Annotated in this window: 35 protein-coding genes (1 of these 35 only partly in view); 14 read left to right on the forward strand and 21 right to left on the reverse strand. The window is 43.2% G+C overall.

The window, feature by feature from the left end; genetic code table 11:
- The 9 genes from L0B18_RS00635 to egtB all read right to left on the reverse strand — a co-directional run.
- Positions 1–146, reverse strand: the beginning of a protein-coding gene (locus L0B18_RS00635) for a hypothetical protein (RefSeq protein ID WP_234567166.1). 187 nt of this gene lie to the left of the window's left edge; the window shows 146 of its 333 coding nt (coding positions 1–146); the start codon lies at positions 144–146; its stop codon lies off the left edge, out of view.
- A complete protein-coding gene (locus tag L0B18_RS00640) occupies positions 133–591 on the reverse strand; it encodes a MerC domain-containing protein (protein WP_234567167.1) in 459 nt (152 codons plus the stop codon). The genes L0B18_RS00635 and L0B18_RS00640 overlap by 14 nt, the downstream gene beginning before the upstream one ends.
- A 103-nt stretch (positions 592–694) precedes the next feature.
- Positions 695–1,066, reverse strand: coding sequence for a hypothetical protein (locus tag L0B18_RS00645; protein ID WP_234567168.1), 372 nt, complete (start codon positions 1,064–1,066; stop codon positions 695–697).
- Positions 1,067–1,107: 41 nt separating this feature from the next.
- A complete protein-coding gene (scpB, locus tag L0B18_RS00650; RefSeq protein WP_234567169.1) occupies positions 1,108–1,815 on the reverse strand; it encodes an SMC-Scp complex subunit ScpB in 708 nt (235 codons plus the stop codon).
- A 38-nt stretch (positions 1,816–1,853) separates the two neighbouring features.
- Positions 1,854–3,011, reverse strand: coding sequence for a succinylglutamate desuccinylase/aspartoacylase family protein (locus L0B18_RS00655; protein WP_234567170.1), 1,158 nt, complete (start codon positions 3,009–3,011; stop codon positions 1,854–1,856).
- Complete coding sequence (locus tag L0B18_RS00660) at positions 2,998–4,899, reverse strand: CBS domain-containing protein (protein WP_234567171.1); 1,902 nt, start codon at positions 4,897–4,899, stop codon at positions 2,998–3,000. The genes L0B18_RS00655 and L0B18_RS00660 overlap by 14 nt, the downstream gene beginning before the upstream one ends.
- Positions 4,900–4,915: 16 nt before the next feature.
- Positions 4,916–6,868: a CBS domain-containing protein gene (locus L0B18_RS00665; RefSeq protein ID WP_234567172.1), complete on the reverse strand. Its 1,953-nt coding sequence runs from the start codon at positions 6,866–6,868 to the stop codon at positions 4,916–4,918.
- Between the two features lie 134 nt (positions 6,869–7,002).
- Positions 7,003–7,938 (reverse strand): L-histidine N(alpha)-methyltransferase, encoded by a 936-nt coding sequence (gene egtD / locus L0B18_RS00670; protein WP_234567173.1) that lies wholly within the window; start codon positions 7,936–7,938, stop codon positions 7,003–7,005.
- Positions 7,939–7,984: 46 nt separating this feature from the next.
- Complete coding sequence (gene egtB, locus L0B18_RS00675) at positions 7,985–9,289, reverse strand: ergothioneine biosynthesis protein EgtB (RefSeq protein ID WP_234567175.1); 1,305 nt, start codon at positions 9,287–9,289, stop codon at positions 7,985–7,987.
- Positions 9,290–9,570: 281 nt separating this feature from the next.
- On the opposite strand from egtB, the gene L0B18_RS00680 reads away from it, so the two are divergent.
- Positions 9,571–10,428: a transglutaminase-like domain-containing protein gene (locus L0B18_RS00680; protein ID WP_234567176.1), complete on the forward strand. Its 858-nt coding sequence runs from the start codon at positions 9,571–9,573 to the stop codon at positions 10,426–10,428.
- A gap of 24 nt (positions 10,429–10,452) precedes the next feature.
- On the opposite strand, the gene ggt is transcribed toward L0B18_RS00680, so the two are convergent.
- On the reverse strand, positions 10,453–11,994 hold the full coding sequence (gene ggt, locus L0B18_RS00685; protein ID WP_234567177.1) for a gamma-glutamyltransferase: 1,542 nt from the start codon (positions 11,992–11,994) through the stop codon (positions 10,453–10,455).
- 26 nt (positions 11,995–12,020) lie between these two features.
- Positions 12,021–13,244 carry a DUF6051 family protein gene (locus tag L0B18_RS00690; RefSeq protein ID WP_234567178.1) on the reverse strand — a complete coding sequence of 408 codons (1,224 nt, stop codon included), beginning with the start codon at positions 13,242–13,244 and terminating at the stop codon, positions 12,021–12,023.
- Between the two features lie 312 nt (positions 13,245–13,556).
- Here L0B18_RS00690 and L0B18_RS00695 point away from each other — a divergent pair, with 312 nt between their 5' ends.
- On the forward strand, positions 13,557–14,969 hold the full coding sequence (locus L0B18_RS00695; RefSeq protein ID WP_234567179.1) for a Gfo/Idh/MocA family protein: 1,413 nt from the start codon (positions 13,557–13,559) through the stop codon (positions 14,967–14,969).
- Positions 14,970–15,095: 126 nt separating this feature from the next.
- Here the strand turns inward: L0B18_RS00695 and L0B18_RS00700 are convergent, their stop codons facing one another.
- Positions 15,096–22,130: a lamin tail domain-containing protein gene (locus L0B18_RS00700; RefSeq protein ID WP_234567180.1), complete on the reverse strand. Its 7,035-nt coding sequence runs from the start codon at positions 22,128–22,130 to the stop codon at positions 15,096–15,098.
- A gap of 423 nt (positions 22,131–22,553) precedes the next feature.
- Between L0B18_RS00700 and L0B18_RS00705 the strand changes: the two genes are divergently transcribed.
- Positions 22,554–22,934, forward strand: a complete 381-nt coding sequence (locus L0B18_RS00705) for a hypothetical protein (protein ID WP_234567181.1) — start codon at positions 22,554–22,556, stop codon at positions 22,932–22,934.
- A gap of 108 nt (positions 22,935–23,042) precedes the next feature.
- On the opposite strand, the gene asd is transcribed toward L0B18_RS00705, so the two are convergent.
- Positions 23,043–24,098, reverse strand: a complete 1,056-nt coding sequence (gene asd / locus L0B18_RS00710; protein ID WP_234567182.1) for an aspartate-semialdehyde dehydrogenase — start codon at positions 24,096–24,098, stop codon at positions 23,043–23,045.
- A gap of 201 nt (positions 24,099–24,299) precedes the next feature.
- On the opposite strand from asd, the gene L0B18_RS00715 reads away from it, so the two are divergent.
- The gene (locus tag L0B18_RS00715; RefSeq protein WP_234567183.1) at positions 24,300–25,769 is read left to right on the forward strand and encodes a glycine--tRNA ligase; all 1,470 of its coding nucleotides are present in this window, start codon (positions 24,300–24,302) and stop codon (positions 25,767–25,769) included.
- A 69-nt stretch (positions 25,770–25,838) separates the two neighbouring features.
- Here the strand turns inward: L0B18_RS00715 and L0B18_RS00720 are convergent, their stop codons facing one another.
- Positions 25,839–26,843 carry a porin gene (locus tag L0B18_RS00720; RefSeq protein ID WP_234567184.1) on the reverse strand — a complete coding sequence of 335 codons (1,005 nt, stop codon included), beginning with the start codon at positions 26,841–26,843 and terminating at the stop codon, positions 25,839–25,841.
- Positions 26,844–27,222: 379 nt separating this feature from the next.
- Between L0B18_RS00720 and L0B18_RS00725 the strand changes: the two genes are divergently transcribed.
- The 4 genes from L0B18_RS00725 to L0B18_RS00740 all read left to right on the forward strand — a co-directional run bounded on the left by L0B18_RS00725 (position 27,223) and on the right by L0B18_RS00740 (position 30,282).
- The gene (locus L0B18_RS00725) at positions 27,223–27,756 is read left to right on the forward strand and encodes a hypothetical protein (RefSeq protein ID WP_370647515.1); all 534 of its coding nucleotides are present in this window, start codon (positions 27,223–27,225) and stop codon (positions 27,754–27,756) included.
- Between the two features lie 108 nt (positions 27,757–27,864).
- Positions 27,865–28,203 (forward strand): FixH family protein, encoded by a 339-nt coding sequence (locus L0B18_RS00730; protein ID WP_234567186.1) that lies wholly within the window; start codon positions 27,865–27,867, stop codon positions 28,201–28,203.
- A gap of 22 nt (positions 28,204–28,225) precedes the next feature.
- On the forward strand, positions 28,226–29,683 hold the full coding sequence (locus L0B18_RS00735; RefSeq protein ID WP_234567187.1) for a 4Fe-4S binding protein: 1,458 nt from the start codon (positions 28,226–28,228) through the stop codon (positions 29,681–29,683).
- 29 nt (positions 29,684–29,712) lie between these two features.
- Positions 29,713–30,282: a hypothetical protein gene (locus tag L0B18_RS00740; protein ID WP_234567188.1), complete on the forward strand. Its 570-nt coding sequence runs from the start codon at positions 29,713–29,715 to the stop codon at positions 30,280–30,282.
- Positions 30,283–30,317: 35 nt separating this feature from the next.
- Here L0B18_RS00740 and L0B18_RS00745 read toward each other — a convergent pair whose 3' ends face one another.
- From L0B18_RS00745 to L0B18_RS00760, 4 genes are all read right to left on the reverse strand, one after another.
- A complete protein-coding gene (locus tag L0B18_RS00745) occupies positions 30,318–31,739 on the reverse strand; it encodes an alpha/beta hydrolase (RefSeq protein ID WP_234567189.1) in 1,422 nt (473 codons plus the stop codon).
- Between the two features lie 117 nt (positions 31,740–31,856).
- Entirely contained in the window at positions 31,857–32,465 is a 609-nt protein-coding gene (locus L0B18_RS00750; RefSeq protein WP_234567190.1) for a superoxide dismutase family protein, read from the reverse strand.
- 109 nt (positions 32,466–32,574) lie between these two features.
- Positions 32,575–33,315 carry a copper homeostasis protein CutC gene (locus tag L0B18_RS00755; RefSeq protein WP_234567192.1) on the reverse strand — a complete coding sequence of 247 codons (741 nt, stop codon included), beginning with the start codon at positions 33,313–33,315 and terminating at the stop codon, positions 32,575–32,577.
- Between the two features lie 28 nt (positions 33,316–33,343).
- Complete coding sequence (locus L0B18_RS00760; protein ID WP_234567193.1) at positions 33,344–34,345, reverse strand: isoaspartyl peptidase/L-asparaginase family protein; 1,002 nt, start codon at positions 34,343–34,345, stop codon at positions 33,344–33,346.
- Between the two features lie 379 nt (positions 34,346–34,724).
- On the opposite strand from L0B18_RS00760, the gene L0B18_RS00765 reads away from it, so the two are divergent.
- From L0B18_RS00765 to L0B18_RS00785, 5 genes are all read left to right on the forward strand, one after another.
- Positions 34,725–37,211 carry a zinc-dependent metalloprotease gene (locus L0B18_RS00765; protein WP_234567195.1) on the forward strand — a complete coding sequence of 829 codons (2,487 nt, stop codon included), beginning with the start codon at positions 34,725–34,727 and terminating at the stop codon, positions 37,209–37,211.
- A 326-nt stretch (positions 37,212–37,537) separates the two neighbouring features.
- Positions 37,538–38,101, forward strand: coding sequence for an RNA polymerase sigma factor (locus L0B18_RS00770; protein ID WP_234567196.1), 564 nt, complete (start codon positions 37,538–37,540; stop codon positions 38,099–38,101).
- 5 nt (positions 38,102–38,106) lie between these two features.
- Positions 38,107–39,063 carry a FecR family protein gene (locus tag L0B18_RS00775; RefSeq protein WP_234567197.1) on the forward strand — a complete coding sequence of 319 codons (957 nt, stop codon included), beginning with the start codon at positions 38,107–38,109 and terminating at the stop codon, positions 39,061–39,063.
- Positions 39,064–39,072: 9 nt separating this feature from the next.
- The gene (locus L0B18_RS00780; protein WP_234567198.1) at positions 39,073–41,859 is read left to right on the forward strand and encodes a TonB-dependent receptor; all 2,787 of its coding nucleotides are present in this window, start codon (positions 39,073–39,075) and stop codon (positions 41,857–41,859) included.
- A 308-nt stretch (positions 41,860–42,167) separates the two neighbouring features.
- Positions 42,168–42,659, forward strand: a complete 492-nt coding sequence (locus L0B18_RS00785; protein ID WP_234567199.1) for a hypothetical protein — start codon at positions 42,168–42,170, stop codon at positions 42,657–42,659.
- Between the two features lie 43 nt (positions 42,660–42,702).
- On the opposite strand, the gene L0B18_RS00790 is transcribed toward L0B18_RS00785, so the two are convergent.
- Positions 42,703–43,356: a protein-L-isoaspartate(D-aspartate) O-methyltransferase gene (locus L0B18_RS00790; RefSeq protein WP_234567200.1), complete on the reverse strand. Its 654-nt coding sequence runs from the start codon at positions 43,354–43,356 to the stop codon at positions 42,703–42,705.
- A gap of 90 nt (positions 43,357–43,446) precedes the next feature.
- On the opposite strand from L0B18_RS00790, the gene L0B18_RS00795 reads away from it, so the two are divergent.
- The gene (locus tag L0B18_RS00795; protein ID WP_234567201.1) at positions 43,447–44,127 is read left to right on the forward strand and encodes a WbqC family protein; all 681 of its coding nucleotides are present in this window, start codon (positions 43,447–43,449) and stop codon (positions 44,125–44,127) included.
- 3 nt (positions 44,128–44,130) lie between these two features.
- On the opposite strand, the gene L0B18_RS00800 is transcribed toward L0B18_RS00795, so the two are convergent.
- Together L0B18_RS00800 and amaB are read right to left on the reverse strand one after the other, a co-directional pair.
- Complete coding sequence (locus tag L0B18_RS00800) at positions 44,131–45,492, reverse strand: serine hydrolase domain-containing protein (protein ID WP_234567202.1); 1,362 nt, start codon at positions 45,490–45,492, stop codon at positions 44,131–44,133.
- 68 nt (positions 45,493–45,560) lie between these two features.
- A complete protein-coding gene (gene amaB / locus L0B18_RS00805; protein WP_234571402.1) occupies positions 45,561–47,081 on the reverse strand; it encodes an L-piperidine-6-carboxylate dehydrogenase in 1,521 nt (506 codons plus the stop codon).
- Positions 47,082–47,158: the final 77 nt, after the last annotated feature.

Below are 47,158 nucleotides of genomic sequence, written 5' to 3' on the forward strand. Positions count from 1 at the left end.
ACCCAGCCATCGTGCCCCTGGTGCGAAGCCAGGCTTTCCAACGCAGCTCTGACTGTCTGTGATTTGTTCCCGCTGTAAAATTTATCCGCAAGCTCCTGCAGCAGATCAACAGTAGAATTGTCGAGTGTAAAATTAAGACGCTTCATGATAATGATGTTTTTCTTCCTCAATATCGGAAATATCGGGATGATGATTATGCTTTTCTATATCACATAATTGATGATGTCGGTAATTAAACCAATGTCCGGTGATTAAAACGGCGCTCCCCAAAACGGTAAGTGTTGTCTCAAACCAAAGTCCGATCCAGAAATGGCCGGCCACCCAACCGATCAAAATTAAAAGAAATCCTGAAGTAAGAGTGCCCGTAATTTTCCGGTCAAAGTGGCTTCGTTTGGATGCAAAATAGATGGTTGGTGCAATTAAAAGGATGAAAATCGGGTGAAGCCAATCGTGCAGTATCGATGCAAATCCCCATAAAGGAAGTACAGCGACAATTACAGGCAGCAATAAACAATGAATGGCACAAGCGCCGGAAATACCTATTCCAAGCTTATCCCAAAACAAGGAGGCAGTTAAACGTTTATCTGACAAAATATTCTCTTCAGTTTCATTTTATAGTGTGTATAAAAATACACACTATTTACACACTATTCAAGAGGCGTAAAATGACAGATTTATAAATCGGCTGGGCTACTTATTCTTCCCTTGTAGCAGAAAATGGCAGCGAACCTTCCGGTGTTCTTACAGATCCGTTCAATTCATTCCCTTCCAGGGTACAAACTGTAGTAACCAGGCCGCCATCAACGTAAGCTTTAAAGGTTACGGTATCTGCTTCTACTTCTACCGAGTTCATGGTAATGGTTCTGCCAGTTTCAAAAACAATCTTGCCGGTAAAACCGTCGTCTTCAGATTCTTCAAATACAAGTTTTCCCTGGCTGTACTCCGGCATGGTCTGTTCTACATTAAAAACCCATGATCCTGCCAGACCGTCAATCATCGAAATGCTTGCCGTTAGAACAACCGATAACAGGAGTGTTGTGATCAAAAGAATATGATTCTGTTTCATATTATTAAGAATTAGGTTCATGTTTATGGTAGGTTTAAAAATTATGTATCGGAGGAATCCGTATTCTCCTCATTGCCTTCCTCTCTGTCTTCAACAAATCCTTCAAAAATTTCCCTGGCCTCTTCATCCTCGAGTTCCATTTGCCGCTCCATAAGCAAACGACGATGTTCAGCCATATCATCATCTTTCAAAATTTCGTCAATCTCTCGTGGTTTTGGAAGCTCGTCAACCGAATTAATGCCAAAATGCTTCAGAAAATAGGTAGTGGTTTTATAAAGCAACGGTTTACCCGGAGAATCGGCACGGCCTGAAACCTTGATCAACATTTTTTCAAGCAGTTGCCGCAGGATATACCCGGAATCCACACCACGAATGCTGTCTACTTCCGGTTTTGTAATCGGCTGCCTATACGCAACAATCGCCAGTGTTTCGATGGCGGGCTGCGAAAGTTTCCGGTAGGCATTTTCATGCTGAAAGATACTCAGCCACGGATGATATCTCGGCTGCGTTACGAATGTGTAACCACCTCCGGTTTCTTCAATCCGAAAGGAAAGGTCGTTCTCCTCAAACCGGGTATTGAGCTGGCCTACAATTTTATGAATCACTTTTTGATCCAGTTCAAGCTCTTCTTCACTCTCTTTGATAATACCGGATATTTTTTCCCATGATATGGGTTCCGGGCTTGAGAAAATAAGAGCCTCGATGACCGAGGTAAGGCGGGTGCCGTCTACAAAACGATAGTCTAACATTCAGGTTTTAAAAACTGGTTAAAAAATTAATTCCAAATTCATCGGCGATAGCAAATTAATGTATCCTCGTCTTTTTGGGTAACCCTGTATCCCAACAGGTGAAAAATATCTTTTACAAGAAAACGGGCTACATTCAGGTTCACCTCATAACTGTGTTCACCAACCTGAGTAACACCCGGCAGGTATTTTAATAATGTATGAAAAAAGCTCTTTCTTAAATACCCCGATAATGTCAGCCAGAATGCAGAAACTTTACGGACTATCAGAAATCCGTCGTTGCCAACTTTTTGATAAAGCGGCATAAAAATTCTGCCTGATCTCGGAGCTTTGATCAAATTTCCGTGTTCATAAGCCAGGGGCATATCTTTTTCAATCTGGTCAAAATTTTGAAATCCATCGAGCATCTCAAATCTCTGGGGATCATCTACAATTTTATGATGAACAATTTCATAATAGGTTGCCGGAACACCATTTTCTGTTTTTAAGAGTTCTCTGTTTCTGATTCTGTTTTCCTCAGACAATTCATAAATGCCAAGTTTATCCAAAACCAGCCACAAAAAAGCTTCACTCCTTATTACAGATACTTCTGCATTATGAGCACCGGCTTCAAACCCGATGGCTTTAAACCCAAGATTATTGATATAGCTTAAAAGTGTTCCCTGGATATTTTCTTCAATCCCCAAAATTTGCGGCACAGGAAAACCTTTTGCTAAATCGCGGTTTTCGAGAGTGTCATTCAAAAGAATAAAACCGCAGCTTTGAGAAGAAGTTGTATGCAGATCAATAAATACAAAATCACTGGAGGTGCCGGAGTGGGTATCAATAATGTGATCCACCGTTTTTTTGATCTCAAGGCTTTCCAAATATTCCGCCGGCCTGTTTTCTGCGCGCCGAATGGAAAAATCCTGGCTGGTATTAAATCGCTCCCATAACCGGTTCAGATCTGTATCCAGAAAACGAATGCCAAGTTTAACCGCTTCAATATTCCCGGTAACCGCATACACAGTGCCATTAATCGGCTCATCATCCCCTGACAATCTCTTCGCTATCCGGTCAACCGCATACATGCCGGCCGGTTCATTTCCGTGAATTCCAACAAATAAGACAAGTACAGGACCCTTTTTATTACCAGACTTTGACCACCGTATTCTTTCTACTTTCTTTTCCTGTTGTTGCTTTGGCTCAGTTTTTTGCATCCGTATTCTTCTTCATCTTATTCCAGATATCCTGTGTATCCTTATCTGTAATAATGCCAATCAATTCATTTTTTTCAACCACAGGAAGACAACTCACTCCTTTATCAATCATTAACAGCATGGCGTACTTGATATCGTCATTCGGGCCGATGGTAACCGGGTCGGTGTCCATCACATCAGCCGCCGTTGCGAGGCCGTCTTTATCAGGGTTGTTAAGATAACGAACCAGCCGGTTCTTTGTAATAATTCCTTTTAGTTTTCCATGGCTGTCTTCCACCGGCAAATGATGAATATTCCGCCAATCCATAACTTTCAGAACCAATTCGGCGATATCATTTTCCTGAACCGTAACAAGATTTGTAGTCATGATATTACTTACAATATCATACTGCATTTCCAGCTTTTCGGCTTCGCTGATTTTTGCCACACCCCATTCATGCACAGGTTTCCCTGTCAGTTTTCTGTAATGCATAATTGCCGTTAAGGCCACCGTGGATTCTTCCCTGGTGAGATTTTCTCTCAACTTTCGATAACTCTCCACAATCCAACGGGAACCTGTAGCATGATTTTCTGCCCGCCCCCGAATGATATCCAGGTTTTTGTCGATATCACTCTGATTGATTCCTTTCTTTTCGAGCCCTTCTCTTGCCATCGGAATTAAAACTTCGAGAATCAGTCTTCTTGCCGACATTAATTTACCATCCCAAACCATTCCGCTTTGAATGCCCCACATGGCAGCTTTGTAGAAATTTTCCTTCACTTCATCAAAATTGATGCGCTCCCAGATATTCTTGTATTTCTCGGGAATGTTGCACATTAACCCAATCCAAAAGGCAAAATTTGCGATCTCATCCTGAACCGTGGGTCCCGAAGGTAAATAGCGATTTTCGATACGAAGATGCGGAACACCGTCAAGAACTCCATAGCACGGCCGATTCCATTTATAAACAGTGCCGTTATGGAGTTGCAGGGCTTTCAGGTTAGGGATCTTTCCATTCTTCAGCGTATCCAATGAATCATGCTCAATATCGGTGAGGAATAAAAGCGTGTGGCGGGCAATATCATTTTTATAAACGTCTGAGACACTTTTTATCCACCGGTTTCCAAAGGTTACACGCTGTTCCCGTTCTCTCAAATGATATCCTTTTCCCCGTGTATCGATACTTTGTTGAAAGAGAGGAATTCGCGTTTCAGCCCAGAGTTGTTTCCCGATCAGCAACGGCGAATTACACGCTACAGACAACACCGGCCCCGACAACATTTGTGCCCAATTATACATATCTGTAAACTCATCCGGCTCAACCTGGTAGTGGCACTGAAAACTGGTGTTGCAGGCTTCAAAGAGAATGTTGTTATGCGTGAGAATTAACTCATCCACACCTGTGATATTCAATTCAAAATCCTCTCCCCGCAATTCCGACATAATATCGGCGAGAGCGGCATACCGCGGTTTTGGAGTCATGTATTCCATTTGCACGGCCCGAAAATCAATAGACGGCAAAATACCTGTCAGGATGATTCTTTCGTCAAGCCGGTTTGCCGCATCTTCTGCCTTTCCCAGCAAACTCACGAGTTGAGATTGCATTTTTGAAAAACAATCTCCCTTCAATTCCATGGGATCCAAATTGATCTCCAAATTGTACTTTGCCAGTTCCGGCGTGAAATGAGGATCGTCTACTTTCTCTAAAATCTCCAGGGCATTCATGGACGGTTTGAAGTACTTATCCACCAGGCAGAATTCCTGTTCCGCCCCGATCCGGCTAATCCCGGATTCGATCTGGCCATTCTGAAGCATTTGATCAATCGCTTCAACATCGTGCAAAAGATGTTTTAAGAAGAGCTTCCGGGACTCCGGTTCTTTGGCAATAGAGAGTTTTTGCTGGCCCATAGTTTCTCCAACCTACCTACTTTTCCGGATTGTCAGAGTCCGTCTTGTTTTTGTCATTATCACTGTGCAAACGTCTCAACAATCTTGAAGTAATGGTCATATAGTTTTGTTCCGTAATGATACCCACCAGCCGGTTATTCTTTACAACCGGAAGGCACCCGATCCGCTGGCCGTCCATAATATCTATCGCTTCCAAAATGGATGCTTCGGGATGAATCGTAATCGGATTTTTGATCATAATTTCTTCCACCGATTTACTTGAAGAGCCTTTGTTATGCAGAATATCATTAAACTCCCTGAAAATCATTCGCATGGTTATCAGCCCCACAAGATGCTTGCTGTCGTCCTCGACAGGCACATACCGGATTCGTCTCCATTCAAACAGATTCGCTACCAACTCGATGATATCATCCTTCTGAACGGTAAACAGATCGGTCGTCATGAATTCCTCCACCAACAGGCTGGACGGCTGCCACATTTCCATATCATCCAGTTTTGCCAGCCCCCATTTATGGGCCGGTTCTCCCTTTTTCTGATTTTTGATCATGGCATTGGTTACGGCCGTCAAAGCCTGCTCACGACTGATATCTTTCGTAAGTGAGTTGTATGATTTCACCATCCAATAGCTTCCGGTTTGAGCGGCTTCCGTCCGTTCCTCAATAATATCGAGGTAACTGGTAATATCTCCCTTATCAACTCCTGCTTTTTCCAATCCTTTTCGGGCGAGTGGCAGCAACTCATTTGTGATGAGATCCACAGCCGTGAACCGCTTGTCATTCACCCACTTAAATTTCGTATCCAGACCCAGTTTGGATGCCGCAAAGAAATTCATTCGTGCATCATCAAAATCCAGGCTTTCAGTGATATCTTCGTACTCTTCATCCATACCGTTTAGCAAACCCAGCCAGAATGAAGCATTTGCAATTTCATCTGTCACAGTTGGACCGGAGGGAAAAATCCTGTTCTCAATTCGTAAATGCGGAACCCCATTACTGACGCCATAACACGGCCGATTCCACCGGTACACCGTTCCGTTATGAACCTGGAGAGCCATCAGTTTTGGAATTTCTCCCTTATCTAAAATTTCATCTACTTCCTCGGTGATGTTCGAACTGAGCATCACGCGATATCGCGCAATATCTTCCTTGTAAATTTCGAGGATACTGTCTTTCAGCCACTCGTTTCCAAAGGTGACCCGTGGACTGCTTTCCCTCAGGTGATCGCCCACTTTCCGGGTATCCACCGATTGATGGAAAAGTGCAACTCGTGTTTCTGCCCAGAGCCGTTTCCCAAAGAGGAGAGGCGAATTTACGGCACTTGCCAGAACGGGCCCTGTGATGGCCTGGGCAAGATTATATTTCTTCACAAATTCTTCCGGCGTGACTTGGATATGAACCTGGAATCCGGTGTTGCAGGCTTCCAGCAAAGGCGTATCAAACCGCATCAAAAGCTCGTCCATTCCCTGAATGCGAAGGTCGTACTCATCACCCCGAAGTTTGTTAATCGCTGCACAAAGGGCTTTATATCTCGGCAAAGGCGTAAGATTTTCGATATCGAGATCCGATTTCCGAATGGTTGGAAGAACACCTGTTAAAACAATATCGCCGTCAAATTGCCGGATGGTTCGGCGAACTTTATCAAGCTGATGAAGAATATTTTCCTCCATTTTAGAGAGGCATTTACCTTCAAATGTGAGCGGCTCAAGGTTGGTCTCCAGATTAAACTTTGCAAGCTCTGTTGTGAAATTTTCGTCATTGAGAGCCTCCAACAATTCCATTGAAATAGGAGCCGGTTTGGCATATTTATCCACAAGGCAAAGCTCCTGTTCCGCCCCGATCCGAATGGTATCCTTCTCAAACAGATCACTTTCCAGCATTCTCTCCATCGCCCGGATATCCTTCAACAGGTACTTGATAAACTCCTGGGTTTGTTCTCGGTTCTCAGCAAGTTTTACGGTTTCTACACCCATAGGCGATTGGATTCAGATATTGCGATTCGGTACCCGGACTTGTATCAGTTCTATTAATAGCAATTTAACTGAAACGTATCAAACTCGGAAACGGGGATTATTTACCCTTAAAGCTAATTTTATCAGAATAAAACTTACTTCTTCTCAAAATAGTGAACACTAAACCGCTTCTTCGAATCCAGCCAGGTTTTTCTGAGGTAGAATTTTTCAGAAATCAGTTCTTCAAATTCATCAACCGAATATTTGTAGGAGTTTTCTGTGTGAATCATCTCTCCTTTTCTGAAATCAATTTTTTCACCCGAAGCCGAAAGAGTCACTGACTGATTATCGAGGCTCATCAAATACATTTCCATCCTGCCTTCGGTTTCATTATAGAATGCCCGGTGCCGAAATTTCTCCACCTCAAAGTTCCCTTCCAATTCTCTATTGATTCGCCTCAAAAGATTGAGATTAAATTCTGCCGTAATTCCCTTGCTGTCGTTATAGGCTTTATTTAATACATCGGGATCTTTTTTGAGGTCGACTCCAATCAGCAAGCCTCCGTTTTCCGCAAGAAGATCCGTAGACTGAAACAGAAAATCCCTGGCCTGATCGGGCGTAAAATTCCCAATGGTAGAGCCGGGGAAAAAAATCACGCGTTTGTTCGCATATCCATTTACTGCTATTTCAAACGGCTTGGTATAATCCGCAGCGATTGGCGTAATTTTCAGATCCGGAAATTCACTGCGCAATTTTTCCGCTTCTTCGAATAAGAAATCCCGCGAAATATCTACGGGTACATACCCGGCAATATCATTCAGCTCTTTTAATAACAGTCTTGTTTTTCTGCTGCTGCCACTTCCAAATTCTATAATCAGACTGTTTGGACCAATGGTTTGGGAAATTTCACCGGAATTCTTCTGAAGGATTTCTAACTCGGCTTGAGTCAGGTAATACTCGTCAAGGTTAGAAATTTTCTCAAAGAGCCCGGATCCCCGATCGTCATAAAAATACTTACTGGGTAGACTTTTTTGATCTTTTTTAAGCCCTTCAAGAACATCTTCCTCAAAGGCTGAAACCGTTTTTTCCATTCTTTTTATTTTTCTTTCTACTGATGATTTCTCCTGATAAACTTTCTCATTCGGAATTCACGTCTTTAGCCAAACGAATCCCGGTAAATTGCCAGCGTGCATCCGTATGAAAAAAGTTCCGGTACGTTTTCCTGAAATGTGATTTTGGCGTGGCACACGAACCTCCCCGAAGAACATACTGGTTCACCATAAATTTTCCATTGTACTCACCAAGTTTTCCGGGAAAGGGTTTAAAGCCCGGATATGGCGAATAAGAACTTTGGGTCCACTGCCACACATCGCCAAACATCTGTTTCAATCCGTTGTTATCATTTTCTACAGCGGCAGGATGATAATGACCTCCTTCAACAAAATGCCCTTCCTTTGGGACCTGTTTCGCTGCAACTTCCCATTCCTGCTCGGTTGGTAAACGGCAGCCCGCCCATCGGGCATAAGCATCCGCTTCAAAATAACTAACATGACAAACCGGTTCATTGGGATCCAGTTTTTCTAATCCGCTGAGTGTAAAGTGATACCATTCACCATCGCGCTGCACCCAATAAAGCGGCCACTCCCATTCTTCTTTCTCGATGGTTGCGAATCCTTCATCCAGCCACCATTTGGGGTTTTGATATCCGCCATCTTCAATAAACTCGATAAACTCTCCATTGGTTACCAGCCGGTCGGCCATTTTGAAGTTCTGGATGTAGGTTTTATGAGATGGAAATTCATTGTCAAACCCAAACTCTCCGCCTTTGTGGCCTACAGAATAAACGCCTTCCTCAAACTCCATCCAGCGAATTTCTTCAACTGATTCAATCTCAGGTCGCCGGGTTTCTGTATAAATCGGGTAGAGCGGATTCTGGCCCAGCATATATTTCAGGTCGGTCAGCATTAATTCCTGATGCTGCTGTTCATGATTCAGCCCAACTTCTATAAGCGGAAGCCATTCATCAAATGCATCTTCAGACAAACCATCGATAAACTGATGCATTTTTTTGTCGATATACTGTCGATACTCAAACACTTTTTTAACGGTAGGGCGAGATAGGTTTCCTCGCTTATCGCGGCAGTGCGGATCTCCCGTTTGTACGTAATACGAATTAAAAATATAACTGTATTGCGGGTGCAGAGAATCGAAACCCTCAATTGCTTTGTCCAGAATAAAAGTCTCAAAAAACCAGCTTGTATGCGCCAGGTGCCACTTTGTCGGGCTTGCGTTTTCCATCGCCTGGATCACAAAATCTTCAATTTCCAGGGGAATTGTGAGTTTTTCGGTTGCTTCCCTTACTTCATCGTACCTATGCTTGATTTTCTTTTTTTCAAACTCAAATTCTTCAGTAACCTTTGCTTTTCTGGTTAGCGGACTCATAATATCTCCGGTGTTTATTCTTAATCGTCTACTTTTTAAAATGAAAATAAACGGATCATCATTTCACAATCTATCTCTTGTTGATCTGTTAAACTTCATTAATCACAAAATGTTCAAACTTTTCTCTTTACTGCCCTTCTTAAATCTTTTAAATTTTCCTTTAAACATTTACTACGAAGGAACCTTTCGCCATTTGCAAACATTGTAGGCTTCAGTCCGGTTGGAATATTATGGGTTCGTATTCTGTTCTGGCATTGATTGAACGATAAAAATATCTACAGATGAACGAATCGAATAAACGCGAAATCGAATCTTTAATTTATCTTTTGGATGACCCCGATCCTGAAGTTCAAACCGGTGTAAAAAAACGCTTCAAAGAACTTGGAGAGCATGCCGTTCCACTTTTAGACCAGTTTCGGTCGGAATCGGTAAAAGATTCCCAAAAGCAAACCATTAACAACATCATTTATAATATTACGGCAGGAACCGTTATTGAAGAGTTTGCTGAGATTGTTGAGATGGGAGTCCATGATCGCAAACAACTTGAAGGCGCTCTTTTTACGCTATGCAAATTCGGAAATCCAACGCTCCGGATTGAAGAGTACAGAAAGAAACTTGACAATTTATCTGCTCAAATCGGGAGTGATATTGCCTATACGCCCTCTATCAGCGAAAAAATGCAGATCATGCTGCAATTTGTTTTTCGCGATTTGCGGTTCCGGGGCGATTCCAAGGATTATCACAATCCGGATAATGCCTATCTCGATCGGGTAATTGACCGCCGAAAGGGGCTCCCGATTATGCTGAGTTGTGTGGTAATGCTTTTGGCACACCGGCTTGATTTACCTTTTTATGGTGTGAACATGCCGATTCACTTTATGTTGATGTATGAGACACATAACCAGGAAATCCTGATTGATCCATTCGATGGCGGCACACTTGTTTCGTATAATCAATGCTGCTATTTCCTTAAGAAAAATGGGATCAATCCTAAACCGGAACACCTTCAGAAAGCGGACGAAGCCGATATTTTAATTCGCTGTATCCGTAATCTGATTCACAGTTATGCCAAAGTGCAGGATGAAAAACGTGTGGCCGACCTCCGCAGGCTGCTTCAAATAGCAGAATTGAAAAGGTAAAACAAAAGCACTCATTAGGACACTTTACACAATAATTGAAGTCCCACCCCGTCTTGGATCTCCAAAACCTGTAAAGTTCCCATCCTTTCCCGAAACGGCATGAACCCCGCCGAAAAACAGATTCCCTTTCTCCCAGATTTTATGATGAGGATATTTCTTTTTCAAAGACTCGGCAACCCCGGTTGCAAACCCTGTTTCTATATTTAGAAAATCATTCTCAAAATGAATTCGCGGGGCTTCAATCGCTTCGGCCAAACTCATATCATTATCCAACAAGTTTAACAAAACCTGGAGAATGGCCGTCCGAATCCGGTTCGATCCACCCGACCCCAGCACAACTTTTGTTCCATCAGCATGACGCAAAATGGCCGGCGCCATCATGGAACTGATTCTTTGATTTTCAGGCCAATTGTAAAATCCGTGGGGATTGAGATCCTCTTCGCCAAGCATATTGTTTAACATGACTCCGGTTCCGGGAATCATCACGCCACTGCCTGAACCATTGCTTGTTGTAAGGCTCGCCATGTTTCCTTTTGAATCCATCACACTAATTTGAGTCGTTCCGCGCGAAGCTTGCATTCTGTCTTTTATCTGGTTTTTGTACATCTCCAGAAACGGGTCATGCAATAATCCATCGATCTCTTGTGAATCCCGGTTTTCGATAAGATTTTCAATCCTTGCCCGGTTTGTCAGCTCCTGAACATACACGAGCAAATCCGGATTTGTTCGGATGGATTCCTTCTCCAACGTTTCCATCAGTTTTAAGGCAAATGCAATTAATAATCCTCCCGAGCTTGGCGGCGGATTAATGGCCAACGATGCATCACGATATCTAAGATGAAGCGGATTCCGCATCACTACATCGTAATTCCCAAGGTCTTCTTGAGTGAGGTGTCCTCCCTCTTCTCTGCAAAGTTTGCAGATCTTTTTTGCAACTTCCCCTTCATAAAAAAAAGAGTCTCCTTCCTGAGCAAGTTGTCCAATAAATTCTGCTAAATACGGCTGCTTCAACCATTCACCTTTCCGTATGAGCGACTCTTTATTTTCATGGCTTCGGAAAATGCTGGCGGCTTCGTCATTCGAAAAATAAATGGGTTCTGTTATTTCAAGAGCGCCGGCCTGGAACGCATTCATCTCGATTCCATTTCTTGCCAGCTCAACAGCGTGCTCTGCAAGTCTGGAAAACGGCATGGTACAAAGATCTTCATGAATCCTGAAAAGTCCCTTAACCGTTCCGGGAGTAGCGGCTGAACCCGGACCGATATGAAATTCCTGGACCGCATATCCAAAATCTGCAGCAATAGGAAAAAAGTTCAGTCCAGATTTTTCTTTGATTTTTTTAGGAGTCTGAACGAAGAAATCATAAGCCGTTTGATTGCCGTCTGCCGTTTCAGCCAATAAAAATCCGCCGCCGGCAAAAGAAGCGAGAACCGGCTCTGCCACACAAGCGGTCAGATGCGCAGCGACAACTGCATCAAATGCATTTCCGCCATCTTCTAAAATTTGTGCTGCCGCTTCTGCCGTGGCTTGATGCCCTGCCGAAACCGCTCCTTTATGCTGATTCATTTACTGGTTTGTTCACAATTATAAAGTCAGCTCGCCAAGAAAGCACCTGCTTTATCAAAAACCCGGTTGAAGGCATTATTTATTTTTTGGGGTTCCTTATGGTCCACCGGGAACGGGTTTTCATGAATATATTTATAATCGAAATCCATCTCATCCACTGGAATGTTAATATTTCTAAAAGCCCCTTGAAGTGTATTGACCACCTCAAAAGAAGGAATAACGGTATCCTGTTTCAGGGGAATGGCATACACCTGGTCCTCTATTTTTTTAAACTGTGCTTCCCGAAAATCGCGCATTTTTTGGTATTCCAGCATGGAATGGAAAATCTTTCCTTCAAAATGATCTTCTTTGATGTAGTGACGAAGATGAGCATCTCTGCTCAAAAAACTATCAAAATGTTCTACCAGATATGAATAAAGAGCTACACTAGCTTCGCTGTCTAATATAAATTTTGATACCGGAGACAGTCGGTTAAAAACCGTGCCGCTGCAAAAAAGACAGACTTTTGAATCACTGAAGTAATTTTGATAATTGGAGAGTTTAAGAATCTCAGCCAAAAGCCCACCGATTGAAAAAGCAAAAATATCGAATGTGGCATTCTTGTCAATCAGGGAATGCTCGCCTCTTTTGCACTCCTCCATAAACTGAATCACATCAAAATAGGTTTGCAACCCCGACCAGATAAATCGCTGTGGCATTGACTGCAATCGCATACTGATGGCCACATTGGATAACGTAGATTTTAAAATGTTGGGAAACCTTTTTTTCCTCTTCTCACACAGTTGATACATCTTCCGGAGATTACTCCAGTGCTCTGGGGCGCGTTGCATATGAAATGCAATTGGGAAAAAGACAACTGCGCTTCCGGTTCTTTCACAAACGGCTTGTCCCCAGGATAAATATTTATCCCAATTCTTTTCGTTAAATCCATGGAAGAGAAAAGTGACTTTAGAGATGGGGCCGGAGTTCTTCGGTTTAAGAATGAAATAGGCAAAGTCCCGATTTTCCTCAACTAAAAAGTCTTCCTGATGTACGTCATCCTGTATCGTCCCTACATCGTTGTAATAATTGAAGATATGATCAAAATCCTTGTTATGCTGTTCGCAATGGTATTCCCGGTTGCCGGGCAGCAAATCATAATACCCGGATTGAAACCAAAGTTTGTGAATGGAATAATTTTCGTATTCGGTTTCTGAATCAACAGAAGAGAACACTTTCCGAAGTTGGTTATACGATTCAATATAATTCATAACAGATACTTCAACATCAATTGAGGAAAAGTAAGGAATCTTGATGAATGCTTTGTAAATCAGCAATCAGAATGATTTCAAGAAGCAAACTCTATCTACGAATTAAACAAGTAGTGAGTATGAAGGCCGGCCCGTTTCCTGTTTAATGGGCGATATTTATATACCTCAGACAATCACAAAAGGCTTTTTCAATGATATTTCTTTTTGCGTTTTTCTATTGTTACAATTTGCAAAAATAATGCTCTGTTTCTGGTCTCTTTACAAATAATAAATTATAATAATCCAGTTTGAATAGGAATAAAAACACATGTTATGGATAAAAAACAGAAAACCAATAGTGGAATCAGCAGGCGCGAGTTTGTTGGAATGTCTGCCTTGGGCCTTACCGGCCTCACCATTTTGCCGAGCTCTGTATTTGGCAAATCTCATATCCCTCCAAGTGACCGTGTAGTTGTTGGATTTATTGGATGTGGTCAACAAGGTTTGAATGATTTCGGAGGATTTGCCGGCGTACCCGGCGTTCAGGTCGTCGCTGGTTGCGATGTGGATAGTATGAAGCAAACCCGTTTCAAAAGAAGGGTTGAAGAATGGCAGGCATCAAAAGGTATGCCTCAGAGATGTGATACCTACGAACATTACGAGGAGCTGCTTGAGCGTACGGATATTGATGCTATTGCCATAGCAACCCCCGACCATTGGCATGCCTTGAATACCATACATGCCTGCCAGTCTGGAAAAGATGTATATGTTCAGAAGCCGTTGTCTTTTACAATTAAGGAAGCAATGAAAATTGAACGAGTTGCCAGAGATACGAAACGGGTTGTTCAGGTAGGCAGCCAGCAAAGGTCCAGTGGTGAATTTCAAAAAGCTATTGAACTGGTACAGACGGGAGCTATCGGGCATATTGAGAAAATATATGCCAAAGTTGGCGATCCGCCAGCTCCTTTTGATCTTCCTGAAGAACAGGTTCCGGCAAATTTGAATTGGAACAAATGGGTTGGTCCGCTTCATGATGATACCTTCCATTACCATTCCGATTTGTGTCCTCCCATTTCCATTGATCCTCCGGAAAGAGAACAATTATGGGGGGCATGGCGCTGGTACCGCGAAACCGGTAATGGATATACCGCCGACTGGGGAGCTCATATGTTTGACATTGCCCAAGCCGCAATGGGAATGGACGGATCAGGGCCTTCTGAAGTGATTCCCAAAGGATACAACGGCCAGGAGTATTTAACATTCAAATATTTGAATGGAATAGAAATGACCGAACAACCATACCTCGAAGATATGCCCAACTCCCAGGGAATTAAATTCTTTGGTACGGACGGGTGGATCGAAGTGGGACGAGGATATCTCGGATGCTCCAAAGAGGATCTTATACCTGAAGAACTTGCTGGTAACCGTCCACGACAAATGACTCCGGAAGAACGAAGAGCTATGTTCGAACGGATGCAGGCAGCCAGAGATGCAGGTGGCGGAAGCTTTGAAATCAGCTCTCCTCACATGCAAAACTTTATCGATTGTGTACGGTCGCGAGAAACCCCAATCGCACCGGTAGAAGTTGGAGCCAGTACGGCTATTACTTGTTGTCTGGGGAATATTGCTACCGAGCTTGAACGGCCCGTCAAATGGAACCCCGCCGTAAGGAAGTTTATCGACGATAAGGAAGCTGAAAATCATCGATTAACGCATTACGAATACCGGAATCCTTACACGTTGTAAAAAATGAATACGTCATATTGAGCGCACCAAAGGCATCCCTTCGGGGCAATTTTGAGGTGACTTTTCCTCGAAATGAAGTCTCAACTGCGCTCAAACTGACGATCATCAATTAATCGAACTTGCGTTTTAAAACTTCCTTGCAATCACAACGGTTTCTTTAAAGGATCGATTTTTACCGTTTGTACTGTTGTACGCTTCCATTAGTACTATATAGATTCCTATCCGATTTCGAAGTCCATCCTCCGTTTTGCCATCCCAGACCAAAGAACCTTCAAACCCGGCCTGCTTACCTTCTGCCAGTTTTCGAACCAGCCGACCGTACCGGTCATAAATTCTCACTTTAATCAGGTAATCGGGTTCATCGAAAGAATAGGTGATTAACAGATTATCCTCGAATCCGTCGTCATCGGGTGAAAATGGATTGGGAGTGAATGAAATGCCATTTCCTGAAATGGATTGCCCCGATCCCTGGTAAATGGAGTTTTCTGATCCGGGCGAACCACCCAGCGGAGTCGCATTGGATCCCCAATTCGCCCCATCATTGGTATCAAAATTCGGGTTGATGCGCTCGAGTGCAATTCCTTTTGTATCTACCAAATTAGGATTGTGCCAGTCTGGGCTATAGTCCACCATATCAATGGTTTTCAATGTACTGTCGGCGAGATAAATTTGTCGCCCGGTGTTTGTTAAACTGAGTGTTGTTCGATCGGTTTGAATAGCGAATCGCTGCATATGATCCGTCAAATCAAAAAACTCAGCTGTTCGGCTTTTGGGGAACGGGATATCATCCGGCTCGGGATAAATCAGAGCATAGCCGCTCGCCGGAAGCCATTGACGGTCACTCCGAATCGGTTCAATCGTTGATATTTCTCCATCTTCGTTCGGTTCATCATGCAGGAAGAAACCTTCAAGTGAAATAGCGTAAGAGCGTCGATTATGAATTTCAATATACTGAGACTGATCCGGCAGGCCGTCTCGATCATCGGTAATCGGATCGAACATAATTTCGTTGAAAATGATATCTCCCTCAGATATAGGCTGGGCAATCGGTTGCTCAAGCCTTGAGGACATGTTTCCTTTATAATCTCCAATATTTTCAACACTCACTGTAATTTCCTCGCCCTGCGATACAATCGAACCGTCTAAAATTATTCTATTTCCGGCCATTTGATCGTAATAAATCACATCCGCTAAACTTCCGTTTAACATAAAGCTGATGGTGCTTGAAACTCCGCTCTGACCCGAATGAGTTTTTGCAGGTTGATCTGTTTTGGTATTCTCATCCGGAGTCAAATCCACATACTCATTAAACCAGATTTCGACGGAGTCAGGATGAATAAAATTAGCAAAAATGATTTCAGGAGCGGATTCATCTATTTCAAATGAGCTGTTTTGTTGTCCGGGGGTAGAACCTCTTTCTGATGTGTTGGATGCCCAGTTTCCCGGATCGGTGGAGAGTCCGGCGGGGTCTTTCCTTTCGAGTGAAATTCCCGGGCTGTCGATTCCCCAATCTGCGTGAAAAAACAGGCTGTCAATCGCTGTTCCAGATCCATTTCTTAGGACAACTGCATCGCCGCTGTTATTCAGAGATTGAAAATCAGGTACATATATAAATTGATCAGATTCAGTTGCAAACTCCTGCGAATCTGTAAAAACCAGGTAATCATTTTCACGAATTAATACACCGGTTGGGATTTCAGTGTCATTTGTTGCATCAGACAACGTCCAATTGGTCAAATCGAAATTCTCTTCAGTTCGGTTGTAGATTTCAATGAATTCTGCGCCGGAACCATCCGAAGGTTCATACATAATCTCGTTGATGACGATATCACCGGCTTGCACATCGCCAAATTCCAAATAGAGAACGGAAACGGTGGTTGACTCCATCTCATTCCCAAAAATATCGCTGATACCGCTGACTGTAATTTCATACTCCTGGTCATTCACCAAATCAGATCCCGCAAACAAAATTACTTCGTTACCATCCAGTGCTATCATATTGATGGGTAATGTAGGAGTCATCGAATAGTTTGAACTGTTCGTTGCCTGATCACTATTAAGTCGTTCATCAAAAGTGAGGACAAATCCCTGGTCCTGAAACTGAGCAGCCCGCACAATTGCCGGTGGATTGGAATCCGGTTCCACTTGGTTGGGCAAGCCCGGAGTTCCCAAAAGTTCGTTTGAAGATTCAGCCCAGTTCTCTGAAAAAGTGGCGGCAACATCAGCACTTAACCGTTCCAGGGCCACTCCTTCTCCGCCCCATTCCGAGGGTTCGTATTGGAGTGAATCAGCCAAAATATCCTCATTGGTAAACAGCCGAATTTGATCGGATACCGTTGCTGTTAAAGCGGGAAAACTGGATAATTCGAAAAAATTTCGCTCGCCAAAAATCTCTGCAAGTGCTTCCGAATCTTCCGAAAGAACGATGAAATCACCGGGTTCAAGTGCCAGGTCTTCTGTGGAAATAATTCGTTCTGAATCGCTGGAAACATCCCGGCGCTGTAATCTCCAGTCTCTGAGGTTTAACAGTTTGGATGAGGTGTTCCAAAGTTCAACATACCGAACGTATCCCGATGGCGGACGATACATAAACTCGTTAATGACGATATCTCCATCGCTAAACGCATCAAAAACCGTGAAAGAAAATTCGGCATTATTCCCGATTGAAAATCCGGCGGCTGATCGTACGCCGTCAATCACCAGTGTTTGCTGACCACTTTCAAGCGCTGAAGAAAATTTAAGAATCAGACTCAAATTGGTTTCCTCTGAAATTGAACTTGGATTAATTCCGCCCACAGAAAAATTGGCAGGTTTAATATCACTGTCCCTGACCATTGCATTGAACACCACCCGAATCTGCGTTGGTGAAAGAGACCTCACTTCTGTTGCTATAAAAGTAAAATTGGAATCCACTTCATTTGGCATGCCGGGAGTTCCAAAAAGATCAGCGGGTGAATCAGCCCAGTTTTCCATATACAAAGAAGAACGGTTCGGACGCCTTCTTTCCAGCGCAATACCATCGCCGCCCCAGACCGGACTGAATCGCAGAGAATCGATAATTACACCTTCTGCATTTGCCACAACAATGTTATCTCCTCCGTTTTTCAGGGTTGAAAGACCTGTTCCGGCATTCAGGTAGGGAATGTCCGGGAAGATGTTTAAGAGATTAAAATTTGGAAGGATAGCAATGTAGGAGTCCGGCGGAAGAATGACCCGATCTTCGGTGAGAGTTCGCCGAGTGGCTGTGTCGTTGGCCTGTTGCCAACCTGCAAGATTAATGGCTTTGTCGCTCGCATTATATAACTCGATGTACTCCGTGTAGTTTTCCGGTTCGGCGTACATGATCTCGTTAATCACAACATCGCCAGGCTCCGCAGTTTGAACCTGATAGTAGGTAAAGGAGGCTTCCGCCTGATTGAGCTCATTTCCAAAAATATCCCGAATGTTATTTACGGTTATCGTATAGGTTTGTCCCGAATTCATCGATTGATTCAAAAATAGCACAGCTTCCGTGCTGTTGATAAAAGTCACCTGCCGAACAGATATTCCCCGATTGATCTCGAAATTATTCCTCGATATTCGAGTTCGATCCAAAGCGCCGGAAAATTGAACCTGAATACTTTCAGCATTAATAAAATTAGCTCCAAGCAATTCGGGGCCATCTGTGTCGATATTTACAGTATTTTCTTCACCCGGAGTTCCTTTCAGTACAGAAAGAGATTCGCCCCAATTGTTTATATCAGAACTGATAGCATCCGTATCGATTCGCTCCAAAGAAACCTCGCTCCCTCCCCATTCGGAGCTATACCGAAGTGAATCCAGCGTAATTCCCCCGGCATTTGTAATAACAATTTCATCACCGCTATTTTTGAGGGCCGGCAAACTGCTTCCTGCATTCACAAAATTCATGTCCGGAAAAATGCCAAGCAGCTCTTCATTTGGAAGAATTACCATGTATGAGCCGGGTGGGAAATAAACATTCTCTTCTGTTAAAATGCGGCGGGTTCCCGTATCATTGGCTTGCTGCCATCCCTCCAGACTAAATGTTTTATTACTGGTGTTATAGAGTTCAACATATTCCGTATAGCCGTCCGGTTCATCATACATAAACTCGTTAATAACGATATCTCCCGGCTCTGCGATTTCAACAAAATAATAGGTGAATGTAGCCTGGGATTCGTCCAGTTCATTTCCAAAAATATCGGGAATATCAGTGACCGTAATTGTATACGTTTGACCCGAACTCATTTCATCATCCAGCGAAAGTTCTGCCTGTGTTGAGTTGATAAAATTCACGCCAGTGATGGACCGTCCACGGTTTATATCAAAATTTCCGGTTGAAATAGCGTCCGTGTCGAGCGAACCAGTGAATGTAACCAACACCATTTCCGCATTAATGAACGTTGCTGAAACAAACACGGGTCCGTCATCGGGACTGACGGTATTATCTTCACCGGGTGTACCCAACAATTCGGCAAGAGATTCGCCCCAATTATTTTGATCGTTGGCCGGAGCGTCCAGGCTTTTTCTTTCGAGAGCAATGTCCGAACCGCCCCAAATTGACGGATCATACTCAATCCTTTCAACCAAATTTCCATCCGGATCAAGCAATCGAACCTGATCGGTTACTGTTTGAGTAAAGCCCGGAAAATCCTCCATCCCGAACCAGGGACCTGTCCCAAAAACATCTTCAAGCAACTCCAAATCTTCGGTGATAACCAGATATTCACCCGGTTCAATAGGCTGATCAAATTCCGTAATCACCCCACCGATGCTGGTTGACCCTTCAGCCCGAAGCAGCTCGAAATCTTTCAATGTCAAAAAACGGTCGGAACGATTGTACAACTCCACATACTGTGGATATCCGGTTGGCGGGTTATACATAAATTCATTGATAACAATATCACCGTCCTGGTACTCATCAAACCGAAAAAATTCAAAGGTTGAATTATCTTCAATCTGCCAGCTGTTGGTCAAACTTTCCAGGTTGTTCACGATAATTTCGAAACTACTGGTCGAAAAACTGTCATCAAATGTAAGCCGGACCGTCTCGGAATTGGTAAAGTCAAAATCTACTGGATCGGTGCCATCGCTCAGCTCAAAATCAGATAATTGAACCGTAGAAACCTGCAACGGAAGTGTAAACTGAATAAGCAAATCGGTGTCGCTTTCCATTTCGGCTGCAAGAATTCTGAATGGATTCGTAAATGTAAAATTGAATTCCTCAGCTCCGGAAACTTCATTCCCAAAAATATCTTCTACATTTTGGTAGGTGAAGGTGTATTCAAATTGATCCTCAAGAGCATCTGACAGATCAAACTCGATGGTTCGTGGATCAGAAGTAAACGCCGCAGTTGTGATAACTGCACTATTATTTAAACCGAAATTATTCAGATCATCCACGGCTTCATCCGAAAGTGTTCTTGAAAATGTGATGCGAAAGGTTTGCGGTGCAGGGAATGCAGCTTCAACGGCTTCGGGTGGATTCGTCGGTTCGGAAACGGTATTTGAAAGCCCTGGAGAGCCAGTCAGAATATCTTCTGATTCAGCCCAGTTATCCTGAATATTTGCATTTACATCAAAAGAGAACCGTTCAAGAGAAACTTCATTGCCACCCCAATCGTTGGCGTCGTAGGTCAGTGATTCGATGTCTTCACCTTCGGCGGTTTCAAAAATGATGTCATCCGACGTGGTTAGAACCAGCTCGGGAAACTCATCCGCCTCCACAAAATTTCGGGTTCCAAACTGATCTTCAAAAACCGGAACACCTCTTGTGATGACAAGGTACTCGCCAGAAGAAATCGGCAAATCTTCATCGATGCTGATATTTTCACTGTTGATGGCGAAATTCCTAAGATTCAGAAGCTTATCGGCCCGGTTGAAAATTTCCACGTATTGAGGGCGATCAAAATCTGATGTGCGCCAACTGACCGGAACCCGATAGTAAAACTCACTGATGACCAAATCGCCTTCTTCATACTCATCAAACAAAGTAAATTCGAGGGTCGTATTCGCCTCAATTTCCCATCCCGAATTGCTCAACAAATCATTGATAATCAATTCCTGGTTGCCGGTATCAATAGGATCATCATAGGAAATCCTAACGCGATCCGAATCTTCAAGTTCTGCATTATCGGGCGGTCCAAACCCGGTAATTTCAAAATTGCCTGTACTCAAGGAGGAACCATCCACCTCTTCCGAAAATGTAATCTCAAATTCTGTTCGGCTGAGATATTCAAAATTTGTCACGGAAAATGAATTGGAAACGGTAAAATTCAATTCCGTATCAGTGGGAATAGTTCCGCCATAAATATTATCCACGTTGTTTATGGTGATGGTATAATCATCATCTGGAAGTGCATCCTCAAAAGTAAGGCGGACCGTAAAGTCATCTACCGGACTTGCAGAGGTTGGATTCCCGATTCCGCCATCAATTGAAAAGTCTGATGGTTGAATAGACGCGTTGTCTATTTGGTAATTGAATATAACATCGACTTCGGTAGCGCTGGCGATGGTGGCGTTTACAGCATCGAAGGGTTCAGAGTTTTCAATGATGATATCATCAAAGTAGAATAAATCGGTTCTTGTTGCCGTGTAATCCAACAAAAGACCAAAATAGTTTGATGCTGTAAACGTGTTATCTGTAGTACTCCCTGCAAAACTCGGGCTTGAGCCATAACCTGCCGACTCATACAAACTCCAAACTCCGGTTTCGTCTCGTGTAACTCTTACCTGGAATGCGCCTCCAGAGGAAAGGTCTGCTGAACCTGCTAAAATCTCTGTTGCACTGCCATTTGTAAACCGAAAAAGACGAAATGCATCATCCGATCCACTTGCACCTGTTCGTATAGCATATCCATTGACATCGCCAGACAAATCGTTCTTATCTGATATAAGAAAAATGTATCCCCGATTTGAATCGGATGGAGGAAAATCCTGATTTATAAAAAAATCCCAGCTTCCATAGGCAGTGCTGGATGCCGTCCTCAGTTGAGTAGAACCTGCATCAGGGGCATTCAATCTTAGAAGTGAATTCCCGGATTCATCAAATGAAGTAAAATCTCCAATATCCCCCGTCCACTCTGGATTTTGGTTGAGATCCCCGTCCTCAAAATCATCTGTTAGTACAACCTCTTGTGCATAAACTGATGAACTGAGCACAAAAAATACCAAGATGAATATTCCCCTTTTGCCCGCTGTCTCTCCAAACAAACCAATTTTGTTTTGTTTCGACTATAGTTTATAAAGTAAAAGCGACTCTTTTGATTTCCGGAAGTCATAGAAATCATATATTTGATATTCTATTTTCGACCGGAATAGCTCTTGAACTCAAAAAAATTATTTAGCCAACACTGTTATCAGAAAGTAAAAATGAAGAAATGACCAGCGTATTTTAGAAAAACAGGAGTTGTGATTATCCACCACAACTCCCTGAAGGACTTTGAGAAGTGTGCTCAATCACTTCTCAATTTTTCTCTTTGTGTTCGTGTTCTCAGTAGTATGAACCATAAATGCGAAATTCCTTACAAAATTTTCTCAAAAAATTTATTTTTCCTCTGAAATTTAATCTCAATCCCCAAAATTTTGCAAAAAAAGCCAATTCCGTTTCACCTCGAAGTCAACCAGGGCCTTGCCGAGGCTAAAGGATTGATTCACATCAGAAAAAATAGCCTTGTTTTAGAATTTGAAGTCAAAGATGTTTTTGGGGGATTCCTCAAGTCTGACTTGAATGAAATAGAAATCCCATATGATGAAATTGAATCACTCATCTACAAAAAAGGGTTCTGGGGTGCTAAAATCCACATCGAAGGAAACTCCATGCGAACATTTGAAGATGTACCTGGTTCTGAACAAGGACGCTGTACTTTAAAAATTAAAAGAAAAGATCGCGATCAGGCTCAGCAGTCTATCAGTTCAGCAAGAGTGGCTCTTTCAGAACACAAACTGAATAAACTCGGAGATTAAGGAGAGTTTCGGGGAAAAATCTAAGTAACGCTATCAAAAAAAATCGGATGAGTGATCAAGCTATTTTACCTTCGGCTTGTCTACCCATCCGATGAATATCAAATCAATTTATTTGATGTAGTTTTTCTTCACCAAAAGTTCTGCGTTCAGAATGGCACCTCCGGCAGCTCCGCGAATGGTGTTATGTGCCATTGCGATGTATGAGATGCTCAGTACATTTGAATTTCGAACCCTGCCAATCGCCGTTTGCATGCCTTTCTGGCTGTCTGCATGAAGACGTGGCTGTGGGTAAAAATCATCATCAAAAACATTCAGAGGAAAGTTGGGAGCCGATGGCAGTTTTAAATCTCCAATCGGGCTTTTCCACTCTTTCAGTGCTTTCTTCACTTCTTCTGCATCAGCCTCTTTTTCGAGTTGTACAGCTATAGATAACATGTGTCCGTTCAATACCGGAACCCTGGTTGCGGTTGCCTGAATGGGAAAATCCGCATGCTGAAGAACTCCGTCATTCAACCGGCCTAAAAGTTTGAGGGGTTCTGCTGCAATTTTGGGTTCTTCACCACCAATAAACGGAACCACGTTTCCGAGAATATCCAAACTGGGCACACCCGGATAACCGGCACCGGAAATAGCCTGCATAGAAGTAAGAATAACACTCTTGATTCCAAAATTGTCGTACAAAGGTTTTAAACTCATCACCAGCGGCACAGCTACACAATTGGGATTGGTTACAATCCATCCGCTTCCATCTTCAGTAAATGTTTGCTTGTCGATCATACTGATGTGATCGGGATTTACTTCGGGAACAAGAAGCGGAACAGTGGGATCGGTACGATAATTTTTTGCATTACTGATAACGGGTATTCCGGCTTTTGCAAAATCTGCTTCCACCTCTGTAGCCACGGATGAATCCAAACCAGAGAACACAAAATCTACGTCACCAAATTCTGAGGCTGTACAATTTCGAACTTCAATGCCTGAAACATCTTCCGGCATGGGAATACTCTCAATCCAGTTGGCAGCCTGCTTATAGGATTTTCCTGCAGAGCGTTCAGAAGCTCCAAGAGCCTCGATTTTGAACCATTCGTGATTTTGAAGAAGTCGAATGAATTTCTGGCCAACCGCCCCGGTCGCGCCCAAAATTCCTACTTTAAATTGAGCCATTTTTGATTTTATAATTACTATTTAGCCTGAAATCAGGCTTTGGTTATCGAGCTATTTTTTCAAAAGACAGTAAAAATAGTAAATGATTTGGACAAACGATTCATCAAAGGAAAGAAAATTGCTATCTTTTGCAACTTAGGAAGCGGAGCTTTTTTAAGCTTCTGTTGATGTTAATCATAACAAACCAATATTTACCAACGCATGTCAGTTACCCATTTAGACAACCTCGATAAAATCGTGTCTCTCTCCAAAGCCAGAGGATTTATTTTTCAGTCATCCGATATCTACGGCGGACTCGGGGCTGTGTATGATTACGGACCTTTAGGTGCTGAGTTGAAGAACAATATCAAGAGCGAATGGTGGAAAGCCATGACGCAATTCCATGATAATATTGTAGGAATTGACGCGGCCATTTTTATGCACCCACGAACATGGGAAGCCAGCGGACATGTGGAAGGGTTTAATGACCCGATGATTGATGACAAACAGTCCAAAAAACGATATCGGGCGGACATGTTGATTGAACAGCATATCCTCAAACTCAGAGAAAAAGGGAATAAAGAGAAAGCTGATGAAATCCAGCAGTTGCTGGATACTACCGGTACAAGAAAAGGATTGTGCGAGGATTTGTATGATATCATTAAGGCAGAGGAAATTCGCTCGCCAGATTCCGGTGCGTTCGACTGGACCGAGGTTCGCCAGTTCAACCTGATGTTCAAGACACATTATGGCGCAACTTCCAGCGGAGATGATGATATTATTTATTTACGTCCGGAAACCGCGCAAGGAATTTTTGTGAATTATAAAAATGTGCTGGACACCGCGCGTGTTCAGGTTCCGTTTGGAATTGCGCAAATCGGGAAAGCTTTCAGAAATGAAGTTGTGGCCCGGCAATTTGTATTCCGCATGAGAGAATTCGAGCAGATGGAAATGCAATATTTTGTGGAACCGGGAACCGATGAAGGCGAGTATGAAAAATGGTTGGAAACCCGTCTTAACTGGCACAAGAAAATGGGCATTCGCGAAAATCATCTACGCGTTTCTCCACATCCAAAAGATAAACTTGCCCACTACGCGCGTGCTGCGGCTGACATTCAATACAAATATCCAATCGGATGGCAGGAAGTGGAGGGAATCCATAACCGAACGGATTTTGATTTGTCGCGCCACCAGGAATATTCCGGCAAAAAAATGGAATATTACGATCAGCAGAAACAGGAACGCTACATTCCTTATGTGATTGAAACCTCCGTTGGACTGGACCGAACAACGCTCATGATTCTCTGTGATGCGTATCGTGAGGAAGAAGTGGACGGGGATTCACGAACGGTTCTGAAAATCAACCCAAAACTGGCGCCGACCAAAGTCGGAATTTTTCCTCTTATCAAAAAAGCGCCTCTTCAGGAACTTGCTAAAAAGCTAGAAATCGATCTGCGCGAAGAGTTTACAGTTCTGTATGATGAATCCGGGTCTATCGGGAAACGATATCGAAGACAAGACGAAGCCGGAACTCCATTTTGCGTAACTGTGGATTTTGACGGCGTTGAATCCGAAGGCGAAGACACTGTTACCATTCGCTATCGGGATGATATGACCCAGGACCGAATTCCTGCGGCGAGAGTTGCTGAAGTTATTCGTGACAAAATGAAGGATTGGTCGCCGGAAGATTAGAACCTAACCGGATGAGTCACCATCGTCATAACAAGTTACCCGGGTCGTGACTCATCCGATAAAACAGGTTTACAGCGCCACCTGCATTTGAACCGTTAGCATATTGCCGAGATCAGCATTTAGTTTGTCATCCCGAAATTCATAATTGAGTGACAATCGGGTATTACCTACAAAATAATAGTTCGCGCCAATCAAGACTCCGGTATACTCATTTTCATCCATTGAAGTCTCCGGATCGAATGATTCAAATCGGGCGATAGCCTGTATTTTTTCTGTGAATTTGTAAGCTCCAAGCAGATACCAGCCATTCATTTCGCGCGAGCCGCTATCCGCAAGGTCATCTTCCCGAACAATATATTCAGCTCGGAAATAAACCGGATCACCCGTATAACTTATATCCGCGCCTAAACGCGTCCTTGATTCATGATGATCTGAATTCATGTCTGGTTGATACTGTCCAAAATGAGCCGATACTCCAAATTCAAGATGTTCAACAGGAGTGATTCCAATCCGGCCAAGCACATCTTTGGGATCAAATTCTTCGGTTTGATTGGCTCCCTTTCCATTCACCAATGCAATTTTGTAATTCAGAAATGAATTTTTCCCGCCAACCTGTACTCCAATATCCCGAAACATAGCGTACGGATTTAATCGCAGAATAGCTGTTGTTCGTTCAATGGCCGGGTTGAAGATAATCACCTCGGGACTTTCAATACCGAATGGCGCCAAAAATTGCCCCGTTCGAAGCTGGAATAAAGGATGAATATCAAAATCAATAAAGGCATTAACCAATCGCGGAGTTCTGTCTGGTGGCTCAACATATCCTCCAATAACATTCACGCGAATGTTATCCGTTACGGAACCGGTGACTCCCAACCTTGCACGATGAATAGAAAAACGTTCGGCAGCACCGGGAGTTTCATCCATAATGAATTGCTGCTGAAGGAATCCCCCAAATTTTAATGAGGAGAATGTTATGGTTTGAGCAGTTGCAATTTGAGAATAACTTGTCACGAACAAGACCATCATTAATACAAATAAAGCAACAAAATATTGAGTTTTTTTAGCTTCCATTGGTGAGATTATTTACAGTTTTATGGTAAAATCGAGCCCTGAATACCCCCTTAAAACATTGCCAATCAAAAACTTACGAACCTTTTCATCTTTCTAAAAAATCAGAAGTCATTTTTGATCAAAACAGGACAGAGAGAAAAACCGAAATTAAAAAATCAGAAGCAAGAAATTTTTTTGACGTCACCCACTTGTTATTTTGAACATTTGATTTTATACTCTTTGAGCGAAAAAAATTGACGATCCATTTCTGAGCTTTTCGGGATCAGCAAAACCACTCTACCATTAACTTTAGAAACCGCACTGAAAAATGGCACAACATAGAATGACCAGCGATTCTACGGCTCCGTCATTGCTGATATCGCAACCCTGGTACGTTAACATGATGGAAAGGCTGAACACAGTTTGGCACGAACGTTCTCTCCAAATATTTATGGCGATTGTACTTGCACATTGGGCCGAACATCTTGTTCAGGCATACCAGATTTATGTTATGGGATGGCCCATACCCGAATCACTTGGAGTTGTGGGTTATTATTTCCCCTGGATGTTTAAATCCGAAATTCTCCACTATGGTTACGCACTTGTTATGCTGATTGGCATCTGGATTTTGCGTACAGGCTTTACCGGAAGTTCATACACCTGGTGGATGATTTCTTTCTGGATCCAATTCTGGCATCATATCGAACATCTTCTTCTTCAGGTTCAGGCGGTGATTGGATATAACCTTGGCGGCTCACCCGTACCTATGAGTCTTGTTCAATTTATTATACCGAGGGTTGAGCTGCATCTGATTTATAATACCCTCGTGTTTATTCCCATGATAATCGGGATGTATCTGCATATGTTTCCGCCAGCGGGTGAAGAATCAGACATCAAATGTACCTGTGTAGTCCATCGAAAATCATCCAAATAAGCCAAACAAAACATTTCCTTTCATATGATTCGACTCAATAGGATTCTAATGAGAGTTTGTTTTCCGGGTATGGTTATGTGGATGATTTTGTCACTGCAACTAATACTTATGGGATGTCAATCTTCTGATGAAACCCATTCCGATATTTCTCTGGAGTGGGAAATTCAGCCTGAGCAGCCAACAGTTGGAACGGCTACTATCAGCATCACTTTATGGGATAGCACAGACCAACGAATCAGCGGAGCCGATGTTTCACTTGAAGGAAATATGTCTCACCCCGGAATGCAGCCGGTTTTTGTAACTGCCGAAGAAACGGACGCCGGTTCATATTCCGCAGATATTGAGTTCACAATGGGAGGCGACTGGTTTTTTCTGATCAAGTCGACTCTCCCCGATAGCCGGATTGTGGAGCGGCAAATCAATATAAACGGAGTTCGGTCACAATAATTCGCGATGTGAAAGCAATATCATGAGTGTAAATAAAAAATCAGCGGTACCAGGCGATACTATCGACCTACTGGATTTGCCCGTTATTGGCACCTTTTTCCGCTGGCATCACTCAAGAATATTCCTGCAGAGCATTCTGCTGATTATCGCCGCTATCATGGTTCTGCATGGACTTTTCGGTCCACAGCTTGCGCCAAGAAATCTCTCTTCGCTACTTACCTGGGTTCATTACCGGGGAATCCTTGTGATTTTATTGCTTGTTGGGGGAAACTTTTTTTGCATGGCTTGCCCTTTTATGCTGCCGCGTGAACTGGCCCGGAAATTTTCAAAGCCGGTAAGAAACTGGCCTACCTGGCTGCGTAACAAATGGCTGTCTATTGGCCTGCTTGTTCTCGTTCTTTTTTCTTATGAATATTTTGATCTCTGGGGATCTCCCTGGTGGACGGCCTGGCTGATCATTGCCTACTTCTCAGCGGCTCTTCTTGTTGATGTTTTTTTTAAAAAGGCTTCTTTTTGCAAATATGTCTGCCCGATCGGCCAGTTTAATTTTATCTCATCAACCGTCTCACCTTTTGAAGTAAAAGTTCGCGACCACGAAATTTGTGCCAGTTGTGAAACTTACGACTGTATCAAAGGAACCCGAGATGCTGAAAACCAATGGAATGTAGTGCAGCGCGGATGCGAACTCGCTCTTTTTCAACCCAGAAAAGTCGGAAATATGGATTGCACATTTTGCCTCGATTGCATCCATGCATGTCCGCATGACAATGTTGGAATCAGTACCCGATCACCCGGAGCCGAACTTTGGTCCGGCAAACGCCGATCCGGAATTGGACGATTTGCAAATCGAAACGACATTTCCATTCTGGCTCTGGTATTTGTATTTGGAGCTCTTTTGAACGCTTTTGGGATGGTAAGTCCTGTTTATGCCCTTCAAAACTGGATGGCCGGTGTCATGAACACAACGAATGAACTTCCCGTTTTAGGCACTCTTTTTTTCGTAATGCTGGTTGTTGAACCCTTTATTTTACTTGGGTTAACTTCCTTTGCAATGAAAACCTGGACCGACGCACAGGACAGTCTCATACCAATTGTAATGAAATATGCCTTCGCTCTCGTGCCGTTTGGTTTTGGCCTGTGGGTGGCACACTACAGCTTCCATTTGTTAACCGGAATCTGGACGTTCGTTCCCGTTGTGCAAAGTATGATGGCGGATATCGGTTTACCTATTTTTGGCGAGCCGATGTGGAGATTAACGGGAATGCCGGTCGGCCTTGTCTTTCCGCTTGAAATTGGATTTTTATCTTTAGGATTCTTTGGTTCTCTCCTGGTTACCTACCGCATTTCAGAAAAAAACTATTTCGACCGCAGATGGGAAGCATTTATTCCCTGGGCCGTCTTACTGATGATACTACTCTGTGCTGCAATCTGGTTGTTGAACCAACCCATGGAAATGAGAGGTACATTTCTTGGAGGATGACCGTTAACCTCGTTTAGATTATTTTATTGATGATGCTGAACACAAATATTTCAAAAATCCGGTTCGATATGATAGGGCGTTGCGCTCTGCTACTCGTTACATGTTATTTTTTTATGGTGGCAAAAGGATTTGCTCATGAGGGGCCTCCGTTTGCTATTATTGTTGATGAAGACGTTGGACCATACCTGGTTTCCGTTTGGACGGATCCGGACATTGGCATCGGCACATTCTTTGTAGTTTTCGAACCTAAAGACGATGACCATGAAATCGATGATATCCATTCTGTAAAAATCGGGGTTGAACCGGTTTCCGGCAGATTGGATGAAAAAGTTTATGAATTTGAATCTCAGCCGGCACGAAGCGGGGCACGTTACTGGACAGAAGTAGAATTCGATAAAGGTGAGTTCTGGAAAGTACGGGTTTCTATTGAAGGCGATGAATTTGAAAAACAACTTCACTCCGAAGTGGAAGCTACTCCCGATGGCTCCATAGGTCCGATCGGACTTCTGATTTACGCGCTGCCTTTTGTTGGAATTGGTATCCTTTGGTTCAGAGCAATTATTGTTCGACGGCGGCACGAAGATGAAAACGACGAATAGAAGTTTTCTTGTGCAACTGGTTGCCCATTTTTCAACTATAAAGAATCAATAAACCGATCCAATTCCTGAATAAAATCATTTATAAGTTCCTGCTCAAGTAAGCCATATTCCATGGACATTCCGGAATTTGCCTCTTGAAAAATATGATTGGCTCCCGGAATAATAACGGCTTGGAAAGGAATGTCGGTCGCTGAAGCAAATGAATCAGCCACTTCTTTATTTCTATCCGGCAAAATTTGTGTGTCTTTCTCTCCAAAAACGGCAAGTACCGGGATATCCAAATCTTGAAATACCTCATCAGGATTTGTTTCAATCCAGGATTTAAACCACCGGGTTTTAGCCGTTTCCAGCTGGCGGTCTACCTGGCTTTGGATAAATGCACTCATATCCCCCAAAGCATTTTGATGTTCCAGCGGCAACTCCATGATCTGATTTTCCAACCGGTCTGCAAGTTCACCCTCTATATCCTGCCAGCCTTCTCCTGTCCGAACGGCATTATATACTTTTTCCTGGAATTCCAGGTTTAGCTGCAGCACTTCATCAGAAACTTCCCTCACTTCTGAAATTTTTTGTATCTGTTCGGCAATGATCTTCTCGCCATTTTGAAAAGGTGTAGCGGCTAAAATCAAACCGTCCACCGAAACACTTTTTGCTGCCATTGAAGCTACCAGACCTCCTTGATTGTGTCCAAGAAGAATTAAACGGGAAATATTTTCAGTATAATTCGATTTCAGATAATCAACGATTTGGACAAGATCGGCTCCCATCTCTTGCAATGTAATATCGGCTGGGCCGGTTGACTGGCCAACACCCCTGTCATCATATCTGAATGTAGAATAACCTTTTTCATAAAGTTCGGATGCAAGTTCTTCGAATAATCTGAAACCACCAATATTTTGATTACGATTATTCGAACCTGATCCCGAAACCAGTAAGACCAGTGGTGATTCTTCCGGGTGCAAAGCCAGGCTTCCGCCTATTTCACCCTCAGAAACAGGTATAATTATTTCGGACTCCGGCAAACCTGATAAACGTCCATTTGTGAGGGTATTTCTTTTTAAATCAAACGGAAACACTTCACCGGATTGTTGGAACTCCCCACTAATTCTATCATTTGTTTCACTTCGAATTCCGCGAAAAATTGCAGGTCCGTTTCCGGTTTCAAACTGAAAAATAAGTTTGTTTTCACTCGAGTCAAGTACTTCAACCGGAAAGGTAAATATACCCTGATCGGGAATATCAATGGTACCGTCCAGTATTTCATCGCTATAAGAAAAGGTAATATTGACGGGCAAATCACGGTTATTCACATCAATATAACCCGACCACGTTCCCGCCATTTCAGAGACATCCTGTCCCTGAATGGGTACTGCCAGAAATATCAGAAGTAAATGAAAAATTGTAAGAATGGCTTGCCGCATAGAAAAGTATTGAGCGAAATTCTTTGAACGCTTCATAAAATATCATTTCATTTGCCCATTTTCCAAAGTCAATTCTCCGTTGGTTTTCATAAAAAAAGCCCGAAATAGTATCTATTCCGGGCTTCCATTCTCAAAGTTGTAATGAAACTACAATTAGTTTGTAATCTCAACCTCAGGATTAGCAATTCCAATAACACCACATGCCAGACGGGCACCCGCAGCTCCCGTGGGCTGAGAAGTCAAATCGTCCTCTCCGGCATGAAGAATCATCCCGCGTCCCAGAATAGAACTTAATTCCACATGTGTATCAATAAAATCAGCTGAAGCCGTTCCTTGTGCATCCACAGGCAGGTTTCCTAAATCTCCCATGTGCCGTGCATCATCAGATGGAGCGCCATGATCATCCCCACTTGGATTATAGTGGCCACCTGCTGATGTTCCGTCTGCAGCACGGCAGTCTCCATATTGGTGAATATGAAATCCGTGGCGGGTATCTGGTTCAAGGCCTGTTACTGTCGCCTGTATCTGAACTCCCTGATCTGTCTGTGTAAATACAACAACACCCGACACATCATTTCCCTCTGTTGGATGAAGAACAGCGGTTGCTGTTTCAATGTCAGTAACCATTCCGTTGCTTGATTGAGAACTCATGGTTGTATCCGTTCCCATATCCATATCCGATTCCATTTCAGAAACTTCTCCTTGCGAACAAGAAGCCAATAAGAAAAGTGTTAATAAACTAAGTGAAAGATATCTCATCATTTTTTAATCAGTTTTGGTTTTCATTCTGTTATCTGAACAGACTGCATCATAGTTTCATTCAAAAAGTTGTCGCCCAAATAGTAATATCTTTTTTGGGCAGCCACAAACTCTAAAAAAAGCTTTTAAAATGCAGCACTTTTTTTTGATCAACACTTAGATTTTCATTAAAACCCAAAGGCGCTGTTGAAAATTGAACTTCCTCATTTTCATAAAGTTTCCCCGGCCGCTCAATTTTCTTGCAGCTCGCATGAACCTCTTTGAGATACGCGGTTTCCCTCATTGGTTCCATAAGTTCCGGCATCATTCCTCCGCCAGGCATAATGATGATTTGATCTTTTGCTTTCTTCAATAACTCCAAAAGAACAGGCAGTCCTTCACTCACGTTATTTTTCCCACCGGATGTTAGGATTCGTTTGAATCCACAGTCTATAACATCATCAAGCGATTTTTTAAAATCGGCGGATGCGTCAAATGCACGATGAAATGTACAGGGTTTTTCGCCGGCTAAATCTACAAGTTCTTTACATGGGTTTTTCTGAACCGAACCATTTTTATCTAAAATCCCAAAGACAAAACCGTCAGCTCCAAGAGAGGAAAAAATCCGGATTTCCTCTTTCATCACCTCAACTTCTTCGGCAGAATAGACAAAATTCCCGCCCCTGGGGCGAATCATTACAAATATTGGAATATCAATTTTTGATTTCAGAAAAGTAAATAAACCCGCCCCCGGAGTGAGTCCTCCCTCCGGGTATGAAGAACAAAGTTCAAGCCGGTCCACTCCATATTTATAAGCTTTTAATGCAGCTTCTATGTTAAAGACAGGTGATTCCAGAAGGATATTTTCAGCCATGATACTGGTTAAAATTCCTGTTTGATTATTACTCGGTCGTCGTTTGATATCTGGAATCTGACTTTACAGCAGAATTTCCTCCCTGGTGCTGAACCGCATACGTAAATCCCGACTGAACCGCATAGGCTCCATGTTCACCTTCTTTGTTGATGGCCAGAAATCCTACCTGCATTTCGTCTTCATGAAAAGGTGTTTTTTGGAGAAGGCGATCAATCGTTTCCTCGCAAGCTTCCTGGGGAGTTCGTCCCTGTCTCATCAGTTCAACCACCAGAAAACTTCCACAAATTTTAATGATGGTTTCACCCACGCCGGTAGCCGTTGCGGCTCCAACTTCGTTATCAACATACAAGCCTGCACCAATAATCGGACTGTCGCCCACCCGGCCGTGCATTTTGAACATTAAACCGCTTGTAGTGCACGAACCGGCCAGATTTCCATCGGCATCCAAACCAATCATTCCAATAGTATCGTGATTTTCAAAATTCGCCTTGGGTTTGTATTCTGATTTTTCAAGCCATTCTTCATACTCCTGACGAGCGTCGGGATGTAGTTCTTCATCTTCAAGTGGCATCCCCTGCGATACAGCAAACTGTTTTGCGCCCTCCCCGGCAAGCATCACATGAGGCGTTTCTTCCATTACTTTTCTTGCCAGCGTAATCGGGTGTTTTATTTGTCTCACAAAGCATACCGAACCGCAATCTCCATTTCCATTCATAATGGAAGCGTCCAGCGTAACAATTCCTTCCCGGTCAGGATAACCATTTAACCCGACCGATCGGCTGCTCAAATCGGCTTCGGTTACTTTTACCCCTTCTTCGACAGCATCCAGAATAGAGCCGGTTTGATTGAGTACACTCCATGCTTTTTCATTGGCCGCCAGTCCGTGATTCCAGGTAGAAAGAATCAGAGGTTTATTTACCTGTTTGCTGGTCTTTTTCTCAAGGGATTGAAGTCCGGTTTTAACAGCACCCGGAAGCATCAGCGTTGAAGATAAGAGTGTGTTTTTTAAGAATTTTCTTCGGGAGGTCATTCGATATGATTCGATTTATTTAAGAGATACTCAAAGATAGACGAATAAGTGGTTGATTCAATTTTCAGGAAGAATGAAACCGGTTCCAAAATTAAAGAATTAAATACATTTCACAGACTTAATTAATATTCATCGATTTGTTTTCCAAGTTTTACAATTTTCTGCGGTACTTTATTGAGTCAATTTCTATGTTTATATAAAACCTGCTTTACAAAGCTAACAGAGTTTATGCATTCATTTCGGGGGGCGGATTTTTTGATCTTACCCCAAAATAATTACCTTTCGACACAAAAATTTCAAAAAGCCAACCAGTATTTGGAGAATGCTTATTTGGGTACGTTATAAGTTTTCTCCTGTTTAATTTGAAATCCTCAATTCTATGAAATATATCCTGAAACAATTACCGCTATTCATCCTCGCCCTATTGATTGGTGTGAGTTGTAGCACAACAAAGTCAGCCGGCGGTTCTGACAATTCAACACCGTCCTCCGCTCCATCACGAATGGGGTCTCAATCTGAAAACGGAGAAATCAAGAAGTTCTCAGAAGTTATTAAAGATGATTTTGAAAAAGATGAAGGCCTTTTCAATGTCTACAAAGACGATTCCGACTATTATTATGTGATTCCCGATTCCCTTCTTGAAAGAGAAATGTTAATGGTTTCGCGAATTGCCCGCACAGCGGAAGGAATTAATTACGGCGGAATGAAAAACAATACGCAGGTCTTGCGATGGCAAAAAAGAGATAAGAAAATTCTTTTGAGACGAGTTTCATTCAACAATACTGCCAGTGATACACTCCCGGTTTATGAAGCCGTTCGGAATTCAAATTTCGAGCCCATCCTTGCTTCTTTTGATATCCAGGCACTGAATGAAGATTCCACGGGATCGGTAATTGAAGTGACAAGTCTCTTTACGGATGATGTTCCTGCTTTGGGTCTGCAACAATATTACCGGCAGGAATTCCAGGTTCGTCGAGTGGACGGCGACCGGACGTTTATTGAGCATATTCGCAGTTTCCCGGAAAATATTGAAGCACGACATATTTTAACGTATGTAGCACAAAATCCCCCGGCAGATGCGGATGCAAATACCATCTCGCTTGAGATCAATCACAGCATGATTCTGATGCCGGATGAACCAATGCAGCGCCGGAGACCAGATGCAAGAGTTGGCTATTTCAGCACAAACCAAACCGACTACGGGAATGAAGAGCACCGTGCAACGCCTATCAGCCATATCACCAGATGGGAACTTATTCCTAAAGATAAAGAAGCTTATTTGAATGGAGAATTGGTGGAACCGGAAAATCCCATCACTTTCTATATTGATCCGGCTACCCCGGAACAGTGGCGGGACTTCATGATTCAGGGCGTAAATGATTGGCAAATTGCTTTCGAAGCGGCCGGATTCAAAAACGCCATTATCGGTAAAATGGCTCCGACCAAAGAAGAAGACCCTGATTTCAGCCTCGAAGATATTCGTTATCCGTCCATTCGTTATTTTGCATCCCCGATCCAAAATGCATTTGGACCGCATGTTCACGATCCGCGATCAGGCCAAATTATGACCTCAGCCATCGGATGGTTTCATAATGTAATGAGACTGCTCCGAAACTGGTATTTCATCCAGACCTCTGCAGCCAATCCGGAAGCGAGGGCTGTACAGTATGATGATGAACGTATGGGAGAATTGATCCGATTTGTAGCTTCTCATGAAGTTGGTCACACTCTTGGGTTGCCACATAATTTTGGCTCAAGCCACGCTTTCCCGGTAGATTCCCTTCGTTCCCCAACCTTTACAAATACTCACGGAACGGCTCCTTCCATTATGGATTACGCGCGGTTTAATTATATCGCACAGCCGGGTGATGGAGTGACGGACTTTATGCCGGAAATTGGCGAATATGACAAATGGGCCATTAAATGGGGATATACCTGGTTTGGTGATAAATCCCTTGAAGAACAGAAAGAAATTCTCAACGAATGGGTAAAAGAGCGGGCGAATGATCCCACTTATTTTTACGGCCAGCAGACAGCCAACCCAATCGATCCCCGATCCAACCGAGAAGATTTGGGAGATAACGCCATGAAAGCCAGTACCTATGGGCTTCAAAACCTGGAAGTGATCACAAACAACCTTATAGACTGGATCCATGAGGATGGAGAAGATTTTGCCGAGCTGGACGAAATCTACGGGCAGGTTCTCGTTCAGTGGAGTCGTTATATGGGGCACGTAACACCTTATATAGGTGGTGTATACCAGGATAACAAAACGTTTGAACAGGAAGGTGTAGTCTATACTCCGGTTGAGGCTGAACGCCAGCGTGAAGCTATGGAATTCCTGGCTGAACGCGCTTTTAGTGATCCCACCTGGCAGGTGAATGATGAAATCCTCGGGCGCATCAATCAAGCCGATTTTATTGACAGCTACCGCGAACGTCAGGCTACCGTTTTGAATGACCTGCTCAGCGCCTACCGACTGGCCCGACTCATTGAATACGAATACAGAACGAACGATGCATACTCTCCATTTGAATTCATGGATGATCTGAGAGAAGCCATCTGGAGTGAACTGGATTCCAATTCTTCCATTTCTGTGTATCGCAGAAATCTACAGCGCGCCTATCTCGAACGGATGGAAGGACTGATGACCGAAGAGCTCCCCGATGTAGATAACCAGTTCCGGCAGTTTTTGGGTTGGACACAAATCAATGTGAATCAATCCGATATTCGTCCGATTGTACGGGAACAGCTGGAAATTCTTTTGGATGATGTTCAATCAGCCCGATCGAACGACCGTGCAACACGAATCCATCTGAATGATCTTTCTGAAAGGATCGACAATATTTTGAATCCCGAAAACTAAATTTATTACCCGTCTGACCGTACCAAGCGATCAGACGGGTATTCATATTTTATTGTCACTTTCTTTTCTTCGGGTGTACAGATTCCAAGAGGAGATTAAAAAATTTCATTAAACCTCCCTATCAAAGATTTGGTAAAGAACAAATGAGGGGTATTTCCATATCTCATCTTTTTTACACGCATACTTTTCTACATACCTATAGCTGAAAAATATATCGGACCGCGTTTGGTTTATCTCTCCTCTTTTATTTTGATTCCCCTCAAAAAAGTTTAATCATCCAATAGGTACAACTTCTTTCCTGCGTGTATGATTAACAGAATGAATTCATGAATCAGCCAGATAAAGAACAGTTTGTTAACTGGGCAGAGGAAATCCGGCAATCGAAAAAACACGCATTCGATGAACTTTTTCGAGCCGTTTATCCTCAGCTTGTAACATTTGCAGCATCGTATACTAAAGAGAAATCGTCTGCGAGCGATATTGTACAGGATACGTTCGTGGCATTGTGGCAAAAACGAAATGCCATTGATCCCGACCAGTCGCTTAAAGCATATCTGTATAGAATTGTTCGAAACCGATCTCTCAATTACCTGCGGAACCGGTCATCTGAAATTTCGCAGCCGGATATTATCGTAGACGATGAGTTGCAAACAGAAGAAGAAGTTGATTCTAAAAGAAACGCAGATGAGTTGTCTGAAAAATTTGGTGAATGGATTGAACAGCTTCCTAAACGGCAGCAGGAAGCATTTGAACTGAGCCGGTTTGATGGTTTGAGCCATGATGAAATTGCAGCCGTAATGGACGTTTCACCGAAAACCGTTAACAATCATATTGTAGCTGCACTTAAACAACTGCGGATTTTTTACGAGGAATATTCAGATAAGAAATAACAGAAATGGAAAACAATAATAAAAACCCGCACAGAGATTCAGATATGGACAGAGTTCTGAATCAGTTTTCGAACGATGAGCGTTCGGGGGCCGAAGAAATTTGGCGGATTAGCAAACAGTCGCTTCGCCCATCCTCCACTCCTTCTTCAGCTGATGTTGAAGAAGCGTTGCAAAATGTGCATTTCCGTATCAAAGAAGAGGAGCGGACGACAGGAAGAACATCAAATATCTCCATGTTCATTCTCTCCAATGTCCGATATCTGGTTGCAGCCGTTGCACTGATTGTCCTTGGATTTGGCTTTTTATTTGTTCCCAAAACAATTACTGTCCCCTATGCTGAAACAGCCATTATTGAATTGCCGGACGGTTCTACGGTTGAATTAAACAGCGGCACAACACTGCAGTACAATCGTTTATATTCACTTACCAATCGCAAAATCAGTTTGAATGGAGAGGCGTACTTCTCTGTGGAGAAATCAGAAGAACCTTTTATTGTGGAAGCCAATGGCTCTGCTATTCAAGTAACCGGTACGGAATTCAACATTCGCTCATGGGCTAATGATCCGGCAAAAGAAACAACCGTCACGGTCACGGAAGGAAATGTGGAATTTTATCCGGAGGGTAAAAGAACCCAAAATGTATCGTTGCGTGCCGGCCAAACGAGCCGGTTGAATCCGGACATGAGTTTGCCATCCCAACCTGCAGAAGTTTCTACGGATGAAGCTCTTGCCTGGCGCAATCAACGGCTGGTATTCCAGGAAACACCTTTAATTGTGATTTTGCACGATTTGGAACGCAGTTTTGATGTAAACATAGAACTCGATGTAGATGATATGGACTATGAAACGCTCACCGCTTATTACAATCAGCCGGCAAATATCGAAACGATTCTTGAAGATATATGCACGGTAAAAGGGCTGCGTTATACAAAAACCACAAATGGTTACAGGATCTTCAAATAGATTTCGCCTATGTCCCGAGCGATATTCGTCATAGCTGCATCTCTCTTTCTTGGTTTCTTGTTGAGCCATCCGGCAAAAGGACAGGAAACGGAAACAAATCTCACGTTTGAGTTCAGGGGAGAATCTTTGAGCGTGGCACTGGATAAAATTATTTCGAGAACCGATATCGACCTCGTTTACGATCCACAGCTCACCAGGAATATCAGTATCTACAAAAGAATAACGGCAAAAAATGCTTCCGAACTTTTACGCCAATTGCTCGAAGATCATCAGCTTGATTACATCACACTTTCATCAGGAACGTATGTGATTGTAAAATCTGTGATGGAGGGACCTTTTTACGGAACATTTGCCGGAAAAGTGGTTGATGGCCGAACGGGAGAACCACTACCCGGAGCCACCGTCATGCTGGCGGATGCATCGGGCGGAACCAGTACGAACCGCTCTGGCAATTTTTCAATCAACAAAATGCTGAGCGGAACGCATAGAATTATTTTCAGTTATGTGGGATATGAACCGGTCGCAAAAACCATTGAAATCCGGCCGAACCGGGAAGTGACGGAGAGAGTTTTGCTCAATCAAAAACCAGTGGACGTTTTTCCTGTTGTTGTTGAAGCACACAGAGCGCAAATTCCTCATCACGAGAATCCGGTTGTGAACGCAAAATCAGAATGGGAAACTACGGGTGTGATGAAAGATGCCATTCGAAATTTAAGCCTGATTTCCGGCGTTCAGTATGGTCTCCCTTTGACGGATCTGCACCTGCAAGGCGGACAGCATAGCGAGCACCGAATTTTACTGGATGGCGCGCCGGTGTACAATCCGTACAGTTTTGGACAAATGTTCAGCTCATTCAGCCCTTATGCAATTGGAAATATCCAACTTTATAAAACGGGGTATGGCGTAAAAGCCGGCAGTCAAATTGCTGGATTGATCAATCTTTCGCACGATCTTCCGGCAGCAGGCAGCAAAAGCCTGACGTTGCAAGGCGATCCTTTAAGCGCAAATGCCAGAGGTGATCTCTCCTTTATCACCGGCGACCAATCCTCACTAAAACTTATGACGGCGCTACGTACTAATTTCTGGGATCTTTATAAGAATCCAACACTTGAGCAAACTCTTCAAGACTGGAATGTGATCGATCCCCTGATTTCAAATGCTCTTGCGGATCTTGATTACGATGCATCGAAATTTTCACCGATTCATCAGGATTCGGATGTACGTTTTCTTGATTACCACCTTGCAGGCGAATACAATCTGGACAACTTCAATACCATTTCGGCTTCACTTTATATAGGTGACAATAAAGTACTAACTCACCTTTTAAATCAGGTGGATGACTCGTCAGAACCTTCTGTGCCAACCTATCTTTATGCCAGTGAAGGTTACAAATGGAGCAATTTTACCTCGCAGGTCTCATGGACCCAAATGATCAGTCCGCGGTTAGAGCTTACCACACAGGCGAGTTATAGTGTCAATCAATTTGAGCACGAGACTGAAATCGGCACTTCAAATCACCCTCTTTACATAAGAAATTTATTTCTCGAATATTCTCCCGGAAACGTTGTTTCAGATGCTGGCGGTCAGGGTCGGCAACTTCCCACACAGTTTGATGGAAATGAAATTCAGCATTTTATTCTCAGAACGGATGGGACGTACAGCATTTCACCCAATCTTTTACTCGAAGGAGGAATCCAACTCGACCGAGTCACCTCGGGAATTAATATTTCAGACCTGACCTATTTTCCGGCTCATATCGATCAGTCTTCAACCCTTCTAAGCTCCTATTTTAATGCATCTCATACCTTTGGCAGCTTTTGGAATATTGAGTGGGGTTCCCGTTTTACTTATGCGGTTCTGTCGGATCTGACCTACGCTGAACCCAGAATGTCCCTCCAGTTTGATAATCCGAATTCGAATTTGGGATACTGGAGCGCTCGACTTTCCGGCGGATTGTATCGGCAGTTTGTGAATGAATATGAGATTACAAATTCAGGCCCCACCTCACTTGTCCCTACATTTTCAATATGGTCTCTTTCTGATGAAAATAGTATCCCAAAGGCCTGGCACCTGACCGGTTCTTATCTTCTTGAACCTTCGGCCCACACATCCATCAAGGCTGAAGCATTCTATAAATGGCAACCGGCTTCAACCATCACATCATACAACACACTAAATAGCGCTAATAGTGAATCTCTTTCGTACACAAAACTCAGTGAAATTCAGGCGTTTGCCGAAACCACAGAAATGATTGTTCTCGGCGGTGGACTCAAAATCACTCAAGCCCTTTTAAGTTCAAAGCTGAAAGTAAGTGCAGGTTATGATTACAGCTATTCAGAGATTGATATGGAATCGCAATTTGGGCGAAGATTGCCAGCTTCATGGAATGAGCCTCACCGTGCACAACTTCGCATTTTGTGGCGAATGTTCCCGGACCTGGCCGTAACTACCAAGTGGCAGGGTATTTGGGGACGAACATGGGCGTTTCGCCAATCGTACTACAACTTCTTACGGTTCCAATCAGAGGAGACTGCACTACCATTCTCTTTCAACTCACCCGAAAACGACAAGCTTAATCCTTTCCAACAGGTGGATCTCTCTTTCATTTACCAGCCATCCCTGGATACTACAGAGCTGGAAATTCGTCTTGAAATTCTGAACATTCTGGACCGGGAAAATATGTTGGAAAAATATATTCAACCCATCCATTCAGATAACGGATCAACCGATTATGTGATCCGTCATCGAACTCTTCCGGGAATTCACCCATCCGTAAGTATTCAGGTTAAGTTCTGATCTGATTCTATCAGCCATCAAAAAGTTCTCTCCCAAAAAATTAAAACTCATTTTGTTATAGGTACTCGCCAATATTGATGTGTAATAAATATAACATTGCCTTTTAAGGCGAAAAAAACAAAAGAGTACCATATACAAACAACTTTAAGATGAGAGGGGCTTGAGCGCAGCCCCCTGAAAACCGGCGCGCTTGTACCGGCAGTACGAATGCGTGTTCGGTTTTTATTTTGACCCCAAAGCGCAATCCTGAAATCCATCTCAGGAAAGTAGGGATTGCGCATCTTATTTCTGATTCGATGAGTTAACACATGAACCGATATCTTTCTTCCCTCACAACAGCTCTGCTGGTATTTACCTTAGTGGGATGTAATAACCCACTAAGTATAGGCGGTCAAAATCCTGTCCTTATAAAAACAGATAAAACTCAATATCATTTTAGTGAGGATGATTCGGTAAAGGTGTCTATTACCAATCAATCATCCGAGACTATTTTTTATAGCACCTGTTTTGGAAAAACTATTGAGGTATTGCACAAAGATAAAGTTATTGAAACCCTGGGAACGCCGGTGTGTTATTGCCTTTGCCCTGCCGAGTTAAAACCCGGGGAATCCATACCGATCAGATTAAGCAGCCTTTCTACAGAATATTTTAACCATCAGAAGCAAAACCTATTGTCGGATGAATCTCTAACCTTCCGAATTCGCTACTCTTTCTACTATGATGAAGCTTTTGGTGACGAGCCACTTCCTGAAAACTACAGCCGTACAAATAAGTTTATTATAGATGGGATTGAGAAATAAGCCCGAAATCATATTTCAAGTTTAGAGATTGGTTCCTAAACGGTTAATCCCAGCCTTTTTCTCCAATCAAAGGTACAAATTTGAAATTCTGAAGCCTCTCTTCATCATACTCATTTTCCGATACCCGAATAATGCGTACCATCACCTGGCTGGCCTGACTTCCTACCGGGACAATTAATCGTCCGCCAATATTCAGTTGTTCAACCAAATCCGCCGGTACAACGGGAGCGCCGGCGGTGACAACAATTCCGTCGTATGGAGCATAGGCACTCCAACCCAGTGTACCGTCGCCAAGTTTTAGGTTTGGGCGGAATCCCAGGTCACTTAAAATCTTTTTCGCATTGTGATAAAGCTTCTCATGGCGTTCAACACTGTAAACATCGGCACCCATGTGGCATAAAATAGCCGCCTGGTAACCCGAACCGGTTCCGATTTCGAGTATTTTCTCCCCCTTTTTTACATTCAAAAGTTCCGTCTGAGCCGCAACGGTGTACGGTTGAGAAATGGTTTGGCCTGCGCCAATGGGAAGGGCTGTATCTTCGTAGGCACGATTTTCAAGAGCGGTATCTACAAATTCATGTCTTGGGATCGCACGGATTGCAGCCAGCACATTTTGATCCTCAATGCCTCTTTCCTCAAGCTTGTCGGCCAAGGCATTTCTTCTCTGAACATGTTTCCGGTTTTCACTCTTTCCCATTATCGGTGGAAATCCATTAAGTACATTGTATTTCTTTGCTTTAAAATAAGATATTCACATTTCTGAAACGAATTTGAAAACCAAGAACAAATGCAGCCCATGAAACTGGCGATTTTACAACCCACTTTCATTCCGAATCTCCATTATTTAGTCATCATATTGCATTCAGATCTGGTGATTTTGCAGGATACAGAAACCTGGTCAAGAAAAAGCCGTGTTCACAGGGCAAAAATTCGAACGCCTGAAGGGACTCAATACATTAACATTCCGGTGGTAACGGAAGATCGTGACAAGCCTATTCGGGATGTCCGGATTGACCACACCGAAAATTGGATTGAACCGCTCTTACGATCTCTCGAATTTAACTATCGCAACAGTGTGTATTATGATTTTTACGAACCTGAGATTCGGTCGGATTTCGAATCTGCTGAGGAATACAATTACCTGCTGGATTTTAACCTGTACCTGAGAAGAAGAATTTTTCGATTTCTCGAACTGGAAAATTTGTCTGAAATCATTCTCTCATCAAAACTTAAACAATACGATCCTGACCCGGATCAACTCGCAAAGAATCTGAATGCCGATCAATATTTCCAGGAACATAGCGCGCGTCATTATCAAAGACAGGGAAAAAACAGAACTGAACCAACCTTTGAGCACCCGGTATACAGGCAACATTTCGACGGATTTGAAGAGGATTGCTGCCTGCTGGATTTACTCTTTCAATATGGGCCGGAGAGCTTTAGAATTATTGATAAGCTTCTGGAATAAAAGCTACTCATTACGAGAGTAAGCGTATTTTTGTCCTGCCTGCTGTAACTCAAATTCTTCAAACTTATCATCCACCAGGTTTTCGAAAACCATGGTAATTCCTGCCTGCTCAAACTTCATAATTCCATTCTCATAGGCTGTCAGCGGAAACGCTCCTTGTCCGCTCGCCTGTGCTTTTAAAACTCCACTCTCAACAAAAACTTCCATTTTGAGCGATATGTCTTCGGATGAATAGCTCCCGGTAAAAGCCAGCATTTCCTGCTCGCTCAATTGAACCTGTTTGGGTTCTTCTGAAAAATCCGGAATCTCAAATTCCCTTCCGAATAGAATATTGAGAACACCAATTGAAATATCATTCAGAGAGTAATTGAACCCATTTCCAAAAAGAACGAATGTCACATTTTCCTCAGGAAAGTGTCCCGAAGTGGTTTGAAATCCGTCAATTCCTCCATTATGCCCCCATGCGTATTTATCGTAAAAAGGAATACGAACAATTCCCATTCCGTACCCGTCTTTGAGATCTTTCATTTTCTCTAAAGACCCTTCCGATATCAATTCTCCATTAAAAAGAGCATTCAGGAAAACAGCCGTTTCTGTCGGGGTTGAGACGATTGCGCCGGCTCCATGAGGTATACTCATATTTGTTTGAGGTGTTTGTTTCCATCCTTCGGGACTGTAGTTGAAGGAATACGCTTCCCCCCGGTTTGTGGAAATTTCACCCCCATAATATGTTCGATTTAAATCAAGCGGATCTGTAATGAATTCTTTCAAAACATCCGCATAACTCATAGCGGTTACATCTTCGATGATGTATCCCAAAAGAATATACCCGGTGTTGCTGTATTCGTATTTCTCTCCAGGTTCAAAAGACGTTCCGTATCTTTTTATCCGTCCCAACATCTCTTCGTGGGTTACACTTTCCGTGTAATACTCTGAGTATTCAGGCACGTTTGTCACATTCACCAGGCCAGACCTGTGATTCAACAAATTCTCTATCGAAATTTGATCTGCATTCGGAATGTCGGTATAGAACTCACTCAGTTTGGCCGCCAAGTCAATTTTGCCTTCCTCTTCCAACTTCAAAATTATGGCTGCCGTGTATGTTTTTGTAATGGAGCCAATACGGTAAACGGTCTCGGAGTTTGCTGATTCCTCACTGTCGTCGATAAACCCATATGCTTCATTGAACAAAACTTCATCGCCATCGAGAATGGCTACAGATCCCATAAACTTGTTATTCTCTTCCAAAACTGATAGGAAATCATCAAGCTTCCGGGCATCGAAATTTTGTTGGGCATTTGCCGGCGTGTTGGCAACAAATAGAAAGATCAGGCAACTAAATGTAAAGCTTTTCAAATATCTCATTTTAACCTTGGTTTGTTAGTCAATGTTTAATCCGCTTTACGTTGACTCCCCTCTAATGTTTAGCGGAATTAAACGTCAAACTCGATTCCCTGGGCCAAAGGTAATTCATCGCCCCAGTTAATGGTATTTGTCTGGCGACGCATATAAGCTTTCCATGCATCGGATCCGGATTCTCGTCCGCCGCCGGTCTCCTTCTCACCTCCAAAAGCACCGCCAATTTCGGCTCCACTCGTTCCGATATTAATGTTGGCAATTCCGCAATCCGAACCCCGGTGACTCAAGAATGTCTCCGCTTCCCGCATATCCAGTGTAAACATCGACGAGCTAAGTCCCTGTTTTACACTATTATGGTATTCAATGGCTTCATCCAGAGTAGAATATTTGATGAGGTACAAAATCGGGGCAAAGGTCTCTTCCTGTACAATCTCGTAATGATTTTCCACCTCGCAGATAGCGGGTTTTACATAGTGTCCTTCAATATCTTCAAGTACATCGCCCCCGGTAATAATTTTCCCACCTTCCTCTTCAATTTCAATAAGAGCATTTTGCATGGCCTGAACCGCATCGCGATCAATAAGCGGGCCCACCAACGTTTTTTCATCCAGCGGGTCTCCAATCGTGATACTTTGATAAATCGAAACCAGCCTTTCCTTCAGTTCCTCAAAAACCGATTCGTGAATAATGAGTCTTCGGGTTGATGTACAGCGCTGGCCGGCCGTTCCAACAGCTCCAAAAACAACCGCTCTTACTGCCATTTCCAAGTCAGCATTTTCACTGATGATGATTGCATTGTTGCCGCCAAGCTCAAGAATGGTTTTACCCAGCCGGGCTCCCACGGTTTGAGCCACCTGTTTGCCCATCCGGATAGATCCTGTTGCTGAAATCAACGGAATTCGCTCGTCTTTGGTCATCCACTCGCCCACATCCCGTCCACCGGTTACCAGGTTAAATACGCCTTCCGGCAAATCATTGGCTTTCAACACATTTCCGATGATTTTCTGAACAGCCACGCCACAAAGAGGCGTTTTTTCTGATCCTTTCCAGATTACAGTATCTCCACAGACGGCTGCAATCATTGCATTCCAACTGTAAACGGCTACAGGAAAATTAAATGCAGAAATGATACCTACGGGTCCCAGCGGATGCCACTGCTCATACATTCTGTGCTGCGGCCGTTCTGAGTGCATCGTATTTCCGTAGAGCATTCGGGATTGACCCACTGCAAAATCACAGATGTCAATCATTTCCTGAACCTCGCCCAGCCCTTCCTGGTAAATTTTGCCCATTTCGTAACTGACCAGTTTCCCCAGCGGTTCTTTGTATTTTCGAAGTTCTTCGCCAATTTGTCGAACAATCTCGCCGCGTTGCGGAGCCGGCATCATTCGCCACTCTTTGAATGCTTCCTGCGATTTTTTCACAACCAACTCATATTCACTATTAGTTGTTTCGTACACAGTAGCAATCTCAGAACCATCGGATGGAGTATAACTCGTGATTTTCTCAGAAGAATTGTCCTTGAAAAATTCCTGTCCGGTGGAAGTCCCGGAATTCTCATGTTCGATACCGAGCGTGCTCAAAAAATCTTTCATGTCTTGAATGGCTTTAATGATGGTTACTTTTTTTTGAAATATAGAGCGAATGGGATTAAGGCAAAAGACAAATCGGG

This window comes from Rhodohalobacter sp. 614A, assembly GCF_021462415.1.
Lineage (GTDB): Bacteria > Bacteroidota > Rhodothermia > Balneolales > Balneolaceae > Rhodohalobacter.

What these genes read in the sequence shown, in the direction of transcription:
- L0B18_RS00775 (WP_234567197.1), top strand. Translation starts at nt 38,107, where the DNA reads ATGGAAAACAATAATAAAAACCCGCACAGAGATTCAGATATGGACAGA.
- L0B18_RS00680 (WP_234567176.1), top strand. Translation starts at nt 9,571, where the DNA reads ATGAACGAATCGAATAAACGCGAAATCGAATCTTTAATTTATCTTTTG.
- L0B18_RS00730 (WP_234567186.1), top strand. Translation starts at nt 27,865, where the DNA reads ATGGGATGTCAATCTTCTGATGAAACCCATTCCGATATTTCTCTGGAG.
- amaB (WP_234571402.1), bottom strand. Translation starts at nt 47,081, where the DNA reads ATGAAAGATTTTTTGAGCACGCTCGGTATCGAACATGAGAATTCCGGG.
- L0B18_RS00750 (WP_234567190.1), bottom strand. Translation starts at nt 32,465, where the DNA reads ATGATGAGATATCTTTCACTTAGTTTATTAACACTTTTCTTATTGGCT.
- L0B18_RS00715 (WP_234567183.1), top strand. Translation starts at nt 24,300, where the DNA reads ATGTCAGTTACCCATTTAGACAACCTCGATAAAATCGTGTCTCTCTCC.
- L0B18_RS00745 (WP_234567189.1), bottom strand. Translation starts at nt 31,739, where the DNA reads ATGAAGCGTTCAAAGAATTTCGCTCAATACTTTTCTATGCGGCAAGCC.
- L0B18_RS00690 (WP_234567178.1), bottom strand. Translation starts at nt 13,244, where the DNA reads ATGAATTATATTGAATCGTATAACCAACTTCGGAAAGTGTTCTCTTCT.
- scpB (WP_234567169.1), bottom strand. Translation starts at nt 1,815, where the DNA reads ATGTTAGACTATCGTTTTGTAGACGGCACCCGCCTTACCTCGGTCATC.
- L0B18_RS00735 (WP_234567187.1), top strand. Translation starts at nt 28,226, where the DNA reads ATGAGTGTAAATAAAAAATCAGCGGTACCAGGCGATACTATCGACCTA.
- L0B18_RS00755 (WP_234567192.1), bottom strand. Translation starts at nt 33,315, where the DNA reads ATGGCTGAAAATATCCTTCTGGAATCACCTGTCTTTAACATAGAAGCT.
- L0B18_RS00760 (WP_234567193.1), bottom strand. Translation starts at nt 34,345, where the DNA reads ATGACCTCCCGAAGAAAATTCTTAAAAAACACACTCTTATCTTCAACG.
- asd (WP_234567182.1), bottom strand. Translation starts at nt 24,098, where the DNA reads ATGGCTCAATTTAAAGTAGGAATTTTGGGCGCGACCGGGGCGGTTGGC.
- L0B18_RS00660 (WP_234567171.1), bottom strand. Translation starts at nt 4,899, where the DNA reads ATGGGCCAGCAAAAACTCTCTATTGCCAAAGAACCGGAGTCCCGGAAG.
- L0B18_RS00655 (WP_234567170.1), bottom strand. Translation starts at nt 3,011, where the DNA reads ATGCAAAAAACTGAGCCAAAGCAACAACAGGAAAAGAAAGTAGAAAGA.
- L0B18_RS00790 (WP_234567200.1), bottom strand. Translation starts at nt 43,356, where the DNA reads ATGGGAAAGAGTGAAAACCGGAAACATGTTCAGAGAAGAAATGCCTTG.
- L0B18_RS00795 (WP_234567201.1), top strand. Translation starts at nt 43,447, where the DNA reads ATGCAGCCCATGAAACTGGCGATTTTACAACCCACTTTCATTCCGAAT.
- L0B18_RS00785 (WP_234567199.1), top strand. Translation starts at nt 42,168, where the DNA reads ATGAACCGATATCTTTCTTCCCTCACAACAGCTCTGCTGGTATTTACC.
- egtD (WP_234567173.1), bottom strand. Translation starts at nt 7,938, where the DNA reads ATGGAAAAAACGGTTTCAGCCTTTGAGGAAGATGTTCTTGAAGGGCTT.
- L0B18_RS00725 (WP_370647515.1), top strand. Translation starts at nt 27,223, where the DNA reads ATGATGGAAAGGCTGAACACAGTTTGGCACGAACGTTCTCTCCAAATA.
- L0B18_RS00695 (WP_234567179.1), top strand. Translation starts at nt 13,557, where the DNA reads ATGGATAAAAAACAGAAAACCAATAGTGGAATCAGCAGGCGCGAGTTT.
- L0B18_RS00740 (WP_234567188.1), top strand. Translation starts at nt 29,713, where the DNA reads ATGATGCTGAACACAAATATTTCAAAAATCCGGTTCGATATGATAGGG.
- L0B18_RS00770 (WP_234567196.1), top strand. Translation starts at nt 37,538, where the DNA reads ATGAATCAGCCAGATAAAGAACAGTTTGTTAACTGGGCAGAGGAAATC.
- L0B18_RS00665 (WP_234567172.1), bottom strand. Translation starts at nt 6,868, where the DNA reads ATGGGTGTAGAAACCGTAAAACTTGCTGAGAACCGAGAACAAACCCAG.
- ggt (WP_234567177.1), bottom strand. Translation starts at nt 11,994, where the DNA reads ATGAATCAGCATAAAGGAGCGGTTTCGGCAGGGCATCAAGCCACGGCA.
- egtB (WP_234567175.1), bottom strand. Translation starts at nt 9,289, where the DNA reads ATGAGTCCGCTAACCAGAAAAGCAAAGGTTACTGAAGAATTTGAGTTT.
- L0B18_RS00720 (WP_234567184.1), bottom strand. Translation starts at nt 26,843, where the DNA reads ATGGAAGCTAAAAAAACTCAATATTTTGTTGCTTTATTTGTATTAATG.
- L0B18_RS00765 (WP_234567195.1), top strand. Translation starts at nt 34,725, where the DNA reads ATGAAATATATCCTGAAACAATTACCGCTATTCATCCTCGCCCTATTG.
- L0B18_RS00645 (WP_234567168.1), bottom strand. Translation starts at nt 1,066, where the DNA reads ATGAAACAGAATCATATTCTTTTGATCACAACACTCCTGTTATCGGTT.
- L0B18_RS00800 (WP_234567202.1), bottom strand. Translation starts at nt 45,492, where the DNA reads ATGAGATATTTGAAAAGCTTTACATTTAGTTGCCTGATCTTTCTATTT.
- L0B18_RS00780 (WP_234567198.1), top strand. Translation starts at nt 39,073, where the DNA reads ATGTCCCGAGCGATATTCGTCATAGCTGCATCTCTCTTTCTTGGTTTC.